Source organism: Negadavirga shengliensis, assembly GCF_042652345.1.
Taxonomy (GTDB): domain Bacteria; phylum Bacteroidota; class Bacteroidia; order Cytophagales; family Cyclobacteriaceae; genus Negadavirga; species Negadavirga shengliensis.
Map to the genome: position 1 here is coordinate 1 of NZ_JBHSJJ010000014.1, position 57,671 is coordinate 57,671.

Here is a 57,671-nt window from a genome sequence, read left to right on the forward strand (position 1 = left end):
ATGTGTTCGAAAGAATCCAGAGCCATAAACAAAAAGACCTCTACCAGCTCCTACCCTCAAACTGGGAAGAATACCGTCCTAAATAAAATCCCCTTATTTAACAAGACGGGGTTTGTCGGAGGGATACAAATAAGCTAAGATGGTTATGGAAACCATACAAATGGGGAGAATTCGATCCCACTAAGGGAAGTAGGTTGGAAATGGCTGGCGGGAACCGGACCTAGACTCAGAGATTTTACCATTGGCCGAAAGAGTTCGAGGGGCGTCTGGGCGTGAACCTTCATGGCTATGGGGCGAGGTTATATAGCCTGTCCCGATGAGCGAAGCGATATCGGGAATGCGGCAATAGCGAGATGGAGTGTACCGGATCCATTGGCCTGCCGCCCCAAAACCTTAAGGGACTTTACACTTTAGCTCATTTAAAAAATATTCAGCGTCGCGGACCTGTTTTTTACCTGCCCGGGTTTGCTTCATCTCTTGCCTCCTTGATCTCGCTCATGAGCTGGGCATAAGCGTTGATAAGCTGTTTGGTTTTAACCTATGGTAGCCCATTAAGTACTTCCAGTAAGTGTAGGGCTTTATCGTCTTTTACGTCCAGCAGTATCTTCATGTCTTTTTTAAATCATCAGACAAACGCCTTTTAGGTGTTATAGTTCTGGATTACGCTACACCTGAAATTTTATGCATCATCCATTCAACCCCGGCTCAACAGAGGGCAACCTATGTTTTAAGGTTAACGTATATACGGATAAAACATGGATAAAACACGGATAAAACACGGATAAAACACGGATTTTTATATACTGAGGGATAACCCGGCATGCCTTTAAACCCAGCCCAAGGTGGACTGGTGATAGGAGGAGACAGGGAACATCATCCCACCTAACCCCACACAGCTATGGCTAAACAAACAGGAATACTCAAGTTGACAGGCACCATAGGCAATATCACTTTTTACAAAACCCGGAACGGGTATCTTGCCAAGCAGAAAAACAGCGTCAGCAAAAGCAGGATCATGAAAGATCCGGCCTATGCCGGAACCCGGCGTGCCATGAGTGAATTCGGACATGCCTCCTCTCTGAGCAAGGTGTTCAGGTTTGCCATCGCGGGCATGATCCTTCAGGTACACAAAGGCTATTTTCCTTCCCGGCTCACCGCCCTGTTCGGAAAAATCATCCGTACGGATAAAGTGAATGCCCCCGGTAAAAGGGAACTTCTCCGCGGGGATCTGTCGCTGATGAAGGGGCTGGAAATATCGGAACGCGAGCGGTTGGATGCGTATCTGGACGGGATGCCCAACCTGTCGATAAACCGGGAGACATCCGTGACGGTCTTTTCCTTCAGCGGATTGGAAAAAGCCGACCTGCTGAGGTATCCCAAAGGGGCGACACATTTCACGCTAAAGCCGGGTCTGGTGCTGATGGGTGAGGATCCCCGCCAAAAGGCGCATTTTGCAGGGATAAAATATACCGACAGCATCTATGTTCCCGTGAAAAAGGGGCTTGAAGGGATGGAGGACATCCGCTTTTCGCTTCAGAGAGGGCCGGATCCACAGCTGCTGTGCGGCCTGCTGGCGCTGCATTTCTACCAGGAAGTAAACGGGGAAATGCATGCGCTGTCGGAAGGCGCCTGTGTCCGGGTGGTGCATGCGGAGCGGCTGGAAGGAAAGGACTCCTGAACCGGGGAAGGAAGAGGCTCCGGTGAAAAGACATGTACCGTACCACTGAAGAGAGAATCATTGTTGTAATTTTAGTCTTGATTGGGAACATTTTGTTTTATAAAATGTATATAACGCTTAAAAGGCATCATATTAAGGCAAGTTATTTCTTCAATTATTTCCTTACCATCAGCAATTTTCTTAAACTGATCCGTCAAACCCCAAAAGGAAAAAAGAGAATAAAATATTTGTTTGTATTGTCTTCCTTTCTAATTTGTTCAATTGCGCTGCTTGTTATGATTTTGCGAATATTTACTTAATTTAATAAGCCGTAGGCTATTGGTGGCTAAAATACGGTAGCCGATGAGACCGGATTGTTTCCGGTTTGATTCCACTTGATCATTTAATGGTATGAACAAAAAGCCCAAAATCATCATCACAGACTTTATCAATGACAACCTGGAACCTGAAAAAGTACTGCTCGATGGCAGGGCCGACATCTGGGCCCTCGATGCGCTATCGGAGAAGGAGCTGCAAGGCAGGGTGGAAGATGCGGATGTTCTGATTGTTTACCACTGCCTCCGGGTCAGCCAAGCCACCATCCGACAACTGAAAAACTGTAAACTGATCGTCAGAGCGGGTGTGGGCATAGACAATGTGGATCACCCTTATGCCGCCTCAAAAGGCATTCCCATGGTCAACATCCCTGACTACGGATCGGAAGATGTGGCGGATTCGGCCATGAGCATGTTGCTCTCGCTTATGAGAGGCACCCATGGCCTCAATTCCCGGTTGAGGGCCGATATCGGGCCCTGGAGCTTTACCCAGGTGCAACCTTTGCATAGATTAAGGGGCTGTAAACTGGGCATCGTCGGTCTGGGAAGAATAGGTACCGCCATGGCGCTGCGGGCAAAAGCCTTCGGGATGGATGTTGCGTTTTATGATCCTTATAAAGCGGATGGTTACGAAAAAGCTTTAGGCATTCACCGGGAGGAAAATCTGGTTACCCTCCTGTCCTCATCGGATGCCGTCAGTCTTCATTGCCCGCTTACACCGGAAACCCAACACCTGATCAATGCCAACACTTTGTCCCTGATGAAACAAGGGGCTTACCTTATCAACACGGCGAGGGGTGCCGTAGTGGATACTTCCGCGATTCCCCAGGCCCTGGAAAGCGGACAGCTACGCGGAGCGGGCATTGATGTGTTGGAAAACGAACCCCCGGGAAAAGACGATATGATGATCAGCGCCTGGAAAAACCCCGGCCATCCTGCCCATCACCAGCTCATTGTCAATCCACATGCTGCCTTCTATTCGGAGGAAGGGCTTATGGAAATCAGAAGGCGAAGCATCAAGGCTTTCCTTGACGTTTTAGAGGGAAAATCACTCAAAAATATAGTGAATAGCATTGAATCACCTTAACCGGTTTCAGTTAAACACAAAACAAAATACCTTTCGATCAATGAAAACATCTACTTTATTTGCCTTTTTTCTCCTTATTTTTTTACAAGCTTATAGGACATTCGGTCAGGTTCCGATGGAAAGGGTCAAAGCCTATCAGGAAAACCCCCACTACCTATCGTGGAATGAAAAACCGGTGTTTTTGATCGGTGCAACAGGTTATCACAGCTGGACACCCATAAGCAGACCCGGCACTTCAGAAATAGAGCTGCAGCTACAAAGATTGGCTGATCTTATTGATAAAGTGGACAGCGAACATGTAATGGGATTTGTCAGGTGGTTACCCTATGACCCCATGAATCATTTGCATGACGGCCATGTAGAGGAGGTACTGCAGCCCTGGATAAAACTCCAAAACGGGAAATATGACCTGGGCAGGTTTGAACCTGAATGGGAACAACGGCTTAGAAAGCTTCTGACCCAAACCTTAAATGCCCGCATCATTGTTTGTCTTGAAATATGGGATGACTGGTCAGTGACCAGAGGACCCGGAGGAGCTTATGATCCTGGAGCCAATTACGGCTGGAACGGCCACCCGTTTAATCCCAACAACAATGTAAATTATGATGAAAAAGTATTGCCATATACGACTTCTGTTTGTGATCCCCCGTTTTATAATGTCCTGCCGGGGAAAGAGCATAACGACAAGGTATTTCAATTCCAAACATTATATGTCGACCACCTACTCCGTATAGTGAAGGACTATCCTCATGTGATGCTGAACATTAACAATGAAAGCCGGGCAGACCTTGCGTGGAGCAGGTATTGGGCGGCTTATGTTCAGGAAAAAACCGGCGGGGAAATCCTGGTCGGTGATATGCCCTCTACCAACAGAAAAGACGGTGGCGGGGAATGTGATGAGGAGTTCAATCCCATGACCCTAAGCACTGATGGCTTGTATGGTATGGTGGACATTGCCCAAGGTGTCTCGGCGCATGAATTCAAAACTCCCCGTGAACAGGCATTGGAAGGGGGCAAAAGAATAAAAAGCTATCGGGACGCCATGGACAAATCCGGCACAATAAAACCTCTGCTGGTATCCAAGGACTATACAAGAGATGAAAACGGCGGTGATATGGTGATATGGAGCAGGTTTATCAATGGCACTGCAAGCAGCCGCTTTCACAGGCCATCAGGAGAGCACCCTTCCTCGGTCATTGATTACCAACATGCGGCTATGCTGAGACTGGGAAAATTCGTGGCCAACGTTCCGTTTTGGGAAATGTCTCCCCAAAAGGATCTTATTCATGCATTGCCTTCCGGAACGGGCGCCAATGCATTGGCTGATCCAACGGAAAAAGTGATAATACAACTAATCGATGGGAAGATTGGTGAAGAAATAGCCATTAATCTGACAGGTGAAACCAGTTGGAAAGCCACTTGGTTTGATCCTACGGCAGAAGAGGTGGTTTACCAAAATCAAACCAGTTTTCGCCATCACAAAAACTACCTGGAAATTCCTGTAGGCCATGAACATCTTATTATTATACTCGAAAGGTAGTATACGCTGTGAGGTTAGCGAAGTAAAGGTTTTTTCCTTTCCACAAATCACAGGGGATTTGGAGATTTGTTCCCCGAAAGCCCCTCAGCAAGATGAACTCATCCTTGTTTCTCCGATCTGTGTGTCAATGTTAGGCGGAATTGTTACAATGAAACAAGTTTTCACGTTTTTCAGCATGTTAACCAAAAAGCAGCAATATCCTGCTCAGCGGAAAAGCTTTAAAACATTTGCCCGTGAACCGTGTATCCTCACGATACATGTGCCCTTGTATTCATCCGTGGGACCGGTATAATCCATGAAGGGCACAATGTGTTTTGTTACACAGAAACAAGCAGTGCTTTTTGTTACTTATAACTGACAACCTTCACGTTCCGACAAAGTAATTCTATCAATATAAGCAAAGGGCTAAGCGCGTTGTTAAAGAAACGCATTTTTTTGTTTACAAACGCGGTTAAACCACATAAGCACCGATCAGGGCCTCAGCAGCTTTTCTACCGGAGGTCATGGCTGCATTCAATGAACCGTTCAGCATGTGATCACCGGCGAGGTATACATGGTCATATACCTTCGTGTGCTGAACCGGCAGCCAGTTTTTGGTGTCTCTTACCGCAGGAAGGGCCTTAGGTATATGATAGGTTTTAAGATGTCTGAAATACGCCGACCGGATACCCGACAGGGCCTCCAGTTCCAGGGCCACCAGCTTTTCCAGGTTTTCGACAGCGGACACGTCCTTAATGACCGAAACGGAAAGAAGGGCTCTTCCGTCCGCAGAATAGGATTTGGAAACATCCGTTAGAAAGACAAAATTATTCACCAAAAACTGTTCATCCGGCACGAGCGAAATCACAGGTTTGGCCACAAATGACTGCTCCGTCGAAAAATACAGATTGGTTACCGCATGGTAGGCGGGCGGGCCTAGATCGAGCTGGTTGAAAACCGTTTCGGGTGAAGTAGCCACAATGATATCATCAGCGGTAATCACGTCCCCGGAATCCAGATAAATCCTGGTGTTCTCAATATGGTCCACATGGGTATTGTACTGGATCTTGGTGTTGTGCAGCTTGGAAAAAAGTTGACGGGGTATTTCCTGCATGCCCTTTTCCGGGATGGAGGCATTGCCAATGGCAAACATTTTAAAAATAAATTCAAACATTCTCGATGATGTTTTTAACTCCTCCTCCAAAAAGATGCCTTTGAAAAAGGGTTTGAAAAAGTTTTTGATGATTTTACCGGAAAACCCTTTCTTTTTAAGGTATTCCAATGTGGTCATATCAGTAGATGAAAAAATATCTTCGTCTCTTTTTACACTCAATGTCTTGGTAAGTTGGTACATCCTGACCTTGTCCAACACGGTGCCTACTTTTGAAAACACCATGGGAATCATTTTTAAGGGTTTTCTAAGCGGATCATAGACTGAAAAAATATCCCCTGGTTTGAAAATCACAGCCCCAGGCTGAAAGATTTTGAGCGAGAGCGCTTCAAAATCCAAATAATGCTGTGCCTCCGGATAGGCGGTGAGCAGTACCTGAAACCCCTGGTCAAGTTTAAATCCCTCTACCTCTTCTGTCTGGATCCTCCCTCCTATTTTGTCGCCCGCTTCCAATATGACCGGATAATACCCTGCTTTTTCCAACTCAATTGCAGCTACCAACCCTGAAACCCCCGCACCGATGATGTATACATTTCGTGTGTTCATGATTTTATGGTTTTAGACAATTGCAAACAAAAACCTTACCCACTTAAAAAATATATTCCATCATTAATCTTCGATGTTTTTTCTGCTTTTGAACCTATTGCTTACCCCTGATTGCACAATACCTTCAGAAGATTTTTCGGAAACGGTTTTATCTGCTTTTTTCCCATGATATCCGCCACTTCCTTTTCTTTCATTTCCTCTCCTGCCAGGCGCAAAGTTTTTCTTGCCTTTTTTCTTGTCCGGTCTGATCCGGGCAGCCTTTAGGTCCGGGCCATCTCCCACTGATTCCGGGTTATTCAATACCTCTATCTGCAGACCGATGAGTTTTTCGATGTTGCTGTATTTGTACTTGTCTTTCTCATTTACGAAAGTGATGGCCCTACCCTCTTTTTCGGCCCGTGCGGTCCGCCCTACCCGGTGAACATAGTCTTCCGGGTCATTGGGTGTGTCAAAGTTGATGACCAATTCAATGTCTTCCACATCGATCCCTCTGGAAAGTATATCGGTGGCAACAAGGATCTTGAGGGACTTATTTTTGAAGGAAGACATGATCTTCTCTCTTTCGGATTGCTCCAGATCAGCGTGGAATGCTTCCACCTGAAATTTTTTCCTGAGCGTTTTGAACAAGGATTTGACTTTGTCTTTTGTAGAACAAAAGATAATGACGGCCTGATAATCCCGTTCGCTCAGTATCCATGTTACCAATTCTTCTTTTTGGTGGTCAAAAACATGATAGACATATTGGCTTACCCCCTTGGCTGTTTTTCCCAGGGCAATCGAAATCTCTTCCGGTTGATGCAAAAGTTTTTGGGAAAATTTCCTGATTTTAGGAGGCATGGTGGCAGAAAACAAAAGTGTCTGCCTTTTTTTGGGAAGATAGTTGACAATGGTGAGGATGTCGTCAGAAAACCCCATGTCCAGCATCCGGTCAGCCTCGTCCAAAATCAAGTGGGTGATAGAACCCAGGTTGATTTTTCCGCTCGTCAACAAGGCAATCAGCCGACCCGGTGTGGCCACGACAATCTCTGCCCCCATCTCCAGCGCTCTTTTTTGCTGTTCCCACGTATTGCCATCACCACCACCATATATGGGAATGGAACTGATGCCCAAAAAATAAGCCAGACCTTGGATCTGCTGGTCTATTTGGATGGACAGTTCACGGGTAGGTGCCAGGATTAAAGCCTGTACGCCTTTTTGCCCCGATTGGGATATCCGGTTAAGAACAGGAAGGATAAAAGCCGCTGTTTTCCCTGTTCCGGTTTGGGCGGTGGCGATGATGTCCTTTCCGTCCATAATGATAGGCATAGCCTGTTCCTGAATCGGAGTGGGTTTCTCAAACCCCATTGCATCCAATCCCTCTTGGAGGGATTCTACAAACTTGAAATCGTTAAATGTCAATTCTCAGTATTTTTAAAATGTTATCATATCCCGAGTGGCCGAAAACGGCCTGGATGAACGGGGTTTTTAAAAGTGACCTCCGTTCCTGCCCTCTATATTGCTGTTGGTTTACCATATGGATTGGCCGGGAGCACAATCAATAAAAGGTTTATTCACAGGCAATTGGTTCCCTTACCTTGATAAAACGGGATTTCAATCTTACTGTCATTCAGTAGGGTACAAATATAACAAAATGAATAGACTTTTTTGCATATCATGGATTTTACCCAAGGAAATCGCTTTTAACCATCCCAAAGCAAGGAATCCTTTGAGGGTTAGCCTTTTTTGATAGGCAAATACCTACCTTGGGCATTTCGAAGTCACGCCTATTTAAACCCTCGAAGGGTTTTACAAAAGCGATCTCCCCAAGATTTTACCCACCTCCATCAAAAGTGTCTCTGGATGAGACCAACATCCGTTAACCCGGCGGAGCTATACGGGTGAACGTTCGCAAACGGAATTGAATCCACATGCAGGGCATATTTCCGGGCAAAGTTTTTTCAAAAGAGAATATTTGTATAAATTACTGTGTCTTCAAACACTGCTGGCTATGTTTATACATTTAAGATTATGCTTTGGTAAGTTAGGCTTGCTCGTGATTACGGTATGCTTACTTGCATTGAGCCATACCTGGGCACAGAGCACACAAAAACCGGTGATTCATGCCAAAGACTGGCTGGCCATTACCGGAAAGCCGCTTGCCGCCACAGCCGGCGCCATGACTTTTCAAAAAGGGGGCAACGCCGTGGATGCCGCGTGTACCATGTTAGCCGCCACCTGTACGATGTGGGATGTTTTGAGCTGGGGTGGTGAAACCCAGGCCCTCATCTATAATCCTCATTCGAAAAAAGTGATAGCCATCAATGCACTGGGAGTGGCTCCCACAGGGGCCACAGCTGATTTTTTTAAAGAAAAAGAGTTAAAATACCCGCCCAGTTACGGTCCCCTGGCAGCAACTACTCCAGGAACTATGGGGGGATTGTTGACCATGCTTGCTGAATTCGGCACCCTGAGCCTGGAAGAGGTTTTGGCACCAGCCATTGAAATGGCGGAAGGTTATCCCATCGAGGCCCAAACAGCCAATGCCATCGAAAGGGACAAAGAAATGATCAAAGAATGGCCTTATTCCAAAAAAGTCTTTCTGCCCCATTTGGGAGAGAAAAGAGAAGCGCCGCATGCAGGCGAAATTTTCAGCCAGCCGGACCTGCAAGCGACTTTGCAGAAACTGGTGGACACCGAGAAGGAGGCACTTGCAAGGGGAAAAGACAGAAAAGACGCGATTTATGCCGCTTATGACCGCTTTTACAAGGGCGATATTGCGGAAGAAATGGTACGGAGTGTCCAGGAACAGGAGGGACTGTTTACAATGGAAGACCTTGCCAACTGGAAAGTTAAAATTGAAGAACCCCTTTATGTGAATTATAAAGGCATCGACGTGTATAAACTTCAGGAATGGACACAAGGTCCTGCCTTGCTTCAGTCTTTGAACATCCTGGAAAACTTCGACCTGAAAGCCATGGGCTACAATTCAGCCAATTATATCCACACGGTTTATCAAGCCATGAACCTGGCATTTGCAGACAGGGATTTTTATTATGGAGATCCGGATTTTGAACCGCAGAGCCCTATGGAAGGGCTCCTGTCCAAGCAATATGCTAAGGAAAGAGCAAAACTGATCGGTGAGCACAATGATCCTTGGGCAAATCCCGGAGATCCTTACCCTTTTCAGGGCGGAGAAAACCCTTATAAAGATCAAATAGCAGAGTACAGCAAGGTTTATTTTAAATACAACGAAGACATCTCGGATGAGGTGAGTGACAGTTTTTTGGAAGAGTTTACCAGCGGTACCACTTCCATAGAAGCAGCGGATAAGGAAGGTTGGGTAGTTTCCATAACCCCCAGCGGGGGGTGGATACCCGCCGTAGTGGCCGGCAATACCGGTATTGGCCTCAGTCAAAGGATGCAAAGTTTTGTAACCGACGAACTGGTCAATCCATTCAATATAGTTGAGCCAGGTAAGAGGCCAAGAGTTACTCTTACCCCTACTCTTGCTTTGAAAGACGGCAAACCTTATTTGGCTTTTGCGGTACAGGGAGGGGACACACAAGACCAGAATCTCCTACAGTTTTTTCTGAATATCGTAGAATTCGGGATGAACGTACAGCAGGCCGCGGAGGCGGCCAATATGAACAGCTATCAGATGCAGGCTTCATTTGGGAACCACGAAACAAAACCGGGTGCCATGACCTTACCGTCCGAAACGCCCTCCTGGGTAAGAAGGGAACTGAGAAGCAAAGGCTATAGAATGGATTTCAGAGACCGGACCTCCGGCCCCATCAACGCCATCTGGTTTGACTGGGAGCATGGTACCATGTGGGGAGGGTCAAGTAACCATGGGGAAGATTATGGGATTGGCTGGTGAGCCGTATGTCCCACAGTTTTCTGCTATGCGCACGATACATAAATAGTTTTTTAAACCAATATATAATCATAAATATTTTTTAAAATCTTTTTAATTTCCATATAAAATATCGGAATTGTTGAATTTTTCATTGCATCTATTCCTGAAAAATGCCCAAGGTTTGGTATTGAATCCCCTATTATCAAAGGGTAAATTGGAGAAAATTTCCCTATATCATAATCACATGTGGGTGAGGTGGCGAAGCCGTGTTATATTTTATTTTTCTGAGCAAAAGCTATGATTTCCGAAGCAGCAACATTTATCAGAGACGAAGTGCAGCGGTATCTCATGACAAATGAGATGATCTTAAACAGGGACCAGGTGATGCTTGGGAACATAGCCCTCTTGGAATCCCAGGAAGCCATGACAGACAAATTGATATTGAGCATCGTCAATATTGAGGAAGAGTCCACTTTAAAAAACGGACAGAATTATTTAAAAAACCCGGTAAAAAACAGCATTGAGACCATACAGCCTCCAGTGTACCTGAACCTTTATATCCTTTTCACAGCTACCTTGTCCAGCAGTGACAACAGCATAGACATCTCCTACCAAAGCGCTTTAAGAAGGATTTCCTCGGTCATCGAATTTTTCCAATCCAAAAAGATTTTCACTTTGCAGAATTCTCCGGGATTTTCCCCCACCAATGTAGATTCGGATGACTCAAACTTTTATGAACTCCGGCTCATCCCTGAGCTGTTTACGCTCACCTTCGAACAAATCAATCACTTATGGGGATCCCTGGGGGGAAAACAATCCCCATTTGTGCTATACAAAATAAGGCTGGTGAAAATCCAAGGACAGATTACTGCGGAGGTTCCATTGATAGAAGCCGTAAGAGGTGAAAGAAAAGATCTGTTTGCGGAAAAATTGGAGCATTTACAGGGTACTTCTGGCAGCAATGATAACGATTGAATACAAGATACTTTTTGAAGTAAGGTTTTTGCACGACTACTATCTTACGGACAGGACAGGAATTTCCTATTATTCCTTAACCAATGATGCACAGTCCTCCTTGATGGAAGAAAGACTCAGGAGAGAAAGGTATGACATTCATACGGATATTGAGTTTCTCCTGAGTCAGGAAACCCAAACTTTTCTGAAAAATCACAGGATGAAACTGGTCAAAACCAAGCTCGGTTTTTTTGTAGGAATGGAAGTAGATGCTGAAAAGTCCGGGGGCGGAAAACTTATTTATCAACCGGTGATCCCCCCGAAAAACGACGCTGAATTGATTTTTGGATTGGGAGCAAACAACCCGCTGTTTCAAAACCTGACCAACCTCCCCTTTACAACTGACGAAAACAGCCTCCTCTATTTTACGAATACAGGTGAAAAGGAAAAAAACATCCTGTCCCGGCCTATAGCCGAATTAGAAGAGGGGCAGGACTATCATATGGGGGACCTCAGCAAAAGTGACGATCAAATATATAAAGCTATCGACAAAAACAACGGTAACATCGATTTTTGGCAACAAATAGCAGGTGACGGATTTGTGCATCAGGGAGACTTGTCCCCGATTCGCCAGGAACAGTGGTTCCAGGATTGGCTATTGGATCTGACTGCATCCGACAGGTTTCCATTTGCCGTTTTAAAAATCAGCCTGAACGCTGAAAACCCCGAGCTTAGTCCTATTAAAGACAACGGTTATCTTACCACTGAATTTTTACCTTCCCAGTCAAGGCCTCAGCACCCTGTTTTTGAACTGAGATTTTTGGCGAGAACAACTTATTGGCGCTATAAAAAAGCCGGGGGATTCAGTCTGGCTGAAAGAAACCACATACAAGGACATGCCGGTGACCTATTGGATTTTGAAAAGGGTGACTTTGTTACCAAAACCCCTCACTTTTTGGCAGCGGAAGTGCCTTACCTCACTTCTAACACTTTCAGGTTGCCCAGTGCCAAACCTTACCTGGTCAAATACGAAGGCGACAAGGTCTACAGTGATATCTTTTTCAATGCCATCAATCCCATACCCGATGAAGTCTAAACAATAAACATCCATTCTCAACTATAAAATCAACAAACTATGGCAAATTACAAAACCCCAGGGGTCTATATCGAGGAAATTTCCAAATTCCCTCCATCGGTAGCTCAAGTAGAGACGGCCATCCCCGCGTTTATCGGATACACCGCAAAAGCGGAGGAATCCGTAGCTGGCGATCTGATACTAAGACCGAAGCGTATAGTATCCATGCTGGAATATGTCCAGTTTTATGGAGAAGCCCAAAACGAAGAGAATATCCGGGTAACCATTGACGAAACTCAGGATGACGACGGCAATACTGTTGACTTGAGGGTTGTAGGCGACTTCGATGGCGACAGGTCAACGCATCTGATGTTTTACTCCCTGCAAGCTTTCTTTGCCAACGGAGGTGGTCCTTGTTATATCGTGTCGGTGGGGACCTATGGGGCATTTGGTGCTGATATAGACCCTGGAGATGCAAGCCCCCCAACCTTACTGTATGCCGGATTGGCAGCGTTGGAGGCCGAGGATGAACCTACCTTGATCGTCTTCCCTGAAAGCCAGGGATTGGCGACCATAAATGACCAAGGGGCATTACACAATGCTGCGTTGGCCCAGTGCAGAAAATTACAAGACCGATTTTTGGTGGCCAATATTTACAGACACGACAGCAGCAGCAATATTCTGGATGTGGCGAATGATTTCAGAAGTGACGGTGTCGGAACCAACAGTTTGAATTACGGAGCTGTCTATGCACCCAACCTGGAAACGGTTTTCAATTATTTGTATGACCCCAGTGACGTAGAAGTCGTCCATAACATTATTGGTGGGCCCAATGAAGGCGCCGGTCCGGCTCAGGGTTCAATGGATGCCCTCGAAGGGACAAACGACGCGCTGTTTGCAAGGGTCAAGTCTGCCATCAATCAAATGCCCTGTATCGTACCTTCGGCACCGGTAGTTGCCGGGATATATGCCTTTGTGGACAACACCAGAGGGGTGTGGAAAGCACCGGCAAATGTCAGCGTCAGCAATGTGATAAAACCCGTATTGAAAATCACCCATGACCAGCAAAGGGACCTGAACGTGGACACCACCAGTGGCAAGTCCATTAACGTGCTGCGTACGTTCCCCGGCAAAGGGACCTTGGTATGGGGTGCCCGCACGCTGGCCGGAAACGACAACGAATGGCGATATGTCTCGGTACGCCGGTTCTTCATCATGGCAGAAATCAGCATCAAAAAAGCCACGGAACAATTTGTGTTTGAACCCAACGATGCCAATACCTGGACCAAGGTAAGGGCAATGATAGAAAACTTCCTGCTGCTTCAATGGCGGGCTGGGGCACTGGCTGGTGCGGTGCCGGAAGACGCCTTTTACGTGAAGGTGGGATTAGGGGCCACTATGACCGCTTTGGATATTTTGGAAGGTAGAATGAATGTGGAAATCGGCATGGCGGTGGTCCGTCCGGCGGAATTCATCATCCTCAAATTCTCTCACAAAATGCAGGTTTCATAACCTGTTTTAAATCAGTTGCTTAATACAATAACATTCAATTTATTCATTAACTTAAAATTCAAAATATCATGGCAGATTATCCATTACCAAAGTTTCACTTCCAGGTAGAATGGGGCGGAACTAAAATCGGCTTTACAGAAGTTTCGGGGCTGGATGTGGAAACCGAGGTCATCGAATACCGTCACGGCGCGAGTAAGGAATATTCCAAAACAAAGCAACCGGGGATGACCAAGTATTCCAATATTACTTTAAAACGCGGAACCTTCCAATCAGACAACGAATACTATGATTGGTGGAAAGAAAACGTGTTTTTCCAGGAAGGAAACAGTACAGGATCCAAGTACCGTAGAGACATAACCATCAGCATGCTCAATGAGGAACACGAACCCGTTGTCGTGTGGAAAATCAAAAATGCCTGGGCCCTAAAAGTCCAGTCAACCGACCTTAAGGCTGATGGCAACGAAATTGCGGTGGAAACGATCGAATTGGCCCACGAAGGTCTCACCATTCAAAACGATTAACCGGTACAATGGCATTCTATTACCCTCCACCGGGGTTCCACTTTAAGGTGGAATTCCTGGACATTCAGGCTGTGGCAGACGACATTTTGTTTCAAAATGTTTCGGGACTGGAGGTTTCCCTGGAAACCGAATCCATCAAGGAGGGGGGTGAAAACCGCTTTGAACACGTGATTCCTACCCGCTCCAAGTACAACGACCTGATATTAAAAAGGGGGGTATTGAAAGATTCCGGTGTGATCAAATGGTGCAGACAAGCCATTGAAAGTTTCGAGTTCAAGCCCACTACCGTGTTGGTCCAGCTGTTGAATGAGGAACATGAGATCCTCATCGAATGGAGACTCTTTCATGCCTGGCCTAAAAAATGGTCGGTGGCAGAGTTAAATGCCGAGCAAAGCGCTGTTTTGGTGGAGACGATAGAGCTGAACTATAATTACTTTAAAGTTAACCATTCCGAACCTACTTAATAGATACGTTCATATTACGAAGAAAATATGCCTATAGAAATCAAAGAATTGCATATCAAGGGCACGGTGGCCAACGAGGAAGACAGGGGAGCCAGTCAATCTCCTTCAGAAGGGGACCAAAAAGCCATCATTGAAGCCTGTGTGGAAAAAGTGTTGAAAATTTTGGAAGACAAAAAACAAAGGTAATGGAAGCCCATCCCACCAAAGTACTGATCAATGCCTACAACGACAGGGAAATGACCGAAAGTCAAAAAACTGGTTCTTTCACCCTTCCCGTAAATCCCGAACAGTACGCCCAAAAGTTTGAAATCAAGTACGATGCGAAGGTGGCCCCGGGCAATCAGGGTGTGGAGGAAAAATTCACCTCTTCCGCACCGGAGGAGCTGAAGCTGGATTTCATTTTTGATGGCACTGACAGTATCTTCGGCTATGTACATGCTGGAAAAAGTGTCCCCCAGCAGATCCAGGAGTTCAAGGAAGTAGTGTATGATTTGTCGGGGGAAATTCATCAGCCCCGTTATTTGAAGGTAATCGGCTTGGGTATCACTTTCCCCAGCGTTTTAAAAAATCTTGACATCACGTATACGCTTTTCAAAACCGATGGAACGCCCCTCCGGGCAAAAATAAGTGCTACTTTTCTCAATTTTAAAGAGGTAAAAAGAAGGGTGGCCGAAGAAGGCAAAAACTCCCCTAATTTAACCCATTTCCGCCAGATAAAAGAAGGTGACACCCTTCCTTTGATGGTTTTCAATATTTATAAAGACCCCAAATATTATCTGGAGGTGGCCAAGGCAAACGGTTTAACAAATTTTCGTAGACTAAATGCTGGGGACCAGATCCGGTTCCCTCCATTCAAAAGTGACAATGTATGAGCAATGGACGGGTACTCCCCAATCAATCCGAAACCGGGACCATCTCTTATAGCATCATGGTGGACGGTACAGAAATACCCCAAACCTATGAATTTCTTTCCATCGTTACCCATGCTGAGGTCAACCGAATTCCCTTTGCCCGTTTGGTCCTAAAAGACGGTGACACCGCAAAGGAAGATTTTGAAATCAGCAATGAGGAAAAATTTGTTCCCGGGAAAGAAATTGAAATCAAAATGGGATTTGACGGGGACAATACCTCGGTTTTCAAAGGCATCATCATCAAACATGGCATAAAAATCAACGGAAACCAAACATCTGTTCTCCAACTGGAATGCAGACATAAAGCGGTCAAAATGACCATAGGAAGAAAAAACAAGTACTTTTTGGAAGCGGCCGACGGTGAGATAATGGAACAGCTTATCGGTACTTATGGTCTGAGTCCGGAAGTGGAGTCCACTGAGGTCAAGCACAAAGAAATGGTGCAGTATTACTGCTCGGATTGGGATTTTTTGGTAAGCAGGGCTGAAGTAAACGGAAAGGTGGTGTTGTGTCAGGATGATAAGGTTCTCGTTCGGGAACCAAAATTTGACGGTGAAGCGGAATTCGGTTTGAGGTATGGAGAAACCCTATATGAATTCGAAGCCGAAATGGATGCCAGACACCAGTATGATGCCGTCAGATGCAGTGCATGGAAATACTCCGGTCAGGAGATTTTGATGGAGGAAGGAAAGAGCCCGGCCATAAACGGTTTGGGGAACTTCAGTGAGAAAAAGTTAGCAGAGGTAATCGGTTTGCAACACTTGGATTATAGGCACGGGGGGCCTTTACTTGACGGCGAATTGAAATCTTGGGGATATTCCCAGCTACTGAAAAGCCATCTGGCAAAAGTAGTGGGACGGGCCAAATTCAGAGGCGTGCCTACTTTAAAAGCCGGTAATCTGATTGGTCTCAATGGCGTGGGAGACAGATTTAATGGAAAAGGATATGTAACCGCTGTCAGGCACAGTCTGATAGACGGAGAATTATATACAGATGCCCAGTTTGGAAAATCACCGGAATGGTTTTATGAGGAATTTGAAACCCAGGACAAAGCTGCTTCAGGACTATTGCCTGGCATAAAGGGCCTGCAAATAGGCAAAGTAGTCCAATTGGAAAATGACCCGGATGGGGAATTCAGGGTGTTGGTGAGGTTTCCTCTGATAGATCCTGAGGCCCAGGGGATATGGGCAAGGTTGGCTTCCCTGGATGCGGGCAACGAAAGGGGTTTTGTTTTCCGCCCGGAGATCGATGATGAAGTCATCGTAGGTTTTGTCAATGATGATCCCCGGCATGCGGTTATTCTGGGCCATTTGCACAGCAGCACCAATCCTTCCCCCATTGAAGCCAAAGATGACAATCACGAAAAAGGATTGGTCACCCGCAGTAAGATGAGAATTCATTTTGACGATGAAAAAAAAATCCTGACCATAGACACTCCCGCAGGCAACAAAGTCAAACTCGACGAAGATTCGGGAGAGGTGGTGCTGGAGGACCAAAACAGCAATAAAATCACGATGGATTCCAGTGGTATCAGCTTGGAAAGCAGTGGCGATATCATCCTGAAAGCCACCGGTGACATCAAGGCCGAAGGTATCAATATCCAGCACAGCGCCCAGGCGGAATTCAAGGCTGAAGGGAGCGCGGGCGCGGAAGTGTCGTCCTCTGGAATCGCCACCTTTAAAGGAAGTTTGGTAAAAATAAACTGATTTGATAAAAATAAATGCCGCCAGCTGCAAGAGTCAACGACATGCATGTTTGCCCGATGGTAACGGGTACCGTACCCCATGTGGGGGGACCCATATTGCCTCCCGGTGAACCTACCGTGCTGATAGGCGGAATGCCCGCCGCACGTATGGGGGATATGGCTACCTGTACAGGACCTCCGGACACCATTATTCTAGGTTCGGCTACTGTTTTAATCGGTGGGATGCCTGCCGCCCGCATGGGAGATTCCACCGCCCATGGTGGAACAATCGTGCTGGGCTGTATGACGGTGATGATCGGCGGCTAAATGACAACATCATGGATGAAGAACAATCTTTCCTCGGCACCGGATGGAGCTTCCCTCCTACCTTTGACCCGGCACAAAAAGGCGTGGTCATGGTATCCGGAATTGAAGACATCTGCCAAAGCTTGACCATTTTGTTTGACACCGCCCTAGGGGAAAGGGTCATGCAGCCTAAATATGGTTCCAACTTGGACAGTATGGTCATGGAACCGATCAACAACGCCACCCTTACCTATATCGACGATATCGTAAGGACAGCCATTATCTACCACGAACCCAGGATCAAGTTGATCCGGTTGGAAGTTTCAGATGAAAATCAACTTGAGGGAGTGCTGAAAATCAGCGTCATTTTCGAAGTAAGAAGCACCAATACCCGTTTTAATTTCGTGTATCCATTTTATATACAGGAGGGTACGGATATATAAGTACCCGGCCGCCAATTTTTACCATCATCAAATTTTTCCTAAAATAAAATGCCCCATTACGACAGCCTAAAATACTTGGTCAAAAGAGACGGTGTAAGCCAGAAACAAAGAAGACCAGCTGCCTTGGACCCCTCCTTTGTAAAACTGGATGAAAGAAAACTGGAGGATTTTTTGGTTTTTGCCACAGAATATTCCAAAAAGATCAAATTTTTCAACCTGAAAAACATTCCTGAAGGGAATTGGGAAGGGTTCTGGAACAGCGATCCCACCATAGTCATTGCCGCCATCACAAAGACCAACCCTCTCCCTTCCAAACGCGCCATTGACCGGATTTTTTCCTTGCCTCCCACTATTGAAGGATTGGAAAATTCCATTGGCCAAATTTTGGACATCGCAAAAAAAATAGATTATTGGTTCAAAAATATCAAGAGAGGTGCCAGCCTCCACGTTGAAATCAGGCGGTTGATCATGGCCAACTTTGAAGGGTTTCTCCCCGGATTGGCCACTTTGGAAAAGACCGCTGAAACTTTCATAGAGGATTACCCGATTTTCGACCAAGACAAATATTTTGGGTTTTCGCCCGAATGGGGATTTGACCCGGAAGCTACCGAGCTGAGCGCCAACCTCAATTTGTTGAGACCCAAAGCGGTTATTGATGAAGAAAACCCGTTTAAATGCGACCAAAGCATCACTGACAAACAGAAACTAGAAGCGGCCTATCAACTTCTCAAGGAACTTTTCACCAATGTCTACAATGTCTACTTCCAAATTATCCAGTTGTCATCCACCCATTTTCAACAAAGTTTAACCAGAAAAGACCACCCTCCCCATATAGCCCTATTTATCAGCTTTCTGAGATTGTTTATCAATGTCCAGGAAGATCTCAACCAAATGACCAAAAGACATTTGGATTTTTATTACAGGGGTGTTTTGGGGTTAAAACCAAAAGACATCATACCGGACAAGGTCCACCTCTTTTTTGAATTGGCAAAAAACAGGCTGGAGCATTCATTGGAAGGCGGAATAAGATTCAGGGCTGGTAAAGATGCTTTGGGAAATGACCTTTTTTATGCCCTTGACAAGCCTTCGGTGTTCAATGTGGCCACCGTGGAAAGCCTAAGGTCATTGTGTCTGGAAAAATCCCCCGATGACGAAGAAAGGACCATTGGACTCAAAGCCGCTCCCGTTGCCAACTCCGAAGACGGTTTGGGCACGCCCATTAAAGACGAAGAGAAGCCTACCTGGTTTACCATGGGCAGCACAAAGATGCCAAATGCAACCTTAGGGTTTGCTCTGGCCTCAAATGAACTGCTGCTTACAGAGGGCATCAGGACCATTGCCGTCCATGTGCATACAAACAATCCCATTGCCGTCATCAAGAATACGTTCAACATCTATCTAAGCGGGGAGGGCGAATGGATAAACGCCAACTCACTGGACACCCTGAATGTAAAACCTTTCGCCAACGATACAGGGGAAAATGGCTTTAGCATTGAACTCCAACTGGATGTTGACACCCCGGCGATTTTACCTTTTGACAAAGACGGACTGGAAGAAGAATTGGGCACTGATTTACCTGTGATGAAGGTACTTTTCAGCACTGAAAAAAGTGCGAACAAAGAAATATTCAAAGATCTCCTCAACCTTGTCGTTGAAAAAATCACCTTGGAAGTCAATGTCACAGGTTTGACACAAATAATGGCTTTCAGTGATGAAGGAAAGCTGGACACCGGCTCCCCATTTTTGCCGTTTACAGCCATCCCCAAAAAAGGGTCAAGCTTTTATTTCGGAAATGCGGAAATATTTCAAAAAAACCTCAAGTCGGTGCACTTCAAAATCAATTGGGAGGATCCGCCCGAAGACTTCGCCGAATATTACGCAGGTTATGAAAATATTGGTGACGGGTTTAAGGCGAACGTCTACTCGATAGGTGAAAAAGCGTCCACGCCCATACGACTTGATGTCGATGGAAGTACAGTAGACCAAATAGCAATTTTAGAAAATGACGAGGAGACCTTTACCTCAACGCAAGCCGGTGATAGTCAAATCGCCAAGCTGATCAGTGGCGAAAAAGCAGAGAATTATGGAAAGGGCAACAAAATCGGCTTTCTTCGTATGAATCTGGAAGATGACTTTGGACACAGCCAATACCAACAGGTACTTACCAGGCAAATGCTGGCTGTGGCCAGGTTTCCGAACGTGGTACCAGGAGCGTGGTACAGAAACACTACCGGGGATCTGGTGAAAGCCGGTTCTACCACCACGGTTTCCTCTTTTGAGGTAGTCATTCCCAACCCTCCTTACACCCCATCTATCAAAAGCATCTCCATGGATTACACCTCGGAGACGCTGACCGGTGAAAACAACGGAGGGGAAGATATCCAGCTCTTACACCTCCACCCTTTTCCCAACACCTACAAGCACTTAAAGGGCATTCAGGGGAGTTTCTTGGTACCCCAATTCAAAAACCCAAAATCAAAAACAGAAATCGATGTCCTTGTTCCTGAAGCGGGAGCGCTCTTGATAGGCATCAATAACCTCCAACCCAAACAAAGCCTGTCCCTGCTTTTCCAATTAGTGGAAAATACGGCAGATGCGGAACTGGCCAAGCCAAAAGTGCGCTGGTATTATTTGAAGTCAAACCAATGGGAGCCCTTTAGGGAATCCCAAGTGGTTTCCGATACCACAGATGAACTTTTGACTTCCGGCATTGTCGAACTTTCCATTCCGGACGACATCAACAAAGAAAACACCGTACTTTCTTCCGGCTTACACTGGTTAAAAGCCGCTGTATCCGAAAATCCTGAAGCCATCAGTCAAGCCATCAATATACACGCCCAGGCGGCCAGGGTAACTTTCCAAAACAATGAAAACGATTTAGCGCATTTGAACCAGCCGCTTCCGGCAGCAACCATATCCAAGCTGGAGAACGACGATTCGGCGATCAAGGGCATTTTCCAATTGTACGATTCTTTTGGGGGAAGACCCGCGGAAAGTGATTTGGGTTTTTACAACCGTATCAGCGAACATTTGCGGCATAAAGGAAGGGCCATCACCCTTTTTGACTACGAAAGACTGATCTTGGAGGCGTTTCCAGAGGTATACAAGGTGCGCTGTGTCAATCATCTGGATGACACCTTCCATCTCAACCCCGGCCATGTTATCGTCTCTGTCGTCCCCGACTTTTCCAAGCTCAAAGCGGTGGATAGGAGGCAACCAAAGGTTTCATTGGCACAGCTTGAAAGAATCAGGCGTTTTTTGGAAGACAGGAATTGTGCCTTTGTGGGAAACCAAACGACAAACTACAACGATAAGCCCCATTCCCTTCATGTGCTCAATCCGGACTATGAAAAAATCAGGTTGGATTTTAGAGTGAGGTTTCTCCCTGAAATCACAGCCATAGAATTTCATATAGAAAAATTAAAAACTGCACTTGTCCGCTTTCTGTCTCCATGGGCATTTGAGGATTCCGCCGATATCACATTTGGCGGTAGGGTTTTTAAGTCTGTTATCCTGCATTTTGTCGAAAAACAGCCTTATGTAGATTATGTAAAAGACTTTAAAATGATGCACGACAATGCCATCGAAGATGTCAATGTGATAGAAGCCAAAACCCCTATTTCCATTTTGGTACCGGCGGCCGAGGAAAAAATGAGCATTATCCATATAGAAGATGAGGAATGCAAAATGGACAAACACTTGGCAAAAAGCGGGCTGGGATATCAAAACCTGGAAGACATAGAAGTCAATCATTGATTTTGTAACCACTATTAATAAAAAGAAAAACCATGGCTATCAAATCCAGAATAGATCTTAAAGAGGATTTTACCAACGGCAAAAAACTCAATGAAAAACAATTTCATGACCTCATTGATTCCATGCTGAACAAGAGGGACGATGCCTTCATGGGGAAGTGGAAAAAGGGGACCGTCTACAAAACAGGGAATGTGGTGATCTACAAACAAGCCCTCTGGGAAGTAAAACCTGACGCAGAAGGCAACCCTCAGGAAATCTGTTCCTGCGTGCCTCCGGGTGAAGGGGAGGAATGGCAGACTTTGATAGTCCCTCAGCAGGACGATGACTGGGTGGTAGACCTGGAGACCGGCGTCATGTACGCCAAGGTTTTTGATTGTGTCGGAATTGGGAGGGTATTTGACCCAAATGAAGATCCTCCGAAAGCCAAACTGGAAATCGTCACAGACGGAGGTCAGGAAGATGGGATAGTAGGTCGATTCCTTATTTTTCCAAAAACAGCCTCATCACCGACCTTAAGTTTGGTCCAAGTGAGCAGTGATGAAAATCCATTTAACGCCTTTTTTCTATTTGGCGTTAACAGTCAGGAAGCTGCCCTCACAAGTGATGCCCCCGCCGGTTTTATCTTTAGGCACCAGGGCCATGCGGTGATCGGCGAAGAGGATGATCTGGACTTCAAGGATGGGGACGTAATGATGGTCATAGAGCCGGCGACATCCGGTTCCGGCAATGCAAGGGTTGGGATCAGTACGAAACACCCTAAGGCCATGCTCGATGTCACCGATAGGAACAAGGGCCAGTTTCTGCTCAGCCCGGAGGACAAAGAGGATCCTGTTTTCACCATCGTCAACCTGAACCCAGGTTATGACAAAAATTATACTGCCACGGGAGTGGGTGTCGATTACTCGGTATTCATCACGGATGCGCCGCAGGGATTCCTTTTCAAAAAAGGCGATGATTACGGATTACATTGTAAAAACTCCGACATCAACCAGGGGAAAGCCCTCATGCTGGTAAGAGAAGGGCCTAATGGAAAACCCCAAGCGGGTATCGGGACGGTTGACCCCTGCACCATGTTTCACGTTACTGATGGAGAAAACGGGACTTACCTTTTTAATCCCGAAAATGAGCAGGCCCCTTTGTTCACCATGGCCAAAATAAAAGCCGGGGGCAAAAACAATTATTTCACATCTGCTATCACAAAAGACCATGCGAGCTGGATCACGGATGCCAACAAAGGGTTCCAATTCTACGCGGGAAAAGAAGCCAAGGGAGCGTGTCCAACCCCCAATCTGGATGATGGAGACAGGCTGGTGGTGATTCTGGCTAATGGAAAAGTGGGCATTGGCACAAAAAACGCCGACCCTACGGTCACTTTGGAGATTTCCGACGAGAAAAGCGGCAAATTTCTCTTCAATTTGGATGATAAAAAAGTAAACCCCGCATTGGGAATCGTCAACTCCCGGCCAGGAACAAAGAGCAATTACTTTACCCTCGGCGCCAACAACCAGACTGCGGTAATGGTTACCGATTCCCCACAAGGATTCGTGTTGAAACAGGGTTCCAAAACAAAAGATGACGAAGTGGACGTCACCCAAGGAAATGTCTTATTGCAGATTTTTCCATACCAGGGCTCCAAAGCGGAAGGAAAAGCCGTTTTCTTCCCCGAAAGAAGCGGCAAGGTTGGCATCATGCGCACCCCAGGTGATTTCCACCTGGACGTCAACGGTATCATCAGAGCCTATAGCCTTTTCATTGAATCAGATTTTAACAACATGTCCAATGAGGAACCTTTGGAGAGCTATTTTGAGAAAAAAGGTTACAAGACGGTTCTTCAAATGCTGAATAAGTTACGGCCCATTGCTTTCGACTGGGATGACCAAGCCACTAAACTCCATGAGGAGGGAAAACAGTTTGGCCTTAAATCCCAGGAAGTCGAAGATATCCTTCAGGAGCTGGTGAAGAAAAACAGCAGCGACAATAAATTGTCGGTGAACCATTCCGGGTTGAGCGCGGTACTGATTAAAGCCATCCAGGAACAACAGGAAATCATAGAGGATTTAAAATCAAGGGTAGAAGCGCTGGAAAGCAAACTTACCAGCTGACCGCCCTAGGCCCGTTGTTATGGCCCATTTTTTTCCATTCCCTAAAAAGATATTGGCACTATGCCCCAACACATAACCATACCCAAGGATAACTCCAGCTTTCCATCTTATCTCGATTGGCAGCAATTAAGAACAGCCGGCATCGAACACATCGAAAATTTGGGAAGTGATATATGGACTGATTATAACCTTCATGATCCGGGAATAACCATATTGGAAGTACTTTGCTATGCCCTCACCGATCTTGGATACCGGACTAATTTTGACATTAAAGACATTTTGTCCAGGAGTCCGGAGGACAAAAACCTGGCCCCAAAAACCATCTTTGGTAAACCTCTTGACGACAACTTCTTTACCGCAGCCGACGTGCTTTCGTGCAATCCGGTGACTTTTACGGATTTCAGAAAATTGTTGATAGATATTCCCGGAATAAAAAATGCCTGGTTTGAGCGTGCTTCGGACGGTGAAATCCCCGTTGCATTTCACAAAGACCTGAAATCCTTGGTTTTCGCAGGAACGGATCCCGCGAATGAAAAGCGCATTTATCTTGGAGGGCTTTATGAAATATGCCTGGAATTAGAGCCTGTTTTGGTCCGGGATGCATGCGGCAGCACTTTTTTCACCAATGAAGGTATTCTGGAAACGGTGTATAAAAAACTCAACGCCCATAGAAACCTGTGCGAGGACATAAAAAGGGTTACGGTATTTGGTGAAGAACAGATACGTTTGTGCGCGGAGATCGAATTGCGATCATCCGCAAGTCCAGAAAATGTGCTGTTGGAAATCCACAAGAAGGTTGAAGAACACCTATCCCCCAGCCTGACTTTTTACACCCTCCAGGAAATGTTGCAAAAGGGAAAAAGCATGGAGGAAATCTTTGAAGGAAGGCCGCTATCGATAGACAGCAACGGGTTTATTGATACAGAGGAACTCAAAAAGCTTGATCCCAAAAAAAGGCTCTACGCTTCTGATCTATACAGGATCATTATGGACATAGAGGGTGTCATCGCCATACGGAACCTCTCGCTGGCCAATGCCATCGACAACGTGGTCATGAACAGCGGGGAAAAATGGTGTCTCAATTTAACACCAAAATATCGGCCTCATTTTGATTTGCAGCATTCACAAATCACTTTTTATAAGGGGGTACTTCCTTTTACCACCGATAAAGCCATTGTAAGACAAAGGTACTTGGAGGAAAAGGCGGCCAAAGCAAAAGCCAAGCTTGAGGGCTACCATTTGGACCTTCCTATTCCGGAGGGGAAATACAGGGATATTGAGGACTATACCTCCATCATGGAGGACTTTCCCTTGACCTATGGAGTGGGAAAAGAGGGCTTAAAAGGGCTGATAGATGTAAAAAGAAAAGGGCAGGCCAAGCAACTAAAGGGCTACCTGCTTTTTTATGATCAACTTCTGACCAATTACCTTTCCCAACTCGCGAATGTCAGAGCGCTTTTTTCCATGAGTCCTGATGAGGACCGGCCCGGAAAGACCCACACCTACTTTACCCGGCTTTTATCAGAAGTTCCCGACATTCAGGAATTGGTGGAGAATTTTCACCAATGTGAGGGCAATCAGGAAGACGGCTTGCCTCCTGAGGACTTCCCCTCCTATCTGCAACATATAGCCGAAAGCCTGGAAAACTATCATGAAAGGCGGAACCGGTTTTTGGACCATCTCCTTGCCCGGTTTTCCGAATCCTTTTCAGACTACGTATTGCTTATGTTTGAAATGAATGGAAAACAACATGACGGTGCCAGAATAATAAGAGACAAAACCGACTTTCTAAGCAATTATCCGCAAACCAGCCGCAATAGAGGCAAGGGATTTGATTACTCCAAACCCGTTGGATGTCGTGGAGAAGGGACTTGTGGGGAAAGCAGAGAGGAGACAGAAACCGATGATATAGAAAACATATCCGGCCTCGAAAAAAGGGTTGGCAAGCTTATCGGCATTCAAAAAAGCGGATGGCAAAACCTGGGGAATGGAGTGATAAAAAAATTACCGGGAGGATGGGTATTGACGATCCACAGACAAAACGACCTTATTTTAAAGAGTAAACCGGTTTGGGAAACAGAAGAAGAGGCTTGTGATGCGCTGAAAAGCTGGCAAAAATATATCGGCAATGAGCAGTATTACCGGCGCCTGACCTATGAGGTAAGTGGGGAAAAAGAATATGGCCTTGTGCTTAAAAACAAAGATGGCGAGGACATCGCTGCGGGTGTTCAACGATACCCATCCATTGGCCGATACTGCCAGGCGCGCGACAAATATTTTTCACTGCTGCAAACCGTTCCGGAAGAGAAAATCAAATGGGAATCAGGGGAAAACGGTAATTCATTTGTCATAGAAGATGAAAATGGTTTGGAGATACTCCGGTTTTATGGGGAAGAGGAAAATCTTGAAACTTTCAGAGAAGTCATCAAGGAAAAAAAACATTATTGCCGAAAGGCATATGATGTGGATCATAACCAAGAATATGGGTTTACCCTCGTAAATGAAAACGACGAATGCATTGCTCAAGGCACTAAAAGATACCTCGATTCGGAAGCAAGGGAAGATGACATATATTGGTTGATAGGCCAGATAAATTGGTCCGGTCTTTCGGGTCAAGCCGTTCGGGAAGAGGAGTGTTATACTTTTCAGCTTTTTGACTACCAGGGTGAAAAATTGCTTTTTGAGAGCGTAAAAGGGTTTCATTCGGTGGCGATGGCTATGGATTTTTTTGCCCCGGAAGAGGAAGACAAGGAAGGCTTTATCGATTGGGCAATCCGGGACGATAATTATGAATTCATCGAAAAAGATGGAAAACATTCTTTCCAATTGCTGGACGGGGAAGAAAAAACAGTCAGCAGCCATCCCCATTGGTATGAATCTGAAAAAGAAGCATTGAACATGAAGCAAGCCATCATCTTTTACCTGGATGGCAAGGAACCTGATAAAGGGTTTGAAGGTACTCCCGGCAGCTTCGGCTTTGAAGTCACCGACACCTCGGGAAATATATTGTTCGAAAGCATACACATTTATCCGACAAAGACGGCAGCCAGGTCAGCATCCTTGTTGGTCAAAGTACTGGCCAGACATCGAAGGTACTACAAACCCCTCGAAGACAATGAAAAAGAACTGCCTTATGGTTTTGAGTTGATCGACAGAAATGACAAGCCCATTGCGGCACATCCCCAATGGTTCGCGACCGCATGTGAACGGGACTTGGCAATGGATATGATCATATATTACGCTGAAAACCTCGAGCCGCAGTATCGATTGACAAAAAAGGAAGAAAAGTATTTTATAGATTTAGTGAGTCCGGATGGAAAAGATTTACTTGTTGGCTCGACAGCGTTTGCAGATGAAGCATCAGCAAAAGCCAGCTGGGAGAATTTTCTAACAAGGGCATCAAGAACAGAAAATTATCGCTTTACTGATGCTGCTGATTCCAAATATCCATTTGGCTTTGAGCTACTGGATAACGAGGGCAAGGTAATGGCCCGGTCGGCTATAAGTTACGCTACGCAAGCCGAAAGCAACATGGCCTTACGTGCCATCATCCAACTCGTTCGACACACGGAATGGTTGGTAAACATCTCCGGTGAAACAGGCAGCTACTTGTTTTGGGTAGGTGATAGCCAAGAGAGCAAATTGCTGCAAAGTGTGGGGGACTATCCGGACGAAACTGCTGTAAACGCGGGGCTTAAACAGGTTTTGGAATTGGGCCAGCACCTACATAATTATCAAAAAACCGAAAACTTCGGGTTTGAGCTTGTGGATGCAAATGGCCAGGTGCTGGCAAATCATCCGGACCAGTATGAAAGTGATGCCGAAGTAGATGCTGCCATCTTCATGGTAATCAACTACATAAGAAATGATGCTCCCAGCATTGAAATACCCAATATAGGGGGCGCGTTCCGGGCTGAGATTTATGATGAAAAAGGGAAAGTTGCCTTTACAGGAATCAAAATCCATTCTGATAAAACAAGTGCACTGAGTGAACTGGAGGAGTTGTTTGAATTGGCATCAAGTGCCAAAAATTATCGACTCACAGAAGCCGGACAAAACAGGTGTCAAAATGGGTTCCAATTGGTCAGTAAGGAAGGGGAAATCCTCGCCAACCATCCCTTTTTCTACGCCACACCGCAAGAAAGGGATGAAGTCATGGCCAATATTTTTGGATGGCTTACCTATGGCGAAAAAATCACGAAAGATGTGATAAAAGCGTTCCCGCTTTTTGGATTCCAGCTCAAAGACAACGAAGGGAATCCGGTTTTGTCAGGTGTAGTTGATTTTGAATCAGAGGACGAAGCTTACGAAGCCTTTGCCGAATTTATAACGGTAGCGACAGATCTGGATAACTACAAAACGGATATTGGGGGCGAAAAGCCGGGTTTTATCATCGTAAACCCAAAGGGAGAAGTCCTTGCAAAATCCGAGGGCGAGTCCGAAACAGAAGAGGCAAGGGACGAGGCCATGAAAAGCCTTTGGCTCACCATAAAGCTTAGAAGCACGGATCACAGAATTTTTCAGGATGAAGAGCAGGGGAAATGGCATTTTGTGATTGGAGACGATGAAGGAAAGGACTTTTTATTGGGTGATTTGTATCTGGACAGTGAACCGGAAGCAAGGGAGGCGTTGATCAGCACTTTTGAAAAGGCCTCATCTAAAAGCCATTATAAATCCGTACTGACTGAGGAAGAAAATACATTTTCATTTCACTTAGTGGATGATGAAGAAAACATGCTGGCCCGGTCCGCGGGAGTCGGTTTTGGTTCAGAAGAAGATATGGATCAGGCCATCGAGGATTATATTTTATTTTTAACCGACCAAAAAATTGATCCTTTAATCATTGAAACCAAGAAGAAATATCACATTGAATTAGAAGATTTTTCTGAAAAAGTAATATTACAAGGAAACAAAAAACACTATTCCCTCCAATCCGCTAAGTCTGAATGGGCTAAAATTACAGAAGCCGCTGCCAGTTCCTCCAATTTCGACATCATCTATGACAATCTTAATTGTCTATACAAAGTAGTCCTACATAAAGATGAAGTGGCTTTGGCTGAATCCACGCAGAAAATGACATCCAGAACACAGGCCGAAAAATGGATCAACCTTGTGGCCTTGATCTTGAAAAAACAAAGCCCGCATGGGGATGCCAACGGCACCGATTGTGGATACTATTTCTTTCTCCGTCCGGGTGATGGAACGGAAACAATCGAAGAGGAAATCAAAGACATTGAAATCAGAGGCACAAAGCTTTTCCCTACTTCTTCCGAGGCATTGCGCGGCAGTGAAAAAATCGCCGGGCTGATGAGGGACGATGATCATTTCGTTGCCGAGGCAGTTGATACCGAATGGCAGTTGGTCCTGAAGGATGATCATGGAAGCCCCATTGCGTCGGTAACGCCGCAGTTTGACGATGAAACGGCTGCCGTCAATACCCGCGACAAGTTGAGGGAATTTTTGGAATCAGGGGGAGAACTGGGCTGTGAAAAGGAGGAAATAGTCGGGACTGTTCAGCAAGAAGAGGCTTATGGCTGCGTGGTACAAAAGGGAGACAACGTTTTCTTGGAGGCTCAGGGCATCAAAGACAAGGAATCGGCCAGGGCCACGTGCAACCTCATCCATGAATTGGGCCAGATTGAAGAACGCTATAATCTCATTACCAATGAAGAGGAATGTCTGTATGGTTTTGAGTTAACTGACAAAGAGGGTATTCCCATCGCCACGCATCCGATATACTACTTCACTGCGAGGGAAAGAGATGAAGCTTTGGCCATGACCATGTCTATAGTCAACCGTGAGGGGCTTCATTTGGTAGAGCATATTTTACTGAGGCCCAGGAAAATCGCTTTACAACAAGCTTATCGATTTGAATTGATAGAGAACGAGGATCATACCGTTATTTTGCAGGGCAGCATCAGTTATCCCAATTTAGAGGAGGCCATGCAGGGCTACAACGGTATGTGGGTTGCCTTATGGAAGTATGCTGCGGGAGAAGCGGAATGGGTGGAAAAAATCGATGACCTGGAAGGGCCTTGTCCCTATGCATTTAAGATCTTTGCTCCATTTGAAGATGACGATAAGTTTATTATTGCCGAATCCGTAGGTGGATTTGGTACGGGGGAAAAGAGGGACAGCCAACTTGATGCTTTGGTTCAGATTATAAGTGAATTGGAGAATGAGCCGGAAGGTTCACCTGATTTACCAGAGCATTTGGATGTAAAGTTTTCGCCGCTACGGTCAGACGACGATCTTAAAGGATGTCAATTGATGAAACCTGTTTTGGAACACCAAAAACCGGGAGAAACTGTCCCTCCTTACTATTATGATCCTTATTCCTTTCGGGCTACCGTCGTTCTTCCTTACTGGCCTGTCAGGTTTCAGCAACCGGAATTCAGGTCGTTTATAGAAGCCACGCTGAGGCAGGAAGCTCCCGCACATGTATTTTTAAGGATATGCTGGGTAGACACCAAACATATGAAAGAGTTTGAGGACGCCTACTGTCATTGGGTATCTACTCTCCAAATCGGACCGGATGCCTGCGATGCTTCCGAAGCAAAAAACAAACTCATCAAAACGCTTTGCAAGCTTCGCAGCGTGTATCCGGTAGCAAGCCTGCATGATTGTAAAGAGCCTGCGGAGGATCGCAATCGTATCGTTCTCAACTATTCCATCATCGGATCTGCAAACTCAAGTAGCCATGGAAAACCACAATAACAATTTAGAAATTATCCAATCCTATCCCCTGTTCAAAGCCAACCAAGTCCTTAGGGAAAGTCAGTTAAATGATATTGTAAGGTATTTGGAACAACAGGATCGCCTTTCCAGAATTTGTCTTATGGGAACGGGAATCGTGTGTGGTTTGGAAGCCTATTGGAATAAAATTGAAGGTCATTTGTATGTATCAGGAGGCACAGGGGTCACCTCCGAAGGGTACTTGATCAAGGCCAAAAGCCAAAAATTGACCGGTTATCAAAAAATTGATTTTCCATTTGATTGGTTCGGACTTGAGGAAGAGGAAATAAGATTCGAATCCATACCCCGGATTATGGACCTGGGCCAAGCTTCTGAGGAAGACGAAAACATTTTGGATTTGAAAGAGGAAGACCTTTCCGATAAAGTTTTGGTTTTGGTTCTCGACAGCCGTCAGGATGAAGATGAAGGACTTTGTGGAAATGATTGCGATGAAAAAGGTGTGTCCAGAACTTTCATAACGCACTATGTACTCGTGGAAAAAAACGTGGCCGACATCATCCTTCAAGCCACGTATGATCCTCAGGATAACAAGTTGGGGAATATTTTTGAAAACCTGAACGAGCTGTTTTACCATAAGTTTTCTGCAATCCATCCGCCGGTCGAGAGGTTTGGCTTTAACAACGGGGCGCAAAAGACGATTAAACTCAATGATATTTCCACTTATGAGGAATTCATTCGTCGGTATATACTCATCCTGGAATCCCTGAGTGCCAGGTTGGATTCGGTTTTCCTGGACGTAAACAAAATTTTCTCGCCGGTCTTTACCCCAAAATTGGTTACCGATGAAAAACCGATAGAGGAAGGCCACCTCAGCAGTAAAATCAGCGAAGCCTTAAAAAACCAACTCCATCAAATCAACATACAATATTTACACGATTACCTGTGTGATCTGGTACATGCCTATGAGGAGCTGATGGACGCCGTTTACGACCTGGTAGCAGACTGTCCGCCAAATACGCACAGATTTCCCAAGTATTTGTGGGTAAAGGGGTTTTTGGGTGATGATAAGGACAAGGCGCAATTCAGTATCTACAGGACGCCATATACCCAGCCTCCGGTTTACAATGGAAACCACAGCCGCCTGGCAGAAGCCAAATCGCTTTATGAAAGATTGGTATTAATGGTAAAAGGGGATGTTTTCCAGATTCATGAGCCCTCAGAGAAAATTGGTATAAAAATCACCCCCGGTAGGAGCGACATGTCCGTACTTAGTCAGAGAGCCGTTCCCTTTTATTATAAAAACCTGAAGGAGTTGATGGATATTTGGTCTCCACGGTTAAAACGGCTGGGACGGGCTGGGAAAGTCTACAGTTATTACAGGTCAGCAAGTGCACCTTATGACGAGCCTCTGATGTACAGAATGGAGGGCTGTGACTTTTTGCGTATAGAAGGGCATATAGGGAAACAATTCCATGATGTGGTCAGAGACCTCACCGATTTACGGCAACACTATAACCTTCCTTTTGAAATGGTGGCCTTGAAAATCGGGGAGGAGTTCGATGATGAGCTTTTCCAGTTTGTTTGCGCTGACCTGGCTTGCGAAAAGCGCAAATATCAGGAACAATATGAGAGACTGAGGGAGATTGTGCTAAGGAATGTCCCGGATGCGCTTCAGGATGTGCTTCCAGGCAACCTGGATGATTTTGAATCCGATATTTTTATAGAAAGGTATGAGGGCCATTTCCAAGGAAATATCCCCGGGCATCTTCCCCAACCGGAGTCTTTCAGACAAATCGATGCCTGTTACAGGGACTTGAAAGAGCGGTGGGAAAGAGCCAAAAAAAAGCACCTTTTTCATCATTTTGCCCTTGAACATCCCGGCATGAAGCATCGCGGGGGAGTGCCTTTAGGAGGCACATTTATTCTAGCCTATGTCGACACCAACATCTTAAATCCAGAACGAAATACCAGAATCAATGATATTGAGGCTATTTTTGGTCCAATAGGCAGGGCTGCCAGGGAAGCCATTTTGCAGGATCTCATTCAGTCAAGAACCATCGTAGCCGATTTTTATCTACCTTATTCCTGTGTTTCGTGCTGTCCTCCCCACAGCATCATAGCTGAGCGGCCCCGGCCTGTTCTGTTGGTATCCCCCTCAGTCTTTTGTGAAGGGGACACCAACCCTACGGAGCTGGAGATAACCGTCCATCCAGAAGGTGGCGTGATCACCGGCGCCGGTTATAAATTTGAGGGGGGAAAGCACCTTTTCACACCTTCCGAAACCGGCATAAGCGAAGGTACTGTGGAATTGAAATACTACATCGACGGTGGTGAAGCTACTTATCTTTTGACCATAGTCAAACGTCCTGAAGCGGATTTTGTGCTTCCTGAACGTGCCTGCCAAAACGATCAGCCTTTTAGCCTCAACCCCCAACCGGAGGGGGGAACCTTTGATTATAAGGTGGAGGACTTGGACTTTGAAAATGCGATAGAAAACGGCCAATTCTTCCCCGGTCGTATTGAGGCAGAGGATGTTGTGGTAGTGACCGTCATTTACTCCGCAAGTGTGGGACCCTGTACGGACACCCGGGAAAAGACAATTGAAATACATCCTACGCCCCAAGTGGATTTTGAGGTTACATTTATAGGGCTCTTAGAAAGCCCTAACAGAGACTTTGAAAACGCGATACGGTTTGTCAACATCCAACCGGAAGACGCACAAAAATACATTTGGAACTCCAATTCAAATATATTGACCAGGATTCTAAACGAAGGTCATAGCGAAAAAATACCAGGAGAACCCATTGTTTTCGACCAGGATTTTGAAGGTGAACTTTGGATAGAGTTATCGGCAGCCGGAGAGATTTGCCAAAGTGACCCCTTGAGAAAGCATGTACTCCCCGTTATTAATACACTTACGCTCTTTGTTTCCTCTGAAATCATTGTCAGGGATGACCGGAACTTAATTGGCTTTCCGCTTCAGGACGGGGCAGTCATCAATCGGACACGTATGGAAGGGCAGCCCTTCTTTATCCGCGCAACCACCCTCCCCCAACAAATTGACAGGGTGGTTTTTGAGTTGGAATTTGAAGGTGATTCTTTGGCCAAGACCAGTTCGGGAATGAATGATGCCGGAAATGGTTATGATCTGTCCAATGATACCGGTTTTGAATCAGCCCGCGGTCGGTATAGGTTAAAGGCAACCCCCATTCTGAAAACAGAAGAGGAACAAAGCGAATTGGAGGGCTTTGCCGTTGAAATCAATTTTACCATTGAGGAAAATGACAGTGATGACGGAGGCATCATCATTTCTTCAGGAAGGGAACTGTCCGGGGAAGCCATCACTTTTCTCCGCAGAAGAGACAATTCATATAGGAATGAAATCACAGAACTGGGTACTGACAGCGCTTTGGCCAGAACGACATCCTTTCAAAAAACAGAGGCATTTTTACATGTTCAAAGCGAGTCAGAGGATTTTGAGAAGCAATACTTTGATTTAGTGGATACCTTGGAAAGGGCGGCAAAAAGAGCAGAAAGCGGAAGTACCAGGCAGGACGGATTATTTAAACTTATGGAAATAGCTACCAAGTACTTCATGGACAGACAAGTGGTCAAATCGCCAGATGAAATCCCTGAGGAAACCCTGCAAGAAATGGCGAGCAGGATGGAAAGCATGGAAGAGATCGGGTTTGATCGTGAAACGTTAAAAAACAACTGGGAAGGTGAGGCTCTGAAAAATGAACTGAACGCCTCTTCTGTAGAAGCATTCGACAAGGTGTTGAAACCAAGATAAGCCAAATAGCCTTGTGGCCAATTCAAACTGCCATATTATCCTCAGGCAAATCCTGGACTTTACTTTACCCAAAACAGTAGATGCTTTTCAGCTTCAAAAAGAAATCGGGGAGCTTTCCCAAAAAAAACTTCAACCGGCCTTAGAAAAACTTTTTGATAAATATGCCGGCGCTGACGAAGTGATCCAGATAGACCGCCTGGACATTGACATCGGGGCACAGCGTTGGCTCCCGTCCGGAGATGCTTTTGTGGAGGTCATCGTAAAAGCAGTAGAAGAACAATTAAACGCCACCATCAGGGGTGATAAAGGGGAAATTAAGCGAAAATCCAGCCAACAGACCCTTTTCGAAGAATGGACCTATTTTCTTGAATACGGATATTTGCCCCACAACGCCGCAAAAAACACACCAGCGTATTTTCAATCAGTCATACCGGAAATACTTGAAAAAGATGCATCCTATAAGGTGCATTTGATCAATTCCTTTAAAGTTCAGCCGCGGAAAGTTGACAGATTGGTCAAACAGTATCCAGAATCTTTCCTGGTAAAGCTTTTTGAGGGTTTGACCAAGAATTCCAACAGTCATATAACCGGATTCAAACGGGAAATGCAAAGGCTGATCAAAGTCGCCATTTCTTCAAATAAAGGCGGTATCTCACCATTCTCCCCTATATCCCAGAAAATATTTTGGAGATGGGTGTTTGGAAACCTAAAAACAGACGTAAATATAAGATTTGATGAAGGCGCCGTGATCACGGCTTATATAGAGAATTGGATCAGCATTCAAAAATCAAGTTTTAAGGGAGGGGAAAGTTCCCTGAGGCAGACCTTGTCGGATATTCTTCAAGAAAGCCCAGGCAGCTTTCCCCTTTTAAGTAAACTGAGAGACAACATCGCGGCTAAAGTGGCACCCGATAACAAAAGACTGCTTCATAAAGAAATTGGAAACAGCCGTTCGCATGAGGACTTGCCTGTCTCGAAAGAAAAACCAGGCCCGCAGAAGGATAAGGAATTCCCCCCTCCTGCAGAAGATGAAGCCAAAGACCAAAACAAAAAAGGGAAAGCAGACACCTCAGAGGGATCAAGACGTAAAGAAAGTGAAATTACCGCCAAACCTCCAGATAAAGGAGATCCATCACAGAAGAAACGCGGCAAAAAGGAAATCCCTGAAGATAGTGCCCAAACATCTTTAGCAAAACCGGAAAATGAAAGAATTGGCGATCATCAGGGGACGCCGGCAACCGAAGACAGGGAATTTCTGCCTATTGATACGGGTATGGAACATCCGGAGGGCAGTTTTTGGTATATCAGCCATGCGGGGATCGTCCTGCTGCACACATTTTTGCCGGTATATTTCAACAAATGCGGACTTATTGACAACAGGGAATTCATCGACAATACCGCCCGCGAACGTGCCGTCCAGCTATTGCTTTACCTCGCCACTGGTGAAACCGAAACGCCTGAAAATGATTTATTATTACCCAAATTTCTATGTGGCGTTCCTTTCGAACAGCCTATTAATGGAGAGATAATCTTGAGCGAACTTGAAAAAGCCGAAAGTATCCATCTCCTGAAGGCAGTGATCGCCCATTGGGGTAAACTGAAAAAAACCTCGCCGGATGGGCTTCGGGAAGGCTTTTTACAAAGAGACGGCAAGTTGGAAAAACGCCCGCAGGGGTGGTATTTGAGTGTGGAACAGAAAAACATTGATATCCTGCTCGATTTTCTTCCCTGGAACCTGCGCATCATCAAACTTTCCTGGATGGGGGAAATACTCCGGGTTGAGTGGGGATAGCTGTTGGAAAAAAACCATATTAACTGAAATTGACAGTATAAATGACCAGTCTTGAAACCAAGACAGCTTCATCCTGGCCTCATCAGGTAGAAAAGAAAAACAAACCCTTTTTCAAAAAAGAAGGACAAGACTCGTTTTTTTCCGAAGATCATGATACACCTTCCGGTTATGTTTACGATGCTGTGCCAGCATCAACCCCTTAAAAAAACCAATTCAACTGTTACAGCCGAATAGAATCAAAGAGAGCATGGAATAGCGTGTTATCTTCTGAAACCAAATCGACCAGTACTTCTCCATCCCTTCAAGCAAAGGGAGAGGAGAAAAACACTTCTTTTTTCGAAAGGGAAAGTGCAAATATTACATCGGTCAACGGCAAAGGACCTCATTTTTTTGATAACAACCCGAAGGTCAACAACCAGCAACCGCCTTTTTTCAAAGGGCCTGTTATCCAAGCCAAATTAACCATCGGTCAACCCGGGGACAAGTACGAAAAAGAGGCGGACGCGATGGCCGATCAGGTAGTACAGCAACCCGCAGCCACCAACGCTTCTTCTCTCCTTCTTTCCTCTGACAGAAGCATCCAGCAAAAGCCTATTTTTGAAAGTGCCGCCGGACCTCATGAAGATGAAACGCTCCAGCGCAAATGTGAGGCTTGCGAACAGGAAGAGATGGTCCAAAAAATGGAAAATGAGGAAGAAGAAACACCGGTGCAAGCCAAGCGTGAAAGCCATTCCCTCCCGGTCAACCTGGAATCCACGCTAAATTCTACAAAGGGAAGCGGAAGCCCCTTGCCCAATGACACCCGTACACAGATGGAGGGCGCTTTCGGTGTGGATTTCTCCAGCGTGCGCGTCCACACCAACAGCACAGCCGTGCAGATGAACAAAGAACTCGGCGCCCAGGCGTTTACCCATGGTAGCGATATTTATTTCAATTCCGGAAAATACGACACAAAAACCAGTCAAGGACAAAAACTTCTGGGGCATGAGTTGACACATACGGTACAACAAGGCAAATCCCCTGAAAAGATCCAAAAAGAAGACGGCGAATCCAACCTCGACAGGTTAAATGAAATGCTTAACCGCTGGAACGTCCCGGAAGAGGATGTAATCCAACTGTGCGGTCAGCTGAGTCCGTCTGAAAAAAGAGAAGTGATTTCCGGTGGCTATAGAAACAGGATGGCTGCGGCTTTAAATATCCGCGAAATGGTACGCGCCGTCAACCACCTTGGACCGCCTCTAAAGACAAAACTGGAGTGGGTCGATCAAGCTGCACTTTTTACCATCATGATAAGTTATGAGGATATTTCCGGCATGGTCAATCAGGCATCCCTGGAAGAGCGGAAAGAGCTGAAAACAGAAGCGTGGAAAAATTTCTTCGTAGCCGTTTGCAACAACCAAACCATGGTAACCGCGCTGGATGATCTTCAGTATGACCTGGTCACCAAGCTCACCTGGCTGCAAGCCGAAGTATTCGACGCCAGGATGGAATTGAATTATTCCACGATAAAGCCATGGATCGTACACGCCAATACCACCCAAGAAGAAAGGGAATCCCTGAAAACGGAGGCGTGGCAAAACTTCTTCGTGGAAGTCTGTACCAACCAAACCATGGTGGAGGCGCTGGATGACCTGCAATACGATTTGGTCACCAAACTCACTTGGCTGCAAGCTGAGGTATTTTCTGTCAGGGTGGAAATCGCCTATGCCACCATAAAGCCCTGGATCATACATCCCAACACCACCCAGGAAGAAAGGGACTCCTTAAAAACCGAGGAATGGAAAAACTTCTTCGTGGCCGTGTGCACCAATCAGACCATGATTGAAGCATTGGACGACCTGCAATATGACCTGATTACCAAGCTCACCTGGTTAGAAGCTGAATTATTTATCACCGGTTGGGAGCTGGACTATCCCACCATACAACCCTGGATCATCCATCCCAATACTACCCAAGCGGAAAAAGATGCGTTAAATACGGAAGAATGGAAGGCGTTCTTCTTCAACATATGTGATAATGCAACCATCATCACGGCTGTACAAAACCTTGGATTCGACCTGAAAACGAGGATTGAATGGGTCCGAACCAAAGCTGGACTTGAAGAGGTAAAACAGGTCATCGAAAACGCCACCCCTGCAGAACGTGATACGGTATGGCAGGATGCTACCTACCTGAGCCAACTCAGAACAGAAGTTGGGGACGACTATTACCTTTGGGTAATCGTAACGCTCCGAATGAAATTCGTGGGGACAGTCGACCACTCCGAGGCGGTAGATGCTGACCGCGCCATTCGGACGCATTTGGCAGCATATGTCGCCGGTGCCGTGGCTGATTCCCGTCAGATTGAAGGTATTGTTGCCGTCGTGGATGATACGAATTGGAACATAGCCGGGGTACACCGTTACGGGGCCGCGGTTTGGGCAACAAAAAACATCAACGGTTTTGTTGATTTAGAAGGCAGGGTGTGGATCCATCAAGATAAAGGCAACCCGGGTACAATGGTGCATGAAGCCATGCATAAATATTCAACAGATGTGTTGATCCACATCAGCCAACCATTAAATGAGGGGGTAACCGAATATTTTACGCGAATTGTCTGCAATGCAGATGGTATCGATATATCCGGAAGAACCAACTACAATTCCAATAGAAATACAGCTGAAAAACTGATCAATATGTCGGGAATTGGCGAGGCCCTGGTAGCACGCGCCTATTTTGACGGCGAAACGGATGCGCTTAAAACAGCGTTTATACTGTCCAAAATCATATCCCCCACAACCCCGGTAAGTGGATTGGAAAGGCTATCGCGGGCCACTTCTGATTGGGACCAGTTCATTCAAGCGACCAAAGACAAAGATTGGGCAACGGCAGATGGATTTTTATAAATATATTTGGCTCAGTATGCTTTTGGTATTGCTATGCCAGTGTAACCCTTCACAAAAAAGAAACAACATGGAAAACCAACAAAATGACAAGAATTTTGGGGACCACGAATTGCGATGGGAAAAGGACAGGCTCAACCGGTTGATGGAAGGTTTCAGAAAACCGCTTGAAAGGGTCGAGGTATACCCATCCCCACAAGAGATCAATGCGTTTTATGGAGAAGGGTTTAAAGTGCGGAAAGAACCGGTCACCTGTATGGTATACATTTTTGAAAACCAGCGGCAGCACAAAGAAGCCCGCGAACAAATTAAAAAATACCAGGACGCCAATTTAAAAGAAGTGATGACGTCTTCAAATGGTCGTTTGTTTTTTTGGGGCTACATCACCGAAAACGATACCAACGCAATTTATACCCTTAATGACTTGGCGGGCACCTTTGCCGGTGAAGAGTAAATACAACAAGTGACCCTGTTTAGAATTCTCCCTCCCAGGAATAAAAAAAGGGCATGCATTGAAGACCCTTGGCGGGAAGTGTCACGCCATTCGTTCAGCAAAAAAAGAAGGTGGCAGTTTGTTTCTGCCACAGGATTAGAATATGTATTAAATACAATATACAACCTCCTCTTGATTAGCAAGATCATACTACTTATAGAACCATGCTTACAGACTTACAAAAACGTACTGCCAATGCCATTGTCAACGTCTTCGAGACGGGTGTACCCAAAGGTGACTACGGCAAAGTGACACTGTCGCCCGGCGATACCGGACACCGCATTTGAAAAGGATACGAAGACATTTGCAATGCCGTTTCCCTCTATAAATGTTATGTTAACCGCGATACCTCAGCTTTCCCAGACGACCGGGATTCCCTGCGCTAATATATAGCAAAATAGAACCCATAAAGTAAGCGTTCGATGGCATGATGTCCACTGAAACCAAATCGACTACCGCTTCCCACTCTCTTCCATCTAAGGCTGGAGGCGCAAACGGACCTTTTTTTGATAAGGAAGGGGGAAATCATGTACCGGTCAACAACGGCAAAGAATCCCATTTTTTTGATAACATTTCTCTTGTCTCCAACAAACTCCAGCCTTTTTTTAACAGGCCTTTTGTCCAAACCAAATTGACCATCGGACGTCCTGGCGATAAATACGAGCGGGAAGCGGATGCGATGGCGGACAAGGCCGTACAGCGGTTGGCTGAAAACGACAGCCCCTCTCCCGTTTCCACCGTGGACAAAACCATCCAGCAAAAGTCCACTTCCGAAAACAACATCACCTCTGACGCTAAACCTGTCACCCACACCACCCACCAAAACCAGTTTCAGGAAAAATGTGCGGAATGCGAAGCCGAAGAGCAGGAACAAAAAGGTCCTGAGGAAGAACCGCTTCAGATGAAGCCCATTTTCGAAAGCGATACGCCTCCTCCGGACGAAGAGGCCGTACAGCGTCATCCCCTTTCCGATCCAGAAATAACCACTTCCATAGAGCCAAAACCACCGACTACTGCCCAATTTTTACCATTTAATGGCATTCAAGCTAAATGTGCGGCCTGCGCTGAAGAAGAATCTGTACAGATGGTAGAAGAGGATTCCTTGCAGAGGATGGCATCGGAACCTGAAGAGACGGAAGAGGTTCAGATGCAAGAGGAAGACGAGGAGGAGATTCGTGCGCAAGTCGAGGAAGACGAAAAAGTACAAACACAGCTTGAGGAAGAAAAGGCCGGTCAATTTGCAGAGGAAAAAGATGACAGCCTACAGATGACCGAATCTGAACCCGAGGAGACAGAGGAGGTTCAAATGCAAGCGGAGGAAGAGGAAGATGTACAAATGCAGGTTGAAGAAGAACCTGTGCAAATGGTAGAGGAGGAAGATGACGCCTTGCAGATGATGGCATCGGAACCTGAAGATACAGAGGAAGCCCAGATGCAAGAGGAAGAAGAAGAGGTTCAAATGCAGGAAGAAGATAAAGAAGAAACCGCCTTACAAACAAAAAGGGAGAATGTTCAAAACGAGTCGGATAATGACCTGGAATCCCGCTTACAAAGCACCAAGGGCAGCGGCAGTCCCATGGACAGCAAAACCCGCACAGAAATGGAGTCCGGGTTTGGGGCGGACTTTGGTGGCGTACGCGTTCATACAGATTCCAATGCTGAAAGCCTAAGCAAAGATCTGGGCGCCCAGGCTTTTACCCACGGTAATGACATCTATTTTAATTCCCAAAAATACAACCCCGGTTCCGCCAGGGGCAAACATTTGCTGGCCCATGAGTTAACGCATACCATTCAACAGGGGGCATCAGTTCATCAAAAACCTGATGTACAGGCTCAGGAAGACGATGTTGATTTGGAAAAAGAACTGGCCGCCAGCGAAAAGGACGCCAAAGACGCCATTGATCCAATTCCTGCGGAAAAAAGCCGGGAACAAGCAGAGAAAGAAAAAACAGAGGCAGAGCTGGCGGCAGAGCAGCAAGTCGGTGAACCTGAAATACCTGAAGAGACCGCCATTGAGGAATCCCCTCAAGTCCTTGAGCCTAAGAAAAAGAAACCGGATAAAGTAAAACCGTCCATTGCAGAAGAAGAACCCAAAGGGGAAGTGGGACAGGATTTGGACAACGCCAGCGCCGGAGTATGCAACCAAGCAGCTGCCAAAGCACAAGAACTGGCGGATAATGAGCAGACACATCACGAAGCCGGAGACAAACTGGAACAGGTAGAAGGAGCCGTAGAACCTCCGGAAAAAGAAGGAGAAGCCACGAGCAACGCCTCACAAGTTGAAGCTGTTGAAGAATCGGAAGACCCGGAAACCGACGGGGGCGCCATGAATACCACGCTTTCCCAATCTGTCGAAGAAGCCGCTCCCTCTTCTATCAAAGAAATGAATAATTTCAAATCGGAGGGAAAAGCAAAGGTCATTGGCAATAAAGTTCTGGCTGAAAGCTCGAAACAAGTAGGCGAAGTCAAAGGCACCTACAGCGAAATAGAAAATTCCCCTCCCCCTCCTGCCCCGGACCCCACGACGCCGCTTCCGGAACAGGAGTTGGCTCCCGAGACTCCGGAACTCAACCTTGGCGAAGATGCCGTTCCGGGTCTACAGGAGGAACACACCGATTTCAGCGAGTTTGACAGGCAATCAGACGAATTGCTCGAAAAAGAGGGCATTTCAGAGGAGCAGTTGGAGATGGTGGACAGTGGTGATCTGGCAGAGGCGAAGGAGGGCCGTAAGGAATTGAAGGAAAAAGTAGAAACCCAACCAGATGAAATAGAAGCATTTGCGGAAGAAAAGCAGAAAAAGGTAGCGGAAGACATGGTCAAAGAGGAGGCGGAGGCCAAATCTGATATGAAGGAAAAGCGGGATGAGGACCTGGGAGAAACGCAGGAAAAACAAGAGGAGGCCAAATCCGAAATGGAACTCAAACGGGAGGAGGTCACCCAAAAAATAAATGACATTTATGAACGGGCAAAAACAAACGTTACAACCAAACTTGAACTACTGGAGGAGAGCTCCCTGAAGCGTTTTGACCAGGGACAAGCAGAAGCGACGACCTTGTTTGAGCAGGAAGTCAACAGCGATATTAATGCCTGGAAACGGGAGCGCTACTCCGGTATTTTTGGGGGTGTCCGCTGGGTACGTGATCTGATTCTCGGTATTGACGATTTTCCCGAAGTCCAAAGCGCATTTGACCGGGCCAGGACCCGCTTTATCGAACGCATCGATGTCCTTATCCAAACCATCAATGAAGAAAACGAGCGAACCATCCAGGAATGCAAAGATGAGCTCGCCCAAGCCAAGGAGGAAATCCGGGAGTACGTCGAAAATCTGGGGCCTGAACTGCGTGATGTCGGAGAAAAAGCCAAAAATGAAATGGAAGAGAAGCTGGCCGAAATGGACAGCTTTATAGAAAAGAAAAAAGAAGAACTCCAGCAAAAGCTCTGCGATAAAAAGGAAGCAGCCATCCAGGCCATCGACAAGAAAATCGAAGAAATGAAGGAGGCCATGTCCGGCGCCTTGAGCAAGCTGGGCAACCTGCTCCTCAATGCTTTGATCAAGTTTATGGAATGGGCGCTCAATAAAGTAGGAGGTGCCGGCGAGCAGGTGATGGGCATTGTCAACAAAGGCAAGGAAGTCATCAAGAGAATTGCCAAAGACCCCATCGAATTCTTTAAAAACGTGGGCAGGGCTGTCGGTGGCGGCATCAAGCTTTTTGTCAGCAATATCCAACAGCATCTGATCAAAGGTTTGCTGGGTTGGCTTACCGGGGCCATGGGAGATGCAGGGTTGGTATTGCCGGATAAATTTGATCTGAAAGGCATCCTCTCCGTTGTCCTTCAGGTGGCTAACCTTACCTGGACGGGCATACGCACCAAGTTGGTAAAACGGGTAGGCGAAAAGGTGGTTTCCACTGCGGAAAAAGGCGTGGATATATTCAAACGCGTCATTGCTGAAGGACCAATTGCCCTCTGGAATATCGTCAAGGAAAAAGCCGTGGCCTTGAAAGCGCAGGTGCTGGAAGGTATCCGGAATTGGGCAATCATTGAGATCGTGAAAAAGGCCACCTTCAAGCTCGTCACTATGCTCAATCCGGCTGGTGCCATTCTACAAGCCATCAAAGCCCTCTATGATGTGGTGATGTTCTTCATCGACAGTTGGGACAGGATTGTTGAATTTGTGAAATCCGTATTCAATTCCATTGGTGAAATAGCCATGGGCCAGGTTGGAAAAGCCGCCACATTTATAGAGAAAGCCATGGCCCAAACCATTCCGATCATTCTCAACTTCCTCGCTCGCTTCCTTGGTCTGAGTGGTATCGGAAAAGCCATCCGCAACATCATCGCCAAAATCCGCAAGCCCATAGACAGGCTGTTGGATAAAATTGTTGACTTTTTGGCGAAGCAGGTGAAAAAACTCTTCAAAAAAGGTAAAGCGGTTGCAAAAGAGGCGATTGCAAAAGTGATCAAATTCTTCGGCGTGAAGAAAAAGTTCACAACTGAAAGCGGAGAATCACATGCTGTATATTATTCTGAAAAAGGAGGCAAGGCAGTCCTGATGGTTTCAAGTAGTCCCAAGACAATTCTCGAGTTTCTTAGTTTCTATCAACAAGAGTATAAAATAAAAGCGGATTCAACAAAAGGAAAACAGATGGCTAAAATTAAAAAGTATATCAAATCGGATATAGACCCATTGATAACGGTATTGGAGCAAGCGAAAAAGGCAAAAAATGTGGATAAGCAAAATAAGACTCAGGAAAAACTCCTGAACAAAAATGTATCGCTATCAGAAATGCTTAAAACACTTTTAAGCGGAGATAAGGAGGTTGGAACGATAATCGACAGCTACAAACTGGAAGGCCTAACGGGGACATATGCAAGTATGCCTAAACCTTCAAAGGATATTTTGACTGCTGACCATCAACCACAGGCCTCTATCCTACAATGGGCAGCTGGTAAAAGCTTTTTTGGGAAAAATAGCAATATGGCCAAAAGAGCGGCTGGCAGAGCTGCATTGGGATATGCCATCAATCTTTATGAAACAAGACATTCCGAAGGCAGAACTTTTAAAAACAAAGGAAAAGTTACCAAAGCTGCTTTCATCTCCTTTGTCATGACTGAAATTGGCGAAAAGAAACCAAAAACAAATCAGGAAAAAAGAAGCATCGTTGTGGAAAGGATAAAAAGGGAATTGAGCGAGGATGTACAGACAATGAAAGCAATCGCCAGAAGACCTAATAAAAATAGTGTCTGGGGAGATATCCACGCATTACCCATTACAGAAAAAGAAAAGAATGAACTGATCAAAACCATAAGAGAAAACATCACTAAGGGAGAAGATCAAATTGCAAACCAGGATATCGATAGTTTAAAAAATTAAACTGAGCCATGAATGATGTAACCTTAATCGGCCAATTCTTCGATTTTCTTGAAAACAATAATGGACAAATTGAAGATTTATACCTATCAAAGACAAAGAAACAAAAACTTGAGTCACTGATTGGAGCAGAAAAAGCAAAAAACTTTGAAGTAATTGTTGCGCATACCTCGCATTCATTAGTATGCTTCTGGGTTCTGAATGAAACGACTCCAAAGCAAAAACATCCAATCGTGTGGCTTGACAGTGAAGGGGCACCAAACAGTGTATTCGCACAAAACTTTGAAGAGTTTTTGTCATTGATTCCGTACGGTTCGGGTACCATTTACGATATATTATCGTCCTGGTTAGACTATATGGATGAGCCGGATTCTACTGAACCACCACTGGAAAGGTTTGATAAAATCTATCTGGAAGAATTATTAAATGAGGCAAATGAAAATGAAAATGGACTTAAAGAATTTATACTTTGGTTAAATAAAGTCAATGTAAAAATCGCCGAAAATCCGGTCGAACTGATTCGGAAAGCGATTAAAAAATACCCTGATTTATTACAATAACTGTAATATCCCGCCGGCTTTGGTTAGCCAAACGATGAAAAATTTCAACCACCACCGCTTATGGCTTGATATCCAAGGTACCGAACCAATAAATCAATAAATAAAATCAGATAAATATGCCTACCATCGCCCTTGCCATCCAAAAAGGGGGTTCAGGTAAAACCACCACCGTGATCAACCTGGCTGCAGCACTTCAACAACAAAACAATAAAGTTTTGGTGGTTGACATGGACCCGCAGGCCAACTGCACCCAGGCTTTGGGGATATTGGAGGAACAGGAGCTTGGAATTTACCAATTGCTAAAAAAAGAAGCCTCGGGAGAGGAAATTAACGCAAAGAATGCCATATTGGTAACAAAAGCCGGAGTAGACCTGATTCCCTCCGGCCTGGAGCTGGCCAGCGCGGAAATGGAGCTGGTAAGCGTATATGGGAGAGAGCAGTTGACCAGACAACTGCTTAAACCGCTAAAAGGAGTCTACGATTATATATTCATCGACTGTCCCCCCGCCATTGGCATGTTGACCGTGAATGCCTTGGTAGCGAGTGATTATGTCTTGATGCCTCTGCAGGCCGAATTTCTGCCTTTAAGGGGGGTAAAGAGTTTCCTACGTGCTTTCAGTAAAATCAAAAAACATATCCATCCCCAACTCAAACTGCTCGGTTTCATATTGACAAAATTTGACCGGAGAAAATCCATGAACCGCAGTGTACTCGAACAATTGGAACAGGAATTCGGAAGCAAGGTGTTCCAGACGCATGTCCGTACCAATATTGCCCTGGCAAAAGCCCAGGAAGCGGGCCTCGATATTTTCCATTTTGACAAAAATTCCAATGGTGCATTGGATTATTGTCAATTGGCCCAAGAACTATTAGAATGTATTTCCCATGAACGATAAGCATTTACACCATGCAACGCAGCACAAAAAAATCCCGGAGACATCGTACCCCTCAGGAAAGCGCAGAAAAAAAATTACCGTTCTTTTCAAAGACGCTTGATGGCAATGTGACCACCCGAGGTTTTCAGCCATTTTTCCAGACAAAGCTCCAAATAGGCCAGCCAGGAGACAGGTTTGAGCGGGAAGCAGATACTGTAGCAGACCGGGTTACCAGCAGCATTTCCCACAACCGCAACAAAACCCATCCCGAACGGATATCCCCAATGCCAACCGGAGGATTAAAAGCGGCCCAAAGACAGCAATCAAATCCGGAACAAGAAAGGGCTGCCCCACTGAAAATACAAAGACAAAAAGAACCTGAAGAAGCATCCCTCCAAATGCAAAATATAGAAGAGGAAGAGCCGGTACAAATGGTGGAAGAGGAGGAAGAAACCATGCAAATGAAAGAAACCGAAGAGGAGGAAGAAGTACAAATGCAGGAGGAAGAAGAGGAAGAAGGGGTACAGCTAGCAGAACTTGAGGAAGAAGAAGTACAAATGCAGGCAGAAGAGGAGGAGGAGGAACTACAGATGAAAACTGAACCGGGTAATGCCATTACCACGCAAAAATTGGATAACAAGATCGAAACTTCTTCAGGAAAGGGTGTTCCCCTACCCGATAAGCCCAGAATGGAAATGGAAAACGCCATGGGCGCCAATTTCAGTGAAGTAAGCATACATACAGATATGGATGCGGTGGAAATGAACAAAGCTCTGGGAGCCCAGGCTTTCACCCATGGAAGGGACATCTATTTCAATACCGGAAAATTCAGACCCGAGAGTGCCAATGGAAAAAGACTCCTTGCCCATGAGTTGACCCATGTTATCCAGCAAGGTGCAGCCAAAAACCACACAAAAGGTGGGGCCGGACATCTCTCCGCCGGCACTTCCCATACGGTATCACGGCAGGGGCTGCTTGCCCCGGCACAGGAAATCGCAGCCATCGCTTTCAACAATGGCCGCTACGATGGACGTTCAAAACGCATCATCCAAAACACGGTAGGTGTGGGTGTGGACGGAATAATTGGGCCCATTACAGTGGAGGGGATCGCCACTTTTCAACAGACCCATGGTTTGCCACCCAATGGGCAGGTTGACCTCACTACCCTGAACACCATGGTCCGGACATTGGCCGTTGACGACTTCCACGAACATGCCATCCAGCTTGTGGTGGATTTTCACAACATGAACACTTCGGATGTCTTGAGCATAAGCCATGATCCCTCCCTCCTGTTTCCCACCACCTCGTTCGAATCAGGAAACCTGAGAGTGATACGTGTGGGTAATTTTTCATTCTTGTCGGAAGCGATACTAAGAGTGAGCATACTTTCCCAATTGGCCGTACCGCCGCCTGTGGCAGCCCCTATCGGCCCTATCCCCAACCATCTTAATTTTGCCAGGGAAACTGCGGCAGTCTCGTTCAATAAAATCAAATTCAAAGACAAAAGATCCATCAGAGCGATCCAGGGATTGGTGGGAACAACCATTGACGGGATTTTTGGGCAGGATACGGTGGAAAGGATAGCTGAATTTCAACATCAAAACGGGCTTACCGTAGATGGCAAGGTGGGTGAGCAAACCCTTAGAAGAATGGTCGCCCAATTAGAAACCGACAATCACCATAATGCCGCCATACGCATGATCATGGACTTTTATAGGATAAGTGAGCATGGGGCTTTGTTGGACATCAGTTTTGATCCGGGACTTACCGATTCCAATGCCACTACCGGTGGAATTATACCTGGACCTTCTCTTGTCAAGATAGGGCCACCGGCATTCGCCCAAGGGTTTGCGGGGTTGGTACATACCATTGCCCATGAATTGGAGCATGTGCGTCAAAGAAAAGTGGGGATTCTCAATCAAGACTTAAGGGAGTTTCTGGGAGAACGAATAGAAATCCTCAGTATAGGAATGCCGGAAGAAGATATCGATGGTTTTTTTGATGATGCCAGGAGAGCCTTGTTCCATTGGAACCGGCTTCCCGCGGATGAACAAAGGACCAATTTTTCAAAGTTCGTGGAAGTCCGAAACAAGGTAAGGCGAAGGTTTAATGCCGCCTCAGCGGCTGACCAGGCCACCCATCAAGCCACTATGGATAGCTATAATGCCGTGGTAAGACCTTAACTTGATCAAAACGATTGAATAAAAGCTTTATCAAACATGCAATTGTTATATATTGTGTTGGTTTATTATGGTACAATGGCAGATATAACCGTTTCCCAAGAAAATGACGCGCTGTTTATGGAAAAAGACAATGGGCTCCAATTAAAGATCGAGGTACTCACGGACACAATTCATCTCAATCAACCATTGCCTATCAAGGCTGTCCTTACAAATTGCGGCAATGAACCGGTAATGATAAATAAACGACTGGCTGTGGGTTATGAAAATTCCCTTTCCAGAGAAATATATGTCACTATTACCAAAGAAGGGGACCAGACTGCAGCTGCTTATCATCCCGTGGATATCAACAGGGACTTTTCACCCATAGGCGATTATAAGCTTTTGTATCCACAAAATTCCGTATCAACAACTTTTGATCTTTTCGATTTTTACCGGGTACTGGCCCCAGGTAGATACCGGTTGGCATTTTACTACGAGGCAGGCGAACCCCTGGCCAAAGCGCCCGATAATGTATACAAAGGCAGGGTCAACAGCCAGGTGGTATCCATAGAGGTACTGCCGGGAATACTTCCTGAAAATTAGATGTTTTATTTTTAGATCGATACCCATGCGAACAGCGAACATGATTCCGCAAACCGATTCCATCCCTGTCAGGGCTTTTACTGTATTGGAAGCATTTATATCTGAGCAGATAAAAAGCTATTTTGACCGGGATAAAACCGCAGGGACAACTCATGACCCCAAGTATTTTAACAAAAACGATAAACCCACGCCCTTACTGGATTTTGTGCGGTCCAACAACCTGTCTGTAGCGGAGCAGACCATTTTGCTTCTAGCATTGGCTCCGCATGTCCAACCTGAATATTACGATCGGATCATTCAGGAAAATCTGCCTCAGTCGGGAGATTTCCCTCAATTGGGCGGTGCCAGGGGTAAACATTTCAGGGGGTTCCTTCCTACGGGCGAAACGGTGCTTTTTTTGTTGGGCGGGGACAAAATGGAAAAACGGATAGCCGTTCAACAATACTTCGGTGAGGATCATTTTTTTGCCAAAAGGCGGATTTTATGGCTGGATGATGTGCCGGAGGGTGAACCAAAAATGAGCGGAAAAATCGTGTTGTCCCAGGAATACGTAGACCTGTTCACATCGGGCAAAGTAGCAAAACCCAGATTTAGCATGCACTTCCCGGCTCAGCTGCTGGAGACGGAAATGGAATGGGATGACCTGGTGCTTCATCCCTCCACACAGACTCAAATCCAGGATTTAGAGGTGTGGATCAAGCACCATCATACCTTGATGAACGACTGGGAAATGCACCGCAAACTGAAACCCGGATACCGGGCCCTTTTCCATGGACCTCCAGGTACCGGCAAAACATTGACCGCTTCCCTCCTGGGCAAATACACCGGCAGGGAAGTTTACCGCATTGATCTTTCGATGGTTGTGTCCAAGTTTATTGGGGAGACGGAAAAAAACCTTGCCAATTTGTTTGCAAAAGCGGAAAACAAGGACTGGATTTTATTCTTTGATGAAGCGGACGCGCTTTTCGGCAAACGGACCAATGTGCGCGATGCCCATGACAAATACGCCAACCAAGAAGTGTCCTATCTGCTGCAAAGAGTGGAGCAATATGATGGGTTGGTGATCCTGGCCACCAATCTAAAAAGCAACATTGACGAGGCATTTGCCAGAAGATTCCAGTCCATTATCTATTTTCCCATACCGTCCGAAAGGGAACGCATCCAACTGTGGGAAAAAGCTTTTCCGAAAAAGGTGCAGTTGGATAAGGGCATAGATTTAAGGGCATTGGCCCAAAAGTACGAGATGACGGGATCAGAAATCATGAACATCACCCAATATGCCTGTCTTTGTGCGCTCAACCGCCCCGGCCACCAACTCCAATATGAGGATATTTATGAGGGCATCAAAAAGGAGTTCAAAAAGGTGGAGAGGATAGTTAAGTAAGGGAAGTGTACATTCGCCCATAAGATCGGGGGATTTCCATCCCTGGGTATAACAATGCCACTCGCTAAGCGGGTTTTACCACTGTTTAAAATCTTCTATGACAAGAGTCTAACAGAGGTTTATAGGTTATGGAAGCATAACTTCTCCGGTGAAACCAGTCCTGCCATTGCTCTTTTACAAGATTATACCAGATCAAACGCATAAGCATAGGACAATATATCGCGGAAGGATTTTATCTGAAGTTTTCTGTTGATGTTTTTGCGATGCTGTTCGACGGTTCTTCGGCTAATGAACAACTGATCCGATATTTGAGGGTTGTTGGAGCCCCTGGCCAATAACTTCAGTATTTCAGTTTCCCGGGAAGTGAGATCGTCAAAATCCTTCTTGTGACTGTGCTTAAAATGCTCTTCACTGAGTATCCTCCTTACCTTTTTTGAAATACCCTGCAGGTTTTCAATGGGCATGATAAAAGAAATATAGCCACATGAACCATTGAATTTCTTCATGAACACCAAGCAAATAGAATAGGATTGCATCGCCGGGTTGAAAATCTGAAGGCAATTGGAATATACCAGGTTCCGGCTGTTTGGCTTGAAAAACCTCTTTATTTTCGGCAACTCAAAATGAAGGGTGTGGGGGTGATAAAACTTCTCCAAAAAGCTGCCCTTTATCTTCAGAATGTCTTCATTACTCATGCCAAACCAGTCACAACCCTGTTCGTTCAGATATAAATAATGAAAATTCTCATCAGAATGGTAAAAAATTTCGTTGCACAACTCCCCTATTTCTTCTATAGTTTTGCTCCGACTGGTCAGCAACCGGTCGTACTTTATTAAGTTTTGATACTGTTGGTTAATAATCGATGTCAGCGTTTCCATAGCCAAAATAATCATCGGTAATTCCAAAAACCATAAAAAGCATTTCTTTATTTATACCCTATCCATTCCGTTAAAATTTGAAGGAAAATCCAGACGTAAAACACAATCATCAGAAAAATTTCACATGAAAATCCCCTTCCAGCAGGATTAATGAAATTGCAGGATTGGCAAACTGACTAAAATTTTCCAGCAATAAAATTGCTTTTCAGAAAGAATAAAGAATAAAATCTGTGATTGATTTACACAGAACCTGATTACCCACACAAGAATCATACTTAAGACAAAGATCATAAAAAACATATATAAAAGCAAAAATCATCATGTAAACTATGTGTATTTCAAGAAAAATATAAAAAATAAACATGAAAGAAAGCAATTAAAGATACCGTTTCGATACTTTAAAGCCAAATTCAAATCCTTTTCTCTATTTATGGTACTAAAATTAAATTATTCTGAGGAAATATTTTCCAGAATTTTGTACGTGATCAAATAGGTGGGCCTGACGCCGTCCATGCCTAAAGCACCCGAGGCCAAGGTACCGCCGGTTTCCAGAGGATTATCGGAAGCATAGTAGGCATACAACACTTTTACATTTTTCCTGATACTGTTCCGTATCTTACTAGCTGCCTGTATGGCCTTTTGATAATGGGCTCCTTCCATTTCCAGGCCAATTGCTTTCCAGGATGATTCCATGAAGTACCTCAATACTTCCTTGTTTTGGAGAGAAGTGCCCAGCACCGTGATCATAGCTCCTTCAAAAACGCCCAGGCCATATCCTTCAAAATCCCTTTTGCTTAATTCATTTTTGAAAGGATAATTATCCGCTGTTCCTTCAAACACGTGGCTGGTGGGAATCATGATGTCTCCCTTAGATCCTTTGAGGATTCCTGCTTTCCCCATGATGGCTATTGAAACCACATTTAGGGGTATTTTTCTGTTCTCCACTTCATAAGGTTTCAACAGCTCATCCAGGCATTCATAAGCCTGTTCTCCGAAAGCATAATCCATCACGACAAAAACCGGACTGTCCCTTTTGTCTTTTTTGATGGATATGCCGGGAAGTAAGGTGTCATGTTCCATTTTCCCGGTATCTATGATCTGAACCCCTATATTGGTTCCAGAGGTATCGGGAAGGGAAATAAGTCCATGTTTTGTGGCATAAGACTGAATTTCTTTGCTTTTATTGTTCTTGGCATTGATGCTGATTTGCAAGGCCACTTCTTCTATTTTCTCAAATGAGCTTAAACCCAAAGCCTGGTGACCGTATAACGTATTCACCACACTATGTGGATTGGCACTGATGATGTGTATGGGTTTTTGGAGGAGGTTTTCTTCTTCAAGCACCGCCTTGATCCGGTGGGCCCACAACTCCCCATACACATGGTGTCCTACTCTTTCCCGCAGGGTGGCAGAAAAGGACACTTCCCTGTCGTTTCCTTCCAACACCTCTTCTATCGACAATCTACCCATATTGTAAACAATGGAAAAAAGACTTTTACTGTTTTTAGACTGCTCGAATTTCCTTACGGCTTCATGGGTTTCCTCAAACGTCCTTCCTGTAATATGACTAAGATAGGAACAGGCCGCTTCTTTATTAAAATCCTCTCCATTGTTTTCTTTATCCACAATCTCCTTTAGCATTTTCCAGTTCAGGTTGATCCTGCCCTTTGGATCGGTACTGTTTTTCCTGATCTTTTCAGACTCAATGTATAAAAAGGTCAGGTGGGTGAGTATATCATAAATATCACTTTTTCCCCTGGTCATTTCCACATACATCTGCTCCTCATCCACCCTGTAGCAGTTTCTTTTTCTTTTGACCGGAACCAAAGGCTCGAAAGCAGAATCCTCATAGCCTTCCCTACTGATCAATCGAATATAGCGGCATTCCTCTATCCCCCTCGGCAACCTTTCCATTACATATAAAAGACCATCCAATTCCAGTTTTTCATTATCTGCCACCAAACCATAGATTTCCGGACTCAAGGTCAACAACGCATTGACAAGTGATTCCCCGGATACCCCGGTAGGTTTATAATTACCCCTCATAAAAAGGTGCCTCATGGTTATGTATAACCTTTCAATGGCTGATCTGGATTCCTGGGCTTTTGTTCTTTTCATAGAGATGGCTGATTGGATTATGTTTACAAAAATATCAAATTTTATTTGGCAAGCACCGAAAACGACCACTTATCCTTGACCGGAAGTTACGGTCATGATTGACCCCAAGCACCACTTCTAACAAAAATCCACCACAATACATGAACTTTATACCGTTAATATATGTAGTTAGTAGTATTACTTCCAATCTTAAAGCGAATACATTCATGTATAAAAGTATAAATACATTATTAAAACTGGCCGCAATTGCTACCGCATCTTTGGTCATCTTCTTGGGTTTTACCGTAAGAAATCCTGAAGGTGTGATTTTGGGTAAATGGCAAGAAACAGATTGGACCTATGAAAAAATCGAAAATGAATCCGTATATGATTTAGGGTTGGGGGAGATTAAAAAACATGAGGCAGAACAATGGGTATTCACGGAAGACAACCGTGTTAAATTTTATAAGAATGGCCAGAAAATGGCGGCAGCTACCTGGACGATCAAAGGGAGGGGCCACATCCTGCGGATAGATCACGAAGACGGCAGCATGGAATTGTTCGATATCAAAGAGCTGAACGATGACGAACTCATCCTCAATTTTGATATTGGGATGGAAACAAGAGGCATTGCCAAACTTATTTTTTCAAGGTAAACTGTAAAGTAATGCTGAAAAAAAATAAGGAGCGCCGCTCAATTAAAGAAAACCTGTTGCTGGCAGCCACCACAGCATCTGCTTCCGGCATCACCAATGTGGCCAGCGTCATTGCTTTTTTTGCTTTTACTTCCAATGTTACCGGTCATGTAGCCATTTTTGCTGAAGAAGTGGTGAAAGGACATTGGCATCAAGTGTACATTGTTTTGGTGTGGTTACTGCTTTTTTTATTCGGCGCCTTTCTGGCCAATTACCTGATCAGCTCCATTGCGAAAAAAGGCAGGTATTTGTCCCATGCAGCTCCGGTCTTTATAGAGATTCTTGTTTTATCGGTCATAGCCATTTATGGACACTATTACTATGAGGAAACCTTAAGGGAAACAGAATGTCTTGTCGGGGGACTTCTCTTTTGCATGGGTTTGCAAAACAGCATGGTTTCTACCATTTCAGGGGGAGTCGTCAAAACCACCCACGTCACCGGACTGTTCACCGATCTGGGAGCCGAACTTTCCCAATGGCTACATCCCATTACACCCCGGTCTAAAGTATTGAAAGAACGTCTGACGCTTCGCTTTACTGTTTTGGGTTTTTACATTATTGGGGGGTTAGTGGGTGGCTGGTTTTTTCTTAAATACGATTTTCTGGCTTTTTTTCTGGTAATTTTAATATTAATTTTCGTCGTATATTATGACATGACACGGGTAATTACTAAACTCACAATCAGAAAAATCAAAAAGCCTGCTTACGTGGTGCAGGAACAAAATTAAGGAATACACAGTAAACCCAAATTTAAATGATGGAAATACAGATGCATTATCCGGAAAATGATCAACTTTTTCTGAAAAATCCGGGATCCTCTGAATTGGGCCACAAAATAATCAACAAAAGTATTTACCATATCAAAGAACTTGGTCTGGAAGGCTTTACTTTCAAAAAACTGGCATCAGAAATTGGATCTAACGAAGCCTCGATATACAGGTATTTTGAGAACAAACATAACCTGCTGGTCTACCTGATTTCCATTTATTGGGAGATACTGGATTTTAAGATTATTTTCAATGTACAAAACATTTCGTCCCCAAAAACAAAGTTGAAGAAAATGATAGAGGTGCTTACAGACATTGAAAACTCTTCACCGAAAATAAAAAACCTGGATGTAAACGCCCTCCACAGCATTGTGGTGGAGGAGTCCGCCAAAGCTTATCTTACAAAAAAAGTAGAAGTGGAACTTCAAAAAGGTTTTTTCGAATCTTATGAAAAATTAATAAACACCATAGCTGGTCTGTTTATTGAAGCCAGTAAAAAATATGAATTTCCCAGGGCATTGGCCATTAATCTGCTGGAAACCACTTTTGAGCAATTTTATTTCAGTCAGCATTTAGGCTCTTGGACAGAACTTAAGGGGAAAAACCTGAGTTCGAAGGATGTCAAAAGGTTCCTGGAATCCCTGATTTTCTCCGTCCTTAACCTGAAAGACAAGGATTGATGCGGTCTTTTTCATTGACATCATGACCTGATCCTGTCTTTAAAAAACTTCCGGAATTTTTCCACCTTGGGTTTAATGACAAACTGACAATAAGGTTCTGATCCGTGAAGCTCAAAATAGTTTGAATGGTAGTCTTCTGCGGGATAGAAATTGGAAAAAGCGGTGATTTCTGTAACCACTGGGCTGTCAAAAATTTTTTCGTGTTCCAGTTTATCCATGAATGCCTCCGCAATCTCTTTTTGCTCCATACTGTGATAGAATATCACTGAACGGTATTGAGGCCCTACATCACCTCCTTGGCGATTGAGTGTAGTGGGATCATGACTGGTCCAAAATATCTCCAAAAGGTCTTCAAATGAGATGATGGTCGGATCGTAGATCATCTGTATTACTTCGGCATGGCCTGTGGTACCTGTTACCACTTCTTTGTAAGCGGGCGACACCCGATGTCCACCGGAAAATCCCGATCTGACTTTTTCCACTCCTCTTAACTGCTGGAAAATAGCTTCTGTACACCAGAAACAACCTGCGCCCAGTGTGGCCACTTCTTTGCCTTCAGGAACCTCTACATCCGTTTTGGGTAATTCCATCTTTAATTAATGTTTAAGTTTTATTTTAACAGAACCGGGTGGGAAAAAGTTTTTGTCCACACTATGATCTTTCTGCGTCACTTCGATTTTATCTTCCCGATACAGTTCCATCATCATCGCTATTACATCGTCCACAAAGAATTTCCAGTCGTAGGGATAGAGCCATTGGGCAACATCCGTGGGCGTAAAATATTTGCCCTTCTTCCTCTTTGCCATTTCCATAATGGCTACCGAGAGTATATTTTTCTTTTCCCTCTCCATCAACTAAACAGTCCAAGCTGCCCCCTGCTTTTGAATACAGTCATATCAAAATCCGGCATTTCCCTGTCTTTAAGATATTTTTTGACAGATGTTCTGAAAAGCTTTTCTATCGTAGTGGCCAAAGGTCCAGTGCCCTTAATCCTCCTGCCCCATTCGGAATCATTGGCCCTTCCTCCATGCAAAGAGGCTACCTGATGCATCACCTTTGCGTACCTGTCGGGAAAATTTTCTTTCAACCAATTTTCAAATATTTCCTTGATGGTCCCATTGAGCCTTACAACGGTATATCCGGCCGCTAATGCGCCCGCCTCTCCGGCTAACCGGATGATCTTATGGATATCGGATAGGTTCAGCCCGGGTATAATCGGTGCAACCATTACCCCACAAGGGATCCCATATCCTGAAAATTTATCAATCAGCTCCAGCTTTTTTTCTGCTGTAGCGGTTCTGGGCTCCATTTTCAGCTTCAGTTCCCTATCCAAATGATTGATTGAAAAATACACATGAACCAAGCGCTTATTTGCCAGCTGCCTGAGAACATCAGCATCTCTTTCAATCAAAGCATTTTTGGTCACCATGCTTATGGGGTGGCCGTATTTCAGACATAGCTTTAAAATGCCTCTGGTGAGTTGAAACTTTTTTTCCAAAGGCTGGTAGCAGTCCGTATTTCCGGACAGCATGATAGGCTGGGGTTTATACCTTTTGCTTTTAAACTCCTTTTCGAGTTGCTCCACTATATTGCTTTTCACCAATATCTTGGTTTCAAAACCCAATCCTGCATCAAATCCCCAATATTGATGGCTGTTTCTTGCGTAACAATATATGCAGCCATGTTCGCAGCCCGAATACGGATTAACCGAGTAGCTAAGCCTGAGATCAGGGCTGTCATTTTTGCTTAATGCAGACTTGGCTTGGATAAACAGGTATGCTGTGGCCGGTTTTTCGGTAATAGCCGGCTCGTCAATCCCCTCTAAATATTCCTGGACCGTATCCGTTTTTGAATAGGGGTTTTTTGGTTGTATACTCGCCCCTCTTCCCTTAAACAACTCATTTTTCATATTTACTAATTTAAAAAATTTATCCGGATATCAATACCTATTTCGGATTCAGACATTGCAGATAATGATAAAAGCCGGCGGAAAATTTTTTAGGGTAAAAGCAGTCCTGATACTTCTGAAATATGAGGCAAACTGGAACCTTAGCAAGTAAGA

38 protein-coding genes (1 of these 38 running past the window's edge) are annotated in these 57,671 nt (G+C 45.2%); 30 read left to right on the forward strand and 8 right to left on the reverse strand.

Features of this window, described 5'->3' with window-relative positions:
- Positions 1-898: 898 nt before the first annotated feature.
- The 3 genes from ACFPFU_RS19545 (at position 899) to ACFPFU_RS19555 (ending at position 4,619) form a co-directional block, all read left to right on the forward strand.
- Entirely contained in the window at positions 899-1,678 is a 780-nt protein-coding gene (locus ACFPFU_RS19545) for a hypothetical protein (RefSeq protein ID WP_377067244.1), read from the forward strand.
- 390 nt (positions 1,679-2,068) lie between these two features.
- Positions 2,069-3,079 (forward strand): C-terminal binding protein, encoded by a 1,011-nt coding sequence (locus ACFPFU_RS19550; protein ID WP_377067246.1) that lies wholly within the window; start codon positions 2,069-2,071, stop codon positions 3,077-3,079.
- Between the two features lie 40 nt (positions 3,080-3,119).
- Positions 3,120-4,619, forward strand: coding sequence for a hypothetical protein (locus ACFPFU_RS19555; RefSeq protein WP_377067248.1), 1,500 nt, complete (start codon positions 3,120-3,122; stop codon positions 4,617-4,619).
- A 451-nt stretch (positions 4,620-5,070) separates the two neighbouring features.
- On the opposite strand, the gene ACFPFU_RS19560 is transcribed toward ACFPFU_RS19555, so the two are convergent.
- Both ACFPFU_RS19560 and ACFPFU_RS19565 read right to left on the reverse strand, forming a co-directional pair.
- A complete protein-coding gene (locus tag ACFPFU_RS19560; protein ID WP_377067250.1) occupies positions 5,071-6,315 on the reverse strand; it encodes an NAD(P)/FAD-dependent oxidoreductase in 1,245 nt (414 codons plus the stop codon).
- 63 nt (positions 6,316-6,378) lie between these two features.
- A complete protein-coding gene (locus ACFPFU_RS19565; RefSeq protein WP_377067252.1) occupies positions 6,379-7,713 on the reverse strand; it encodes a DEAD/DEAH box helicase in 1,335 nt (444 codons plus the stop codon).
- Positions 7,714-8,302: 589 nt separating this feature from the next.
- On the opposite strand from ACFPFU_RS19565, the gene ACFPFU_RS19570 reads away from it, so the two are divergent.
- The 24 genes from ACFPFU_RS19570 (at position 8,303) to ACFPFU_RS19685 (ending at position 50,492) form a co-directional block, all read left to right on the forward strand.
- Positions 8,303-10,174: a gamma-glutamyltransferase family protein gene (locus tag ACFPFU_RS19570; RefSeq protein ID WP_377067254.1), complete on the forward strand. Its 1,872-nt coding sequence runs from the start codon at positions 8,303-8,305 to the stop codon at positions 10,172-10,174.
- A 276-nt stretch (positions 10,175-10,450) separates the two neighbouring features.
- Positions 10,451-11,128 (forward strand): Pvc16 family protein, encoded by a 678-nt coding sequence (locus ACFPFU_RS19575; protein ID WP_377067256.1) that lies wholly within the window; start codon positions 10,451-10,453, stop codon positions 11,126-11,128.
- Positions 11,115-12,203: a hypothetical protein gene (locus tag ACFPFU_RS19580; RefSeq protein WP_377067258.1), complete on the forward strand. Its 1,089-nt coding sequence runs from the start codon at positions 11,115-11,117 to the stop codon at positions 12,201-12,203. Before ACFPFU_RS19575 ends, ACFPFU_RS19580 begins: the two co-directional genes overlap by 14 nt.
- Positions 12,204-12,242: 39 nt before the next feature.
- The gene (locus ACFPFU_RS19585) at positions 12,243-13,694 is read left to right on the forward strand and encodes a phage tail sheath family protein (protein ID WP_377067260.1); all 1,452 of its coding nucleotides are present in this window, start codon (positions 12,243-12,245) and stop codon (positions 13,692-13,694) included.
- A gap of 68 nt (positions 13,695-13,762) precedes the next feature.
- Positions 13,763-14,215, forward strand: a complete 453-nt coding sequence (locus tag ACFPFU_RS19590; RefSeq protein ID WP_377067262.1) for a phage tail protein — start codon at positions 13,763-13,765, stop codon at positions 14,213-14,215.
- 8 nt (positions 14,216-14,223) lie between these two features.
- Positions 14,224-14,679, forward strand: coding sequence for a phage tail protein (locus ACFPFU_RS19595; protein ID WP_377067264.1), 456 nt, complete (start codon positions 14,224-14,226; stop codon positions 14,677-14,679).
- 27 nt (positions 14,680-14,706) lie between these two features.
- Positions 14,707-14,865, forward strand: coding sequence for a DUF5908 family protein (locus ACFPFU_RS19600; RefSeq protein ID WP_377067266.1), 159 nt, complete (start codon positions 14,707-14,709; stop codon positions 14,863-14,865).
- Positions 14,865-15,551 (forward strand): CIS tube protein, encoded by a 687-nt coding sequence (locus ACFPFU_RS19605; protein ID WP_377067268.1) that lies wholly within the window; start codon positions 14,865-14,867, stop codon positions 15,549-15,551. The genes ACFPFU_RS19600 and ACFPFU_RS19605 overlap by 1 nt, the downstream gene beginning before the upstream one ends.
- On the forward strand, positions 15,548-17,296 hold the full coding sequence (gene vgrG / locus ACFPFU_RS19610; RefSeq protein ID WP_377067270.1) for a type VI secretion system tip protein VgrG: 1,749 nt from the start codon (positions 15,548-15,550) through the stop codon (positions 17,294-17,296). Before ACFPFU_RS19605 ends, vgrG begins: the two co-directional genes overlap by 4 nt.
- A 14-nt stretch (positions 17,297-17,310) precedes the next feature.
- Positions 17,311-17,601, forward strand: coding sequence for a PAAR domain-containing protein (locus ACFPFU_RS19615; RefSeq protein ID WP_377067272.1), 291 nt, complete (start codon positions 17,311-17,313; stop codon positions 17,599-17,601).
- An 11-nt stretch (positions 17,602-17,612) separates the two neighbouring features.
- Positions 17,613-18,023, forward strand: a complete 411-nt coding sequence (locus tag ACFPFU_RS19620; protein WP_377067274.1) for a GPW/gp25 family protein — start codon at positions 17,613-17,615, stop codon at positions 18,021-18,023.
- Between the two features lie 48 nt (positions 18,024-18,071).
- Positions 18,072-21,779: a baseplate J/gp47 family protein gene (locus ACFPFU_RS19625; RefSeq protein WP_377067276.1), complete on the forward strand. Its 3,708-nt coding sequence runs from the start codon at positions 18,072-18,074 to the stop codon at positions 21,777-21,779.
- 32 nt (positions 21,780-21,811) lie between these two features.
- On the forward strand, positions 21,812-23,881 hold the full coding sequence (locus ACFPFU_RS19630; protein ID WP_377067278.1) for a tail fiber domain-containing protein: 2,070 nt from the start codon (positions 21,812-21,814) through the stop codon (positions 23,879-23,881).
- Between the two features lie 60 nt (positions 23,882-23,941).
- Positions 23,942-30,598 (forward strand): hypothetical protein, encoded by a 6,657-nt coding sequence (locus tag ACFPFU_RS19635; protein ID WP_377067280.1) that lies wholly within the window; start codon positions 23,942-23,944, stop codon positions 30,596-30,598.
- Positions 30,582-34,370, forward strand: coding sequence for a hypothetical protein (locus ACFPFU_RS19640; protein ID WP_377067282.1), 3,789 nt, complete (start codon positions 30,582-30,584; stop codon positions 34,368-34,370). Before ACFPFU_RS19635 ends, ACFPFU_RS19640 begins: the two co-directional genes overlap by 17 nt.
- A 13-nt stretch (positions 34,371-34,383) precedes the next feature.
- Positions 34,384-36,162, forward strand: coding sequence for a contractile injection system tape measure protein (locus ACFPFU_RS19645; RefSeq protein WP_377067284.1), 1,779 nt, complete (start codon positions 34,384-34,386; stop codon positions 36,160-36,162).
- 257 nt (positions 36,163-36,419) lie between these two features.
- Positions 36,420-39,047 carry an eCIS core domain-containing protein gene (locus ACFPFU_RS19650; protein WP_377067286.1) on the forward strand — a complete coding sequence of 876 codons (2,628 nt, stop codon included), beginning with the start codon at positions 36,420-36,422 and terminating at the stop codon, positions 39,045-39,047.
- Positions 39,048-39,114: 67 nt separating this feature from the next.
- A complete protein-coding gene (locus tag ACFPFU_RS19655; RefSeq protein WP_377067288.1) occupies positions 39,115-39,498 on the forward strand; it encodes a hypothetical protein in 384 nt (127 codons plus the stop codon).
- Between the two features lie 466 nt (positions 39,499-39,964).
- Entirely contained in the window at positions 39,965-44,911 is a 4,947-nt protein-coding gene (locus tag ACFPFU_RS19660) for an eCIS core domain-containing protein (RefSeq protein WP_377067290.1), read from the forward strand.
- Positions 44,912-44,919: 8 nt separating this feature from the next.
- Positions 44,920-45,468: a hypothetical protein gene (locus tag ACFPFU_RS19665; protein WP_377067292.1), complete on the forward strand. Its 549-nt coding sequence runs from the start codon at positions 44,920-44,922 to the stop codon at positions 45,466-45,468.
- A gap of 116 nt (positions 45,469-45,584) precedes the next feature.
- Positions 45,585-46,364: a ParA family protein gene (locus ACFPFU_RS19670; RefSeq protein ID WP_377067294.1), complete on the forward strand. Its 780-nt coding sequence runs from the start codon at positions 45,585-45,587 to the stop codon at positions 46,362-46,364.
- 11 nt (positions 46,365-46,375) lie between these two features.
- Entirely contained in the window at positions 46,376-48,526 is a 2,151-nt protein-coding gene (locus ACFPFU_RS19675) for an eCIS core domain-containing protein (RefSeq protein ID WP_377067296.1), read from the forward strand.
- Between the two features lie 36 nt (positions 48,527-48,562).
- A complete protein-coding gene (locus ACFPFU_RS19680) occupies positions 48,563-49,108 on the forward strand; it encodes a hypothetical protein (RefSeq protein ID WP_377067298.1) in 546 nt (181 codons plus the stop codon).
- 25 nt (positions 49,109-49,133) lie between these two features.
- On the forward strand, positions 49,134-50,492 hold the full coding sequence (locus ACFPFU_RS19685) for an ATP-binding protein (protein ID WP_377067300.1): 1,359 nt from the start codon (positions 49,134-49,136) through the stop codon (positions 50,490-50,492).
- 182 nt (positions 50,493-50,674) lie between these two features.
- On the opposite strand, the gene ACFPFU_RS19690 is transcribed toward ACFPFU_RS19685, so the two are convergent.
- Positions 50,675-51,370 (reverse strand): response regulator transcription factor, encoded by a 696-nt coding sequence (locus tag ACFPFU_RS19690; RefSeq protein WP_377067302.1) that lies wholly within the window; start codon positions 51,368-51,370, stop codon positions 50,675-50,677.
- A 447-nt stretch (positions 51,371-51,817) separates the two neighbouring features.
- The gene (locus ACFPFU_RS19695) at positions 51,818-53,488 is read right to left on the reverse strand and encodes a DUF6909 family protein (protein ID WP_377067304.1); all 1,671 of its coding nucleotides are present in this window, start codon (positions 53,486-53,488) and stop codon (positions 51,818-51,820) included.
- 206 nt (positions 53,489-53,694) lie between these two features.
- On the opposite strand from ACFPFU_RS19695, the gene ACFPFU_RS19700 reads away from it, so the two are divergent.
- The 3 genes from ACFPFU_RS19700 to ACFPFU_RS19710 are packed head-to-tail and all read left to right on the forward strand — an operon-like array spanning position 53,695 to position 55,609.
- Positions 53,695-54,123 carry a lipocalin-like domain-containing protein gene (locus ACFPFU_RS19700; protein ID WP_377067306.1) on the forward strand — a complete coding sequence of 143 codons (429 nt, stop codon included), beginning with the start codon at positions 53,695-53,697 and terminating at the stop codon, positions 54,121-54,123.
- Positions 54,124-54,134: 11 nt separating this feature from the next.
- Complete coding sequence (locus ACFPFU_RS19705) at positions 54,135-54,890, forward strand: YoaK family protein (RefSeq protein WP_377067308.1); 756 nt, start codon at positions 54,135-54,137, stop codon at positions 54,888-54,890.
- A gap of 26 nt (positions 54,891-54,916) precedes the next feature.
- Entirely contained in the window at positions 54,917-55,609 is a 693-nt protein-coding gene (locus tag ACFPFU_RS19710; protein WP_377067310.1) for a TetR/AcrR family transcriptional regulator, read from the forward strand.
- A 20-nt stretch (positions 55,610-55,629) separates the two neighbouring features.
- On the opposite strand, the gene msrA is transcribed toward ACFPFU_RS19710, so the two are convergent.
- The 4 genes in view from msrA to ACFPFU_RS19730 are tightly spaced (at most 48 nt apart) and all read right to left on the reverse strand, a layout consistent with a single transcriptional unit that may run on beyond the window.
- A complete protein-coding gene (gene msrA, locus ACFPFU_RS19715) occupies positions 55,630-56,199 on the reverse strand; it encodes a peptide-methionine (S)-S-oxide reductase MsrA (RefSeq protein WP_377067312.1) in 570 nt (189 codons plus the stop codon).
- Positions 56,200-56,205: 6 nt separating this feature from the next.
- On the reverse strand, positions 56,206-56,460 hold the full coding sequence (locus tag ACFPFU_RS19720) for a DUF3253 domain-containing protein (RefSeq protein ID WP_377067314.1): 255 nt from the start codon (positions 56,458-56,460) through the stop codon (positions 56,206-56,208).
- A complete protein-coding gene (locus tag ACFPFU_RS19725) occupies positions 56,460-57,518 on the reverse strand; it encodes a PA0069 family radical SAM protein (protein ID WP_377067316.1) in 1,059 nt (352 codons plus the stop codon). Before ACFPFU_RS19725 ends, ACFPFU_RS19720 begins: the two co-directional genes overlap by 1 nt.
- A 48-nt stretch (positions 57,519-57,566) precedes the next feature.
- Positions 57,567-57,671 carry the end of a class I SAM-dependent methyltransferase gene (locus ACFPFU_RS19730; RefSeq protein ID WP_377067318.1) on the reverse strand. The gene runs 441 nt beyond the window's last position, so 105 of the gene's 546 nt are visible here — the last part of the coding sequence; the start codon falls outside the window, past its right edge; it ends in the stop codon at positions 57,567-57,569.

Coding starts and splice junctions, on each gene's coding strand:
- ACFPFU_RS19545 (WP_377067244.1), top strand. CDS start 899: ATGGCTAAACAAACAGGAATACTCAAGTTGACAGGCACCATAGGCAAT.
- ACFPFU_RS19550 (WP_377067246.1), top strand. CDS start 2,069: ATGAACAAAAAGCCCAAAATCATCATCACAGACTTTATCAATGACAAC.
- ACFPFU_RS19555 (WP_377067248.1), top strand. CDS start 3,120: ATGAAAACATCTACTTTATTTGCCTTTTTTCTCCTTATTTTTTTACAA.
- ACFPFU_RS19560 (WP_377067250.1), bottom strand. CDS start 6,315: ATGAACACACGAAATGTATACATCATCGGTGCGGGGGTTTCAGGGTTG.
- ACFPFU_RS19570 (WP_377067254.1), top strand. CDS start 8,303: ATGTTTATACATTTAAGATTATGCTTTGGTAAGTTAGGCTTGCTCGTG.
- ACFPFU_RS19575 (WP_377067256.1), top strand. CDS start 10,451: ATGATTTCCGAAGCAGCAACATTTATCAGAGACGAAGTGCAGCGGTAT.
- ACFPFU_RS19580 (WP_377067258.1), top strand. CDS start 11,115: ATGATAACGATTGAATACAAGATACTTTTTGAAGTAAGGTTTTTGCAC.
- ACFPFU_RS19585 (WP_377067260.1), top strand. CDS start 12,243: ATGGCAAATTACAAAACCCCAGGGGTCTATATCGAGGAAATTTCCAAA.
- ACFPFU_RS19590 (WP_377067262.1), top strand. CDS start 13,763: ATGGCAGATTATCCATTACCAAAGTTTCACTTCCAGGTAGAATGGGGC.
- ACFPFU_RS19595 (WP_377067264.1), top strand. CDS start 14,224: ATGGCATTCTATTACCCTCCACCGGGGTTCCACTTTAAGGTGGAATTC.
- ACFPFU_RS19600 (WP_377067266.1), top strand. CDS start 14,707: ATGCCTATAGAAATCAAAGAATTGCATATCAAGGGCACGGTGGCCAAC.
- ACFPFU_RS19605 (WP_377067268.1), top strand. CDS start 14,865: ATGGAAGCCCATCCCACCAAAGTACTGATCAATGCCTACAACGACAGG.
- vgrG (WP_377067270.1), top strand. CDS start 15,548: ATGAGCAATGGACGGGTACTCCCCAATCAATCCGAAACCGGGACCATC.
- ACFPFU_RS19615 (WP_377067272.1), top strand. CDS start 17,311: ATGCCGCCAGCTGCAAGAGTCAACGACATGCATGTTTGCCCGATGGTA.
- ACFPFU_RS19620 (WP_377067274.1), top strand. CDS start 17,613: ATGGATGAAGAACAATCTTTCCTCGGCACCGGATGGAGCTTCCCTCCT.
- ACFPFU_RS19625 (WP_377067276.1), top strand. CDS start 18,072: ATGCCCCATTACGACAGCCTAAAATACTTGGTCAAAAGAGACGGTGTA.
- ACFPFU_RS19630 (WP_377067278.1), top strand. CDS start 21,812: ATGGCTATCAAATCCAGAATAGATCTTAAAGAGGATTTTACCAACGGC.
- ACFPFU_RS19635 (WP_377067280.1), top strand. CDS start 23,942: ATGCCCCAACACATAACCATACCCAAGGATAACTCCAGCTTTCCATCT.
- ACFPFU_RS19640 (WP_377067282.1), top strand. CDS start 30,582: ATGGAAAACCACAATAACAATTTAGAAATTATCCAATCCTATCCCCTG.
- ACFPFU_RS19655 (WP_377067288.1), top strand. CDS start 39,115: ATGGAAAACCAACAAAATGACAAGAATTTTGGGGACCACGAATTGCGA.
- ACFPFU_RS19660 (WP_377067290.1), top strand. CDS start 39,965: ATGATGTCCACTGAAACCAAATCGACTACCGCTTCCCACTCTCTTCCA.
- ACFPFU_RS19665 (WP_377067292.1), top strand. CDS start 44,920: ATGAATGATGTAACCTTAATCGGCCAATTCTTCGATTTTCTTGAAAAC.
- ACFPFU_RS19670 (WP_377067294.1), top strand. CDS start 45,585: ATGCCTACCATCGCCCTTGCCATCCAAAAAGGGGGTTCAGGTAAAACC.
- ACFPFU_RS19675 (WP_377067296.1), top strand. CDS start 46,376: ATGCAACGCAGCACAAAAAAATCCCGGAGACATCGTACCCCTCAGGAA.
- ACFPFU_RS19680 (WP_377067298.1), top strand. CDS start 48,563: ATGCAATTGTTATATATTGTGTTGGTTTATTATGGTACAATGGCAGAT.
- ACFPFU_RS19685 (WP_377067300.1), top strand. CDS start 49,134: ATGCGAACAGCGAACATGATTCCGCAAACCGATTCCATCCCTGTCAGG.
- ACFPFU_RS19690 (WP_377067302.1), bottom strand. CDS start 51,370: ATGGAAACGCTGACATCGATTATTAACCAACAGTATCAAAACTTAATA.
- ACFPFU_RS19695 (WP_377067304.1), bottom strand. CDS start 53,488: ATGAAAAGAACAAAAGCCCAGGAATCCAGATCAGCCATTGAAAGGTTA.
- ACFPFU_RS19700 (WP_377067306.1), top strand. CDS start 53,695: ATGTATAAAAGTATAAATACATTATTAAAACTGGCCGCAATTGCTACC.
- ACFPFU_RS19705 (WP_377067308.1), top strand. CDS start 54,135: ATGCTGAAAAAAAATAAGGAGCGCCGCTCAATTAAAGAAAACCTGTTG.
- ACFPFU_RS19710 (WP_377067310.1), top strand. CDS start 54,917: ATGATGGAAATACAGATGCATTATCCGGAAAATGATCAACTTTTTCTG.
- msrA (WP_377067312.1), bottom strand. CDS start 56,199: ATGGAATTACCCAAAACGGATGTAGAGGTTCCTGAAGGCAAAGAAGTG.
- ACFPFU_RS19720 (WP_377067314.1), bottom strand. CDS start 56,460: ATGGAGAGGGAAAAGAAAAATATACTCTCGGTAGCCATTATGGAAATG.
- ACFPFU_RS19725 (WP_377067316.1), bottom strand. CDS start 57,518: ATGAAAAATGAGTTGTTTAAGGGAAGAGGGGCGAGTATACAACCAAAA.